The sequence below is a fragment of the Kocuria sp. CPCC 205261 genome (assembly GCF_040981025.1).
Lineage (GTDB): Bacteria > Actinomycetota > Actinomycetes > Actinomycetales > Micrococcaceae > Kocuria > Kocuria marina.
The window spans coordinates 1-57,281 of sequence record NZ_JAVKPU010000006.1 but is presented as its reverse complement, the minus strand read 5'-3'; the positions used below and the strand labels follow the sequence as shown (position 1 = coordinate 57,281).

At 68.3% G+C, this 57,281-nt stretch carries 52 protein-coding genes and 3 pseudogenes (1 of these 55 running past the window's edge); 33 read left to right on the top strand and 22 right to left on the bottom strand.

Annotated elements, in window-relative coordinates; genetic code table 11:
• The 3 genes in view from RF646_RS07555 to RF646_RS07545 are tightly spaced (at most 59 nt apart) and all read left to right on the top strand, a layout consistent with a single transcriptional unit that may run on beyond the window.
• On the top strand, positions 1–922 hold the 3' portion of the coding sequence (locus RF646_RS07555) for an amidohydrolase family protein (protein ID WP_368835637.1). 62 nt of this gene lie to the left of the window's left edge; 922 of the gene's 984 nt are visible here — the last part of the coding sequence; its start codon lies beyond the left edge, outside the window; the stop codon is at positions 920–922.
• Complete coding sequence (locus RF646_RS07550; protein WP_368835636.1) at positions 919–2,088, top strand: acyl-CoA dehydrogenase family protein; 1,170 nt, start codon at positions 919–921, stop codon at positions 2,086–2,088. Before RF646_RS07555 ends, RF646_RS07550 begins: the two co-directional genes overlap by 4 nt.
• A gap of 59 nt (positions 2,089–2,147) precedes the next feature.
• Complete coding sequence (locus tag RF646_RS07545) at positions 2,148–2,609, top strand: MaoC family dehydratase (protein WP_368835635.1); 462 nt, start codon at positions 2,148–2,150, stop codon at positions 2,607–2,609.
• A gap of 103 nt (positions 2,610–2,712) precedes the next feature.
• On the opposite strand, the gene RF646_RS07540 is transcribed toward RF646_RS07545, so the two are convergent.
• Complete coding sequence (locus tag RF646_RS07540; protein WP_368835634.1) at positions 2,713–3,585, bottom strand: NAD(P)-dependent oxidoreductase; 873 nt, start codon at positions 3,583–3,585, stop codon at positions 2,713–2,715.
• Between the two features lie 849 nt (positions 3,586–4,434).
• Between RF646_RS07540 and RF646_RS07535 the strand changes: the two genes are divergently transcribed.
• Together RF646_RS07535 and RF646_RS07530 are read left to right on the top strand one after the other, a co-directional pair.
• A complete protein-coding gene (locus RF646_RS07535) occupies positions 4,435–5,670 on the top strand; it encodes a hypothetical protein (RefSeq protein ID WP_368835633.1) in 1,236 nt (411 codons plus the stop codon).
• Positions 5,671–5,868: 198 nt separating this feature from the next.
• A complete protein-coding gene (locus RF646_RS07530; protein ID WP_367402588.1) occupies positions 5,869–7,302 on the top strand; it encodes a gamma-aminobutyraldehyde dehydrogenase in 1,434 nt (477 codons plus the stop codon).
• Here the strand turns inward: RF646_RS07530 and RF646_RS07525 are convergent.
• Positions 7,288–8,037 (bottom strand): TetR/AcrR family transcriptional regulator, encoded by a 750-nt coding sequence (locus RF646_RS07525; protein ID WP_368835632.1) that lies wholly within the window; start codon positions 8,035–8,037, stop codon positions 7,288–7,290. The genes RF646_RS07530 and RF646_RS07525 overlap by 15 nt on opposite strands.
• A gap of 137 nt (positions 8,038–8,174) precedes the next feature.
• Between RF646_RS07525 and RF646_RS07520 the strand changes: the two genes are divergently transcribed.
• The 6 genes from RF646_RS07520 (at position 8,175) to RF646_RS07495 (ending at position 15,510) form a co-directional block, all read left to right on the top strand.
• On the top strand, positions 8,175–9,635 hold the full coding sequence (locus RF646_RS07520; RefSeq protein WP_312794650.1) for an FAD-dependent oxidoreductase: 1,461 nt from the start codon (positions 8,175–8,177) through the stop codon (positions 9,633–9,635).
• A complete protein-coding gene (locus tag RF646_RS07515) occupies positions 9,632–10,576 on the top strand; it encodes a universal stress protein (protein WP_368835631.1) in 945 nt (314 codons plus the stop codon). The genes RF646_RS07520 and RF646_RS07515 overlap by 4 nt, the downstream gene beginning before the upstream one ends.
• Complete coding sequence (locus tag RF646_RS07510; protein WP_144931911.1) at positions 10,573–12,138, top strand: APC family permease; 1,566 nt, start codon at positions 10,573–10,575, stop codon at positions 12,136–12,138. The genes RF646_RS07515 and RF646_RS07510 overlap by 4 nt, the downstream gene beginning before the upstream one ends.
• Before the next feature lie 104 nt (positions 12,139–12,242).
• Positions 12,243–13,286: an agmatine/peptidylarginine deiminase gene (locus RF646_RS07505; protein WP_368835684.1), complete on the top strand. Its 1,044-nt coding sequence runs from the start codon at positions 12,243–12,245 to the stop codon at positions 13,284–13,286.
• Positions 13,283–15,022: an amidase gene (locus RF646_RS07500; RefSeq protein WP_368835630.1), complete on the top strand. Its 1,740-nt coding sequence runs from the start codon at positions 13,283–13,285 to the stop codon at positions 15,020–15,022. Before RF646_RS07505 ends, RF646_RS07500 begins: the two co-directional genes overlap by 4 nt.
• Positions 15,023–15,126: 104 nt before the next feature.
• Positions 15,127–15,510: an RNA-binding S4 domain-containing protein gene (locus tag RF646_RS07495; protein ID WP_368835629.1), complete on the top strand. Its 384-nt coding sequence runs from the start codon at positions 15,127–15,129 to the stop codon at positions 15,508–15,510.
• On the opposite strand, the gene mptB is transcribed toward RF646_RS07495, so the two are convergent.
• Positions 15,507–17,069, bottom strand: coding sequence for a polyprenol phosphomannose-dependent alpha 1,6 mannosyltransferase MptB (gene mptB, locus RF646_RS07490; protein WP_368835628.1), 1,563 nt, complete (start codon positions 17,067–17,069; stop codon positions 15,507–15,509). The two genes, RF646_RS07495 and mptB, sit on opposite strands and share 4 nt — an antisense overlap.
• A gap of 294 nt (positions 17,070–17,363) precedes the next feature.
• Here mptB and RF646_RS07485 point away from each other — a divergent pair, with 294 nt between their 5' ends.
• Both RF646_RS07485 and RF646_RS07480 read left to right on the top strand, forming a co-directional pair.
• Positions 17,364–18,689, top strand: coding sequence for a glycosyltransferase 87 family protein (locus RF646_RS07485; protein ID WP_368835627.1), 1,326 nt, complete (start codon positions 17,364–17,366; stop codon positions 18,687–18,689).
• A gap of 130 nt (positions 18,690–18,819) precedes the next feature.
• Positions 18,820–20,130, top strand: a complete 1,311-nt coding sequence (locus RF646_RS07480; RefSeq protein WP_368835683.1) for a glycosyltransferase 87 family protein — start codon at positions 18,820–18,822, stop codon at positions 20,128–20,130.
• 39 nt (positions 20,131–20,169) lie between these two features.
• On the opposite strand, the gene RF646_RS07475 is transcribed toward RF646_RS07480, so the two are convergent.
• Positions 20,170–21,408, bottom strand: coding sequence for a hypothetical protein (locus tag RF646_RS07475; RefSeq protein WP_368835626.1), 1,239 nt, complete (start codon positions 21,406–21,408; stop codon positions 20,170–20,172).
• 147 nt (positions 21,409–21,555) lie between these two features.
• On the opposite strand from RF646_RS07475, the gene RF646_RS07470 reads away from it, so the two are divergent.
• Positions 21,556–22,839 (top strand): MFS transporter, encoded by a 1,284-nt coding sequence (locus tag RF646_RS07470; RefSeq protein WP_368835625.1) that lies wholly within the window; start codon positions 21,556–21,558, stop codon positions 22,837–22,839.
• 184 nt (positions 22,840–23,023) lie between these two features.
• Positions 23,024–24,481: a benzaldehyde dehydrogenase gene (locus RF646_RS07465; RefSeq protein WP_167317903.1), complete on the top strand. Its 1,458-nt coding sequence runs from the start codon at positions 23,024–23,026 to the stop codon at positions 24,479–24,481.
• Between the two features lie 160 nt (positions 24,482–24,641).
• Here the strand turns inward: RF646_RS07465 and RF646_RS07460 are convergent, their stop codons facing one another.
• The 3 genes from RF646_RS07460 to RF646_RS07450 are packed head-to-tail and all read right to left on the bottom strand — an operon-like array spanning position 24,642 to position 27,796.
• The gene (locus RF646_RS07460) at positions 24,642–26,147 is read right to left on the bottom strand and encodes a tripartite tricarboxylate transporter permease (protein ID WP_368835624.1); all 1,506 of its coding nucleotides are present in this window, start codon (positions 26,145–26,147) and stop codon (positions 24,642–24,644) included.
• Complete coding sequence (locus RF646_RS07455; protein WP_242670549.1) at positions 26,148–26,798, bottom strand: tripartite tricarboxylate transporter TctB family protein; 651 nt, start codon at positions 26,796–26,798, stop codon at positions 26,148–26,150. It lies immediately after the preceding gene.
• On the bottom strand, positions 26,795–27,796 hold the full coding sequence (locus RF646_RS07450) for a tripartite tricarboxylate transporter substrate binding protein (RefSeq protein ID WP_085106747.1): 1,002 nt from the start codon (positions 27,794–27,796) through the stop codon (positions 26,795–26,797). Before RF646_RS07450 ends, RF646_RS07455 begins: the two co-directional genes overlap by 4 nt.
• Positions 27,797–28,006: 210 nt before the next feature.
• On the opposite strand from RF646_RS07450, the gene RF646_RS07445 reads away from it, so the two are divergent.
• The 5 genes from RF646_RS07445 to RF646_RS07425 all read left to right on the top strand — a co-directional run bounded on the left by RF646_RS07445 (position 28,007) and on the right by RF646_RS07425 (position 33,088).
• Positions 28,007–28,363: a universal stress protein gene (locus RF646_RS07445; RefSeq protein WP_035960942.1), complete on the top strand. Its 357-nt coding sequence runs from the start codon at positions 28,007–28,009 to the stop codon at positions 28,361–28,363.
• 224 nt (positions 28,364–28,587) lie between these two features.
• Positions 28,588–29,910, top strand: coding sequence for an MATE family efflux transporter (locus RF646_RS07440; protein WP_367404964.1), 1,323 nt, complete (start codon positions 28,588–28,590; stop codon positions 29,908–29,910).
• Positions 29,911–30,020: 110 nt separating this feature from the next.
• On the top strand, positions 30,021–31,016 hold the full coding sequence (locus RF646_RS07435; protein WP_368835623.1) for a universal stress protein: 996 nt from the start codon (positions 30,021–30,023) through the stop codon (positions 31,014–31,016).
• Between the two features lie 53 nt (positions 31,017–31,069).
• Positions 31,070–31,960: a universal stress protein gene (locus RF646_RS07430; protein ID WP_368835622.1), complete on the top strand. Its 891-nt coding sequence runs from the start codon at positions 31,070–31,072 to the stop codon at positions 31,958–31,960.
• Between the two features lie 138 nt (positions 31,961–32,098).
• Positions 32,099–33,088 (top strand): YgcG family protein, encoded by a 990-nt coding sequence (locus RF646_RS07425; RefSeq protein ID WP_064846422.1) that lies wholly within the window; start codon positions 32,099–32,101, stop codon positions 33,086–33,088.
• 75 nt (positions 33,089–33,163) lie between these two features.
• On the opposite strand, the gene pdxT is transcribed toward RF646_RS07425, so the two are convergent.
• Both pdxT and pdxS read right to left on the bottom strand, forming a co-directional pair.
• Complete coding sequence (pdxT, locus tag RF646_RS07420) at positions 33,164–33,820, bottom strand: pyridoxal 5'-phosphate synthase glutaminase subunit PdxT (RefSeq protein WP_368835621.1); 657 nt, start codon at positions 33,818–33,820, stop codon at positions 33,164–33,166.
• Complete coding sequence (gene pdxS / locus RF646_RS07415; protein ID WP_368835620.1) at positions 33,817–34,746, bottom strand: pyridoxal 5'-phosphate synthase lyase subunit PdxS; 930 nt, start codon at positions 34,744–34,746, stop codon at positions 33,817–33,819. Before pdxS ends, pdxT begins: the two co-directional genes overlap by 4 nt.
• A 177-nt stretch (positions 34,747–34,923) precedes the next feature.
• Between pdxS and RF646_RS07410 the strand changes: the two genes are divergently transcribed.
• The 4 genes from RF646_RS07410 to RF646_RS07395 all read left to right on the top strand — a co-directional run bounded on the left by RF646_RS07410 (position 34,924) and on the right by RF646_RS07395 (position 38,992).
• Positions 34,924–36,096, top strand: coding sequence for an ATP-binding protein (locus RF646_RS07410; protein ID WP_167317909.1), 1,173 nt, complete (start codon positions 34,924–34,926; stop codon positions 36,094–36,096).
• Positions 36,093–37,757, top strand: a complete 1,665-nt coding sequence (locus RF646_RS07405) for a PLP-dependent aminotransferase family protein (protein WP_368835619.1) — start codon at positions 36,093–36,095, stop codon at positions 37,755–37,757. Before RF646_RS07410 ends, RF646_RS07405 begins: the two co-directional genes overlap by 4 nt.
• Before the next feature lie 63 nt (positions 37,758–37,820).
• On the top strand, positions 37,821–38,462 hold the full coding sequence (locus RF646_RS07400) for a hypothetical protein (RefSeq protein ID WP_240505634.1): 642 nt from the start codon (positions 37,821–37,823) through the stop codon (positions 38,460–38,462).
• An 80-nt stretch (positions 38,463–38,542) separates the two neighbouring features.
• Positions 38,543–38,992, top strand: coding sequence for a hypothetical protein (locus RF646_RS07395; protein WP_085106755.1), 450 nt, complete (start codon positions 38,543–38,545; stop codon positions 38,990–38,992).
• Positions 38,993–39,134: 142 nt separating this feature from the next.
• Here RF646_RS07395 and RF646_RS07390 read toward each other — a convergent pair whose 3' ends face one another.
• The 5 genes and pseudogenes from RF646_RS07390 to RF646_RS07370 form a co-directional block, all read right to left on the bottom strand.
• Positions 39,135–41,582 (bottom strand): cation-translocating P-type ATPase, encoded by a 2,448-nt coding sequence (locus RF646_RS07390; protein WP_064846428.1) that lies wholly within the window; start codon positions 41,580–41,582, stop codon positions 39,135–39,137.
• Complete coding sequence (locus RF646_RS07385; protein ID WP_035960929.1) at positions 41,569–41,778, bottom strand: heavy-metal-associated domain-containing protein; 210 nt, start codon at positions 41,776–41,778, stop codon at positions 41,569–41,571. The genes RF646_RS07390 and RF646_RS07385 overlap by 14 nt, the downstream gene beginning before the upstream one ends.
• Positions 41,779–41,864: 86 nt before the next feature.
• Positions 41,865–42,182, bottom strand: coding sequence for a metal-sensitive transcriptional regulator (locus RF646_RS07380; RefSeq protein WP_064846429.1), 318 nt, complete (start codon positions 42,180–42,182; stop codon positions 41,865–41,867).
• 543 nt (positions 42,183–42,725) lie between these two features.
• Positions 42,726–43,712 (bottom strand): annotated as a pseudogene (locus tag RF646_RS07375) (IS481 family transposase).
• A gap of 68 nt (positions 43,713–43,780) precedes the next feature.
• Positions 43,781–44,146, bottom strand: a complete 366-nt coding sequence (locus tag RF646_RS07370) for a VOC family protein (RefSeq protein ID WP_167317914.1) — start codon at positions 44,144–44,146, stop codon at positions 43,781–43,783.
• Positions 44,147–44,236: 90 nt separating this feature from the next.
• On the opposite strand from RF646_RS07370, the gene RF646_RS07365 reads away from it, so the two are divergent.
• Complete coding sequence (locus tag RF646_RS07365; RefSeq protein WP_368835618.1) at positions 44,237–45,220, top strand: helix-turn-helix transcriptional regulator; 984 nt, start codon at positions 44,237–44,239, stop codon at positions 45,218–45,220.
• On the opposite strand, the gene RF646_RS07360 is transcribed toward RF646_RS07365, so the two are convergent.
• On the bottom strand, positions 45,217–45,345 hold the full coding sequence (locus tag RF646_RS07360) for a hypothetical protein (protein ID WP_255458070.1): 129 nt from the start codon (positions 45,343–45,345) through the stop codon (positions 45,217–45,219). The genes RF646_RS07365 and RF646_RS07360 overlap by 4 nt on opposite strands.
• A 90-nt stretch (positions 45,346–45,435) precedes the next feature.
• A complete protein-coding gene (locus RF646_RS07355; RefSeq protein ID WP_318548153.1) occupies positions 45,436–46,053 on the bottom strand; it encodes a LysE family translocator in 618 nt (205 codons plus the stop codon).
• A 374-nt stretch (positions 46,054–46,427) separates the two neighbouring features.
• On the opposite strand from RF646_RS07355, the gene RF646_RS07350 reads away from it, so the two are divergent.
• Complete coding sequence (locus RF646_RS07350) at positions 46,428–46,601, top strand: transposase (protein ID WP_368835617.1); 174 nt, start codon at positions 46,428–46,430, stop codon at positions 46,599–46,601.
• Positions 46,602–46,818: 217 nt separating this feature from the next.
• Here the strand turns inward: RF646_RS07350 and RF646_RS07345 are convergent, their stop codons facing one another.
• Positions 46,819–47,592: a hypothetical protein gene (locus RF646_RS07345; protein WP_368835616.1), complete on the bottom strand. Its 774-nt coding sequence runs from the start codon at positions 47,590–47,592 to the stop codon at positions 46,819–46,821.
• Between the two features lie 126 nt (positions 47,593–47,718).
• On the opposite strand from RF646_RS07345, the pseudogene RF646_RS07340 reads away from it, so the two are divergent.
• Positions 47,719–47,793, top strand: a pseudogene (locus tag RF646_RS07340) (HTH domain-containing protein); the annotation flags it as partial.
• A gap of 61 nt (positions 47,794–47,854) precedes the next feature.
• On the opposite strand, the gene RF646_RS07335 reads toward RF646_RS07340, so the two are convergent.
• Entirely contained in the window at positions 47,855–48,052 is a 198-nt protein-coding gene (locus RF646_RS07335) for a transposase (RefSeq protein ID WP_167317918.1), read from the bottom strand.
• Positions 48,053–48,231: 179 nt separating this feature from the next.
• Here RF646_RS07335 and RF646_RS07330 point away from each other — a divergent pair.
• Positions 48,232–48,849, top strand: a pseudogene (locus RF646_RS07330) (recombinase family protein).
• 72 nt (positions 48,850–48,921) lie between these two features.
• Here the strand turns inward: RF646_RS07330 and RF646_RS07325 are convergent.
• Complete coding sequence (locus RF646_RS07325; protein ID WP_167317919.1) at positions 48,922–49,509, bottom strand: CueP family metal-binding protein; 588 nt, start codon at positions 49,507–49,509, stop codon at positions 48,922–48,924.
• Between the two features lie 134 nt (positions 49,510–49,643).
• Here RF646_RS07325 and RF646_RS07320 point away from each other — a divergent pair, with 134 nt between their 5' ends.
• The 3 genes from RF646_RS07320 to RF646_RS07310 all read left to right on the top strand — a co-directional run bounded on the left by RF646_RS07320 (position 49,644) and on the right by RF646_RS07310 (position 51,909).
• Positions 49,644–50,345 (top strand): response regulator transcription factor, encoded by a 702-nt coding sequence (locus RF646_RS07320; protein WP_167317920.1) that lies wholly within the window; start codon positions 49,644–49,646, stop codon positions 50,343–50,345.
• On the top strand, positions 50,342–51,481 hold the full coding sequence (locus RF646_RS07315; RefSeq protein WP_167317921.1) for a cell wall metabolism sensor histidine kinase WalK: 1,140 nt from the start codon (positions 50,342–50,344) through the stop codon (positions 51,479–51,481). The genes RF646_RS07320 and RF646_RS07315 overlap by 4 nt, the downstream gene beginning before the upstream one ends.
• 68 nt (positions 51,482–51,549) lie before the next feature.
• Entirely contained in the window at positions 51,550–51,909 is a 360-nt protein-coding gene (locus tag RF646_RS07310) for a heavy-metal-associated domain-containing protein (RefSeq protein WP_082943314.1), read from the top strand.
• A gap of 21 nt (positions 51,910–51,930) precedes the next feature.
• Here the strand turns inward: RF646_RS07310 and RF646_RS07305 are convergent, their stop codons facing one another.
• Complete coding sequence (locus tag RF646_RS07305; protein ID WP_240919036.1) at positions 51,931–52,152, bottom strand: hypothetical protein; 222 nt, start codon at positions 52,150–52,152, stop codon at positions 51,931–51,933.
• Positions 52,153–52,170: 18 nt separating this feature from the next.
• Here RF646_RS07305 and RF646_RS07300 point away from each other — a divergent pair, with 18 nt between their 5' ends.
• Positions 52,171–54,204 (top strand): copper-translocating P-type ATPase, encoded by a 2,034-nt coding sequence (locus RF646_RS07300; protein ID WP_240919037.1) that lies wholly within the window; start codon positions 52,171–52,173, stop codon positions 54,202–54,204.
• Positions 54,205–54,238: 34 nt separating this feature from the next.
• Positions 54,239–54,862 (top strand): YdhK family protein, encoded by a 624-nt coding sequence (locus RF646_RS07295; protein ID WP_368835615.1) that lies wholly within the window; start codon positions 54,239–54,241, stop codon positions 54,860–54,862.
• A gap of 200 nt (positions 54,863–55,062) precedes the next feature.
• Here the strand turns inward: RF646_RS07295 and RF646_RS07290 are convergent, their stop codons facing one another.
• Together RF646_RS07290 and RF646_RS07285 are read right to left on the bottom strand one after the other, a co-directional pair.
• The gene (locus tag RF646_RS07290) at positions 55,063–55,473 is read right to left on the bottom strand and encodes a four-helix bundle copper-binding protein (RefSeq protein ID WP_368835614.1); all 411 of its coding nucleotides are present in this window, start codon (positions 55,471–55,473) and stop codon (positions 55,063–55,065) included.
• A gap of 263 nt (positions 55,474–55,736) precedes the next feature.
• A complete protein-coding gene (locus RF646_RS07285; RefSeq protein WP_318541755.1) occupies positions 55,737–57,146 on the bottom strand; it encodes an IS1380 family transposase in 1,410 nt (469 codons plus the stop codon).
• Between the last annotated feature and the right edge of the window lie 135 nt (positions 57,147–57,281).

The window sequence follows — 57,281 nt, the reverse complement described above, 5'->3', positions numbered from 1 at the left end:
CGAGTGCTCGGACCACGGGCACGCATCCCTGCCCGCGGCGCTCACGGAGGCCTCGGCCAAGTACTTCAAGTCCGAGGACCGTTCGCCCACGCTGGACACGATCGCCGAACGGTACCGGGAGTGGAACCTCGCGGCCGTGGTCTTCACCGTGGACGCGACCACCGCGCTGGGCCATGAGCCCAACTCGATCGAGGAGATCGCGGAAGGGGCGGCCCGCAACAACGACGTGCTGATCCCGTTCGGTTCCGTGGATCCGCTCCAGGCCCCCCGGGCCGTGGAACGGGCCAAGCAACTGGTCGAGGAGTACGGGGTCAAGGGCTTCAAGTTCCACCCGTCCCTGCAGGGCTTCGACCCCTCGGACCAGGCGTACTACCCGATCTACGAAGCCATCCAGGAACTCGGTGTCCCCGCCCTGTTCCACACGGGTCAGAACGGGATGGGCGCGGGGCTGCCCGGTGGCTACGGCATCAAACTGGCGTACTCCAATCCGCTGTTGCTGGACGCGGTGGCCGCGGACTTCCCGCAGCTGCAGGTCATCATGGCCCACCCGTCGGTGCCGTGGCAGGACGAGGCCAACTCGATCGCCACCCACAAGGCGAACGTGTGGATCGACCTGTCCGGATGGTCGCCCAAGTACTTCCCGGAGTCCCTGGTGCACGCGTCCAACGCGATGCTCCAGGACAAGGTGCTGTTCGGCACCGACTACCCGCTGATCACCCCGCAGAAGTGGCTCGGTGCCTTCGAGCAGCAGCGCTTCAAGGACGAGGTCAAGCCCAAGATCCTCAAGGGCAACGCCCTGCGGCTCTTCGGCCTGGGGGAACTCGAGGGGGCGTACGAGCCGAGCGAGGGCGGCGTCGTCGCCGCGGCAAAGAACTACGCGGCGGAGAAGGCCGCGCAGATGCAGAAGGTGGAGCGGGCATGAGCGAGCTGTACCCGGACTGCGATCCGTACGGCATCGCCGACCGGCTGAGCGAGGCCGAGCGCGCGCCCATCCTGCGGTTGCGCACGGTGCTCGAGGATGAGATCTCGCCACTGCTGGCCGAGTACTGGGAGAGGGGCGAGTTCCCCTATCAGATCGCGCCGTCCCTGCACGGGCTCAACCTGATGACCCCGGACGAGATCGAGGGGGAGCCGCGTTCGCTGTACCACGGGTTCCGGATCTTCGAACTGGCCCGCACGGACGCCTCGATGGCCACGTTCTACAAGGCGCAGGCGGGGTTGTTCCGCACGTCCTGCCGCGTGGGGGCGTCGCCGGAACAGTTCGCCGAGCTCGACCCCAAGATCACCACGTTCGAGACCACGGGCGTGTTCTGCCTGACCGAACCGGACCACGGTTCGGACATCGCCGGCGGCCTGGCCACGTCCGCTGCGCGTGACGGTGACGAGTGGATCATCAACGGTTCCAAGCGCTGGATCGGCGGCGCGTTCACCGCCGACTACCTGGCCGTGTTCGCCCGTGACACGGCGGACGGACAGGTCAAGGCGTTCCTCGTGGACCGCGAGGCGCCCGGCGTGACGCTCGAGAAGATCCACGGCAAGACCTCGCTGCGCATGATGCAGAACGCGGACATCCACCTCGCGGACGTGCGCGTGCCCGAGTCCCAGCGGCTGCAGAACTGCAACTCGTTCAAAGACGTGGCGGCCATGCTGCGGGTCATGCGCTCGGACGTCGCGTGGATCGCCACGGGCATCCAGGCGGGCGCGTACGAGGCCGCGCTGCGCTATGTGCGCTCGCGCGAGCAGTTCGGCAGGTCGCTCGGCAGCTTCCAGCTCGTGCAGGAGAAGCTCGCGCGCATGCTGGGCAACGCCACGGCGTCGCTGTCCATGGTGTCGGACCTCGCCGAGAAGCAGGACCGCGGCGAGTACCGGGACGAGGATTCCGCGCTCGCCAAGATGTGGATCGCACTGCGTATGCGCGAGACCGTGGCCCTGGCCCGCGAGGTCGTGGGGGGCAACGGGATCACGCTCGCGACCGACGTCGCCCGCTTCCATGCGGACGCCGAGGCCGTCTATTCCTACGAGGGCACCCACGAGATCAACGCGCTCGTGGTGGGCCGCTCCATCACGGGCACGTCCGCCTTCGTCTGATCCGTCCGTTCGATTCTTCCGACGGCGCTGCCGTCCCGCACTATTCCAAGGAGACTTTCATGACCGCCAAGACCGTTGTGTCGTTCGACGACGTGGCCGCGCTCGCCGGGAAGGATCTGGGCTACTCCGAGTGGCGCGAGATCACCCAGGACCAGGTGAACCTGTTCGCGGATGCCACCGACGACCACCAGTGGATCCACACCGACCCGGAGAAGGCCGCGGACGGGCCGTTCGGCGGGCCCATCGCGCACGGGTTCCTGACCCTGTCGCTGCTGATACCCATGTGGGGTGAGCTCTTCGACGTGTCCGACGTGAAGACCAAGATCAACTACGGCCTGGACAAGGTCCGTTTCACCTCACCGGTGAAGGTGGGCGCACGCATCCGGATGACCGTGACCATCGCGGAGGTCACGGAGGTCAAGGGCAACGGCCTGCACCAGGTGGCGGATGCGACGATCGAGATCGAGGGGGAGGAGCGCCCCGCGGTGGTGGCGCGCTTCCTGAACCGGTTCTACAAGTAGGGTTCAGGGCCCTCACTACATTCCTGCCCCGATAATGCACACTACGACGCTGTGGCGTGCATTATCGGGGCACAGGTGTTCTCAGGGGTGGGTCCCAGGCCGTTCACTTCTCGGTTCTGTCCGCGATCCACTTCTGGAACACCGCGGAGTCCTGCTCGCCCAGTCCCGAGTCGATGAGCTGTTGCGCCGCGGCCGCGATGGGCCCGCCCAGCACCGACGTGGTTCCGGTGGCGCGGGCGGCATCCAGGTACGCGGAGACGTCCTTGTGCACGAAGGCCGCCTGCGCGGACACCGAGTAGTCGTGGCCCACGAGCTTAGGGGTCTTGTCCGCCAGGATGGTGGATCCCGCGTAGCCGCCCTGGAGCAGGTCCAGCAGTGTGGCCAGGTCCAGTCCGGCCCGTTCGGCCACGACGCTGGCCTCGGAGATCGCCACGATCTCCGCCGCGCAGATCAGCTGGTTGCACGCCTTCGCTACCTGCCCGGCCCCCAGCGGCCCCAGGTGGACGGGACGACCGCACGAGGACAGGACGTCCGAGACCAGGCCGGCGCCGGCGTCGTCGCCACCCACCATGACGGACAGGTCCCCGCGGATCGCCCCGGCCTCCCCGCCGCTGATGGGCGCGTCCACGAACTCGACACCCGAGGTGTCCCGGTGCCAGCGGGTGATGTCCACGGGGGAGACGGTGGAGCTGATCGCCAGGACCAGGCGGTCGTGGTCGGCGTCGCGCTCGCGGGCGCCCTCAGCGAGTTCTTCCAGCACGCCGTCGATTTCCGGGGCGCCGGGCACCAACAGGATCACGACGTCGCACTGGCGCGCCATGTGCCGCGGCGTGTCCACCGCGCGGGCCCCCGGGGCCTTGTGGAGGCTGCGATGCAGAACCACCACGTCGTGCCCGGCGCTGATGATGTGCCCGGCCATGGGCTTGCCCATGGATCCGAGACCGATGATTCCCACGGTGTGCGGTGACGGGCTCATGCTGCGGCTCCTCGCGACGGTGACGGGTGGTCCCATCATGCCCCGAATGCTGGCGCCGGCGTCCAGGGGTGGGGGCGAATTACCTCGAACAGAAATACCGAAATAAGGATGGGCGTCGTACTGCCGGGAAAATTCTATGAAATCTTTGATTTGGTGGCAGTGGGTTATCGCCATGGGAGGTGCCGAGGGTGCATCCAGTTCTTATGGGCGGGGTATTCGTGACTGGATTGATGACTGCATTACGTGCATTGCGGGGCCGCGCCCCAATATCCGGCGTCTCGAGCGTTTGGTCATCGGCGCCGGCGTGGATCATCCGGGCCGGATGGCCGGTTGGAGCCGCCGAACAGTGCGGATTTAAAGACACTTCCGAAAAATTAAATGAGGCCAGCAATCAGAGGGATAAGCAGTATCGAACGGATAAGAATGGCCAGATGATCCATTATTCACTTCTCGCGCCTCGTGAAGTCCATTGTCCTACGTAGTTATAAGGATTCAGTCTATCAGGATCACCCTCATGAAAATAGTGTGGTACTTCATTCGTATTTCTTCTTCGAAGCGGACAGGGAATGCCGGCCATTGATTGGGCGATGCACGGGGGTAGGTCATGGAGCCTCCCGCAGTCATGCTCACCACCCGCACCCGGGGGCGTAATGACATCTCACGGAGGGGCGGCCTGGGGCTGGAACCGCCGGGCCCGTCCCCCTGGCCGCGCTGGCCGTCGGCGTCCTGGCCCTCACCGCGTGCGGGGCGGGTGGCGCGGGGCAGGCGGGAGCAGCGTCGTCGTCCCCGCGCGCCGAGGAGACCACGAAGGCCGCGGCCAAGGAGGTCTCGCGACTCACCCCGCGCGCGGTGGTGGCGTACGAGGGCGGTCTGCTCACCGTGGACACCGCGTCCGGCGAGGTCCTGGACACGACTGAGAAGGACGGGTTCCTGCGCCTCAACAACGCCGGGGACGGCAGGCACGTGATGGTCAGCGACGGCGACGTGTTCCGCGTGCACGACACCGGCTTGGACGCGCATAAGCACGGCGACCACTACCACTACCGCGAATCCGCACCCGAGCTGACCGACGTGACCTTCGACGCCCCGCATGCCGGGCACGTGGTGGTCCACCACGGCAAGACCACGTTGTTCGGCGACGGGGACGGTTCCATCACGACCTTCGAGTCCGAGACGCTGAAGGACGGCGCGCCGGACACGACCGAACGGAAGACCGAGCACCCGCACCACGGTGTGGCGCTCGAGCTGACCGACGGCACACTGTTCACGACCCAGGGCACGGAGGATGAACGGCACACCGCGCGCGTGCTTGGCAAGGACGGCGCCGTCAAGGCCGAGACGACGGACTGCCCGGGCGTGCACGGTGAGGCGGCGGCCGCGCCGGGAGCGAGCACCGACACCGTGATGGCGGGTTGCGAGAACGGGCCCGTGATCTATCGGGACGGGACGTTCCACAAGGTGGCCGTGGCGGACGCCTACGCGCGCTCGGGCAACCTCGCAGGTTCGGAGAGGTCGCCGATCGTGCTCGGCGACTACAAGGTGGACGAGGATGCCGAGCAGGAGCGCCCCACGCGTGTGGCCCTCTTCGACACCCGGGACGGGTCGCACCGGCTGGTGGACCTGAGCTCGTCCTACTGGTTCCGTTCGCTGGCCCGCGGGCCGGAGGGTGAGGCTTTGGTGCTCACGTACGACGGCAAGCTCAACGTGATCGACGTGGAGTCCGGAAAGGTGGTCCGGAAGATCGACGTGATCCAGCGGTGGGAGGAGAAGGCGGACTGGCAGGAGGCGGGTCCCGCGATCAAGGTGGCCGGCTCGAGCGCCTACGTGACCGACGCGCAGAACAAGAAACTGCACGTGGTGGATCTGACCAAGGGTGAAGTGGCCAAGACCATCGACCTGCCGCAGACGCCGGTGGAACTCGCGGTGGTGACGGGCAAACCGGAGGCTCCGGCGCGGGAGGAGAAGGCGCACGGACACGTTTCCCACGGGCACGGTTCCCACGAGGGTCACGACCATGTCCACGACGACGCCGCTCCCTCAGCGGGTGCCGAGGGGCACGGTGGGCACGGGGGTCACGGCCACTGAGCATCGAGGTGGTCCCCCGCCACGAGCGCGCGGTCGGCACACATGTGTGCCGACCGCGCACTTTCCTTCGTCAGGGGGTTCAAAAATGAATGACGATCATTTAAAGTGATCCATGCAACCATCATCGGGGCGCCATGACCGAGCGATCACCGCCGGCGGAGCCGCCACCCGAGAAGCACTCACACCAGGGAGGTCTCCATGAGCGAAGTGCTGCAGAACTTCATCAACGGCCGGTTCGTGCCGGCCCAGGGCCGGGACACCGTCGATATCGTCAACCCCGGCACCGGGGAGACGGTGGCGGTCTCACCCGTCAGTGGCCAGGAGGACGTGGAGGCGGCTTTCCGCGCCGCCACGGATGCGGCCCGGACCTGGAAGCGCACCACCCCCGCAGAACGCCAAGAAGCCCTGCTGCGTATTGCGGATGGACTCGTGGAGCACCGGGACGAGCTGATCGAGGCCCAGCACCGCAACACCGGTCAGCCCAGGGCGCTGATCGGTGAGGAGGAGGTCGACGCCGGAGCGGACAACCTGCGCTTCTTCGCCGGGGCCGCTCGCACGCTTGAGGGCAGGGCCGCCACCGAGTACATGTCGGAACACACGTCCTACGTGCGCCGCGAGCCCTTGGGCGTGGTGGCTCAGGTGACGCCGTGGAACTACCCGCTCATGATGGCCCTGTGGAAAATCGGCCCGGCGCTCGCGGCGGGCAACACGATCGTGCTCAAGCCCAGCGACACCACCCCGGAGTCCACCCTGGTCCTGGCCCGGATCGCGGGTGAGGTGCTTCCCCCGGGCGTGCTCAACGTGGTCCTGGGTGACGGTGGCACGGGTGCCCTGCTCACCGAGCACCCCGCTCCCGCCATGGTCTCCATCACCGGTTCGGTGCGTGCCGGTCGGGCGGTCGCGCGCAGTGCGGCGGACGGGCTCAAGCGATCCCACCTGGAACTCGGCGGCAAGGCGCCGGCCGTGGTCTTCGCGGACGCGGACCTGCCGCGCACGGCACAGCAGCTCGTCCAGTACGGCACGTTCAACGCCGGCCAGGACTGCACTGCGGTCACCCGCATCCTCGTGGCGGACGGCGTCCACGACGAGCTCGTGCGTCTGCTGGTTGCGGAGGCCGAGAAGCTCACGACCGGTGACGCGGACGAATCGCGCAACGACTACGGGCCGCTGAACAACGAGCGCCACTTCGCGGATGTGCGCGCCAAGCTGGAGAGCGTCCCGGAACACGCCACGGTGGTCACGGGCGGCAAACCCGTGGCGGGCACGGACGGTTTCTTCATCGAACCGACCATCATCACGGGTGTGCGTCAGGACGACACCCTGGTGCAGGAGGAGACGTTCGGCCCCGTGCTCACGGTCCAGCGGTTCTCCTCGGAGGAGGAGGCTGTGGAGCTCGCCAACGACGTCCCCTACGCTCTGGCCTCCAGCCTGTGGACCTCCGACCACGGCACTGCGATGCGCGTGAGCCGGGACCTGGACTTCGGATGCGTGTGGGTCAACACCCACATGCTGCTGATCTCCGAAATGCCCCACGGCGGGTTCAAAAATTCCGGCTACGGCAAGGACCTATCCCTGTACTCGGTCGAGGAATACACGCGCGTCAAGCACGTGATGCACTCACTTGAGGTCTGATCCGCCACTCGTGATTCCGGGCTCCTGGGCCCGCAAGGCGTCCAGGTGCACCCGGAACCCGGACAGCAGACTACGCAGCCCCACGTCGAACGCCACATCGGCGGGCGACGCCGCTGTCTCGGCCCCCGCACCATGGGGCCCGGGCGAGCGGCGTCGTGAATCCAGGGAGAGGTCACGATGCGCAACGGCCGCGGAGAACATGGGGGCTACCTCGCTGAGTTCGCCGGGATCGAAGATGTTATCCGGTGCCACGGCGTCGTAGGCGGAGCCGAAGACCAGGGATTCCACCGCCACGATCGTGTTGACCACCCAGGACCGCGGCCAACCGGCGCGCGTGAGTCCCGCGGCCACCTTCTCGTACATGGCCAGGGTGTGCGGGGAATTGGCGACCGGCAGGACGGCCATGACGGGGATCAGGGGGATGTTGCGGGCGTAGACCTCACGGTAGGAACGCGCCCACCGCTCCAGGGCCACATCCCAGTCCTGCGCGTCGAAGGCCGAGCAGTCGATCTCCTGGTTGACTCGGTCCTGGACCAGGATCATGATGTCCCGCTTGGACCCCACGTGGTTGTACAGGGCGGAGGCGGAGACGCCGAGCTGGCGGGCGAGCGCGGCCATGGTCAGGGCGCGGTAGCCACCGGACTGGATGAGGGACACCGCGGCGCTGGCGATCTTGCGTTGCGTGAGCACCGGATTCAGTGGGCGGCCCCGGCCGCGCGTGGAACTGTCCTTCACCACTGATCCTCCCGGAGGCGTCGCTCGCGCAACCACTGCACGGCGTCCCACCCCACCCTCACGATCCCATGCGGAGCGTGCATCCGCACATCACCCATAAATGAATGTTCTTCATTATATCTGGAGAGGAAAACACCATGTCAGAGCAACGAATCATCGGATCCCGAGAGGCCATCGAGCGGGACGTCGTGATCGTGGGCGCCGGCCCGGCCGGGCTCATGGCGGCGCGCCGGTTGTCGCAGGCCGGTAAGTCCGTGGCTGTCCTGGAAGCCCGTGACCGCGTGGGTGGACGGACCTGGTCCAGGACCATCGATGACGCGTTCCTGGAGATCGGCGGCCAGTGGATCTCCCCGGACCAGACCGAGTTGCTGTCCCTCGTGGATGAGCTGGGACTCGAGACCTTCGAGCGCTACCGCGAGGGCGATTCGGTCTACATCGCCCCGGACGGCACCCGGCACGCCTACACCGGTCACATGTTCCCGGCCTCCCCGGAGACGGAGGCGGAGATGGAGAAGTTGATCGGGAAGCTGGACGAGCTGGCCTCGGAGATCGGCGCCACGGAACCCTGGGCCCATCCCAAGGCCCGGGAACTGGACACCGTGTCCTTCCACGACTGGCTGCGTCGCAACAGCTCGGACGAGGAAGCCTGCAACAACATCGGTATCTTCATCGCAGGGGGCATGCTGACCAAGCCGTCCCACGCGTTCTCCGCGCTGCAGGCCGTGCTCATGGCGGCCTCCGCCGGTTCCTTCTCCAACCTCGTGGACGAGGACTTCATCCTGGACCGCCGCGTGGTGGGCGGGATGCAGTCGGTGTCCGTCACGATGGCCGGTGAGCTGGGCGTGGACGAGGGCGCCGAGGAGGTCGCCAGTGATCCCGGAACGGTGGTGTTCCTGAACTCCCCCGTGCGCACGATCACCTGGGCCGGGGAGGGCCAGACCTACGAGGAGCACGACCCCAACGCCACGGTCACGGTCTATTCGGACCGGGTGACCGTCCACGCCAAGGACGTGGTGGTCGCGGTCCCCCCGAACCTCTACTCCCGGATCTCGTTCGAACCCCCGCTGCCCCGGATGCAGCACCAGATGCACCAGCACCAGTCCCTGGGGATCGTCATCAAGGTCCACGCGGTGTACGAGACCCCGTTCTGGCGGGAGAAGGGCCTGTCCGGCACGGGCTTCGGGGCGTACGAGCTCTCGCAGGAGGTCTACGACAACACCAACCACGAGGACACCCGGGGCACCCTGGTGGGCTTCGTCTCGGACGAGAAGGCGGACGAGGTCTTCCGGCTGCCCGCCGAGGAGCGCAAGCGCCGGATCCTCGAGTCCTTGTCCCACTACCTGGGCGAGGAAGCGCTGACCCCGGTGGTCTACTACGAGTCCGACTTCGGCTCCGAGGAGTGGACGCGCGGTGCCTACGCCGCGTCCTTCGACCTAGGCGGGCTGTCCCGCTACGGGGCCATCCAGTCGGAGCCCGTGGGCCCCATCCGCTGGGCGTGTTCCGATCTCGCGGCGGAGGGTTATCAGCACGTCGACGGCGCTCTGCGCCAGGGCGCGCTGGCCGCCTCCCGGATCCTCGAGGCGAGGGGACAGCGGTGAGTGCCTCCGTCACCCACGCTCCGGGTGCGCAGGGCGACGGCGCGGGACGGTCCGCCTTCCGCTACGTCGTGGCGTACGGCGGGGACAAGCGCAGCAAGGAGGCGCTGCGCCTGGCCGTGGTGATGGCCCGGGCCTTCCACGCCGAGCTGGAGCTGGTGTGCGTGGTGCGCACCGACGACCCGTACAGCCACGTGTACCCGCCCGTGGGCAACGTCGTCCCGATGATCACCCGCCAGGCCGCCGAGTGGCTGGACGAGGGGCTCGCACTGGTTCCCGAGGACGTCGTCGCGCGCGCTCACGTGCGCAGCTCACCGTCCGTGGCGGACGGTCTGATCCGGGCCGTGGAGGAGTTCGGCGCCGGGCTCATGGTGGTCGGCGCGGCGAGCGGGAAGTACACCGCCAAGTTCTCGGTGGGTCCGGTCGCGGACGCCCTGCTGCACCGGGCGACCGTGCCCGTGGCACTGGCCCCGCGGCGCTACAAGGGCGAGGAAGCGATCACGCGCTTGTACGCCGGGGTGGGGACCCGCCCCGGTGCGCAGCGGATCATCTCCGAGACGCGCCGCGCCGTGAGTCGGACCGGTCTGGAGCTCGTGCTCGTGAACTTCCTGCCGTTGGACCAGGTCCACGGCGCACCCGAGGCCGCCGTGGACCTCGCGCAGCGAACCCTCGAGGACGCGGCCGCCGAGATCGGCGCGCAAAACCCCGTGAGCGTGCGCGTGGCCCAGGGCAAGAACCTCAAGCAGACGGTGGACGACATCTCCTGGGAGCCCGGTTCCGTGCTCTTCGTGGGGTCCTCGCGCCTCGCCGGGAACCGCCAGATCTTCCTGGGGACCACCACCGCCCGCATCCTGCGTCACCTTCCCATCCCCATGATCGTGCTGCCCCGTGCAGCCGACGACGACGCCGCGCGCAAGGGCGCGACCGAGGAGACACTGACATGAGTCACGACGCTCCCGGGAAACTACCCGGAACCACGCCCTCCGCTACATCCGGCACCGCGTCCCCCGGGGCGGAGGAGACCCAGGGCAAGGGCCTCAACGCCGGATCGGTGGGATTGCTCGGATCACTCGTCATCGGCGTGTCCACGATCGCCCCGGCCTACACCCTCTCCGGGGCCCTGGGTCCCACGGCCGCGGCGGTCGGCACCCACTTACCGGCCATCCTCCTGGTGGGATTCCTTCCCATGCTGCTCGTGGCCCTGGGCTACCGGCAGTTGAACCGGGCCATGCCGGACTCCGGCACCACGTTCACGTGGGTCTCCAAGGCCTTTGGGCCGTGGGTCGGATGGATGGGTAGCTGGGGCCTGCTGGCCGCGACCATCCTGGTGCTGTCCAACCTGGCCGGGATCGCCGTGGACTTCCTGTACCTGGCCATAGCGCAGGTCACCGGCCGGGAGGAAATCGCCGAGCTGACCCGCAATGTGCCGCTCAACGTGGCCACGTGTCTCGTGTTCGTGGCATTGGCGTCCTGGATCTCCTACCGGGGCATGGAGGCCACCAAGGTGGTCCAGTACCTGCTCGTGGGGTTCCAGGTGATCGTGCTGGTGTGGTTCTCGGTCGCCGCGTATCTGCACGTGGCGGATGGCACGGCCTTCGAGGGGCTGCACATGGACCCCGACTGGTTCAACCCGCTCAGTGTCGACTCGTTCTCGACCTTCGCGGCGGGCGTGTCCCTGTCCGTGTTCATCTATTGGGGCTGGGACGTGGTGCTCACCCTCAACGAGGAGAGCACCGACGGGGCCAACACCCCCGGGAGATCCGCCCTGGCCACCATCCTGGTGATCGTCGCCCTGTACCTCATGGTCGCCCTGGCCGTGCTCATGTACTCCGGGGTGTCCTCGGAGGGAGTGGGCCTGGGTAACCCGGAGATCCAGGAGAACGTGTTCGCCGCGCTCGCCGGACCGATCATGGGCCCCACCGCGGTCCTGATGTCCATCGCCGTCCTCTCGTCCTCCGCCGCGTCCCTGCAGTCCACCATGATCTCGCCGGCGCGCACGATGCTGGCCATGGGCTACTACGGGGCCCTGCCGCGCAAGTACGCCCGGGTCAACGCACGGTTCCAGACCCCGGGATACGCGACCATGGCCGCGGCCGTCATCGCGTCCGTGTTCTACGCCGTGATGCGCGTGATCTCCGAGAACGTGCTGTGGGACACCATCACCACCCTGGGCATGATGGTGTGCTTCTACTACGGCGTCACCGCCCTCGCGTGCGTGTGGTACTTCCGCCGGGACGCGTTCAAGAGCGTGCGCGGTTTCCTGGGGAAGTTCGCGGCTCCCCTGGTGGGCGGGATCCTGCTGCTGGTGTTCTTCGTCCAGACCTCCTACGACTCCATGGACCCGGACTACGGGTCCGGTTCGGAGATCGGGGGTGTGGGTCTCGTGTTCATCCTGGGGGTGGGGATCCTGCTGCTCGGACTGCTCATGATGTTCGTGCAGTACCGCCGCAACCCCGCGTTCTTCAGGCAGCGCTTCGAGACCACGGAACTGCCCGTCATCGACTAGGGCGTGCGCTGATCCAGACCGCCCCGAACCCGTCCGAGAGACCGAAAAGGAACACCGTGCCTTCTTCGCACACGATCACCGACACGACCGCCAGGGACACCGTGATGCCCGCCGAGTGGGAGCCGCACGAACGCACGTGGCTCGCGTTCCCCCCGCCCAACGCCACGTTCGGGCAGCGGGGGGACGAAACCCTTAACCGGGCCCGTCGCGCGTGGTCCCGGGTAGCACGCACCATCGCACGCTACGAGAAGGTCACCGTGGTGGCGCACCCGGGCGACGTCGACGCCGCCCGGGACGCGCTGGGCGACGTCGCGGACCTCGCCGTGGCCCCGCTCGACGATGCCTGGATCCGGGACTCCGGCCCCACGTTCGTGCACGACCCCGAGGGCCGGGTGGCGGCCGTGGATTGGGTGTTCAACGGCTGGGGCGCGCAGGAGTGGGCCTCGTGGGAGAACGACCGGAAGGTGGGGGCGTTCGTCGCGGACACGGCGGGTGTCCCGGTGGCCACGAGCGAGCTGGTCAACGAGGGTGGTGGGTTCCACGTGGATGGGCGGGGGACCGTATTGCTCACCGAGACCGTGCAACTGGATCCGGGCCGTAATCCGGGGGCTACCAGGGAACGGGTGGAGGCCTTGATCCACGAGCAGCTGGGCACCACCAAGGCGATCTGGCTGCCCCGGGGACTGAGCCGGGACTACGACCAGTTCGGTACGCGCGGCCACGTGGACATCGTCGCGGCGTTCGCGGGGCCCGGTACGGTCCTGATGCACGAGCAGACCGATCCGCGCCACCCCGATCACGCGGTGTCGCAAGAGATCCGGCGGTGCCTGGAGGCTGCCGTGGATGCCACGGGACAGCCGCTGCGCGTGGTGGGTGTGCCCGCGCCGACTGTGCTCACCGACGAGGAGGGGTACGTGGACTGGTCCTACATCAACCACTACGTGGGCAATAGCGTGGTGGTGCTGTGCGCCTTCGACGAGCCTCGTGATGCGGAGGCAGCGCGAATCCTGCAGGAGGTCTACCCGGACCGGACCATCGAGCTGGTGGACGCCCGGGACATCTTCGCTTTCGGCGGCGGGATCCATTGCATCACCCAGCAGCAACCGGCGCCGCGGGCGGCGTCGCCGTCGGGGGAGGAGCGGGCATGAGCGACGTCGACGTCGTGGAGGCCTCGATCGCACAGCTACGCGCTGCGCTCGAGGCGGGGGAGGTGACCAGCGAGGAACTGGTCCTGGCGTACCAGCGGCGCATCGCGACATACGACCGTGACGGCATCCGCTTGAAAGCCGTGGTCGTGGACGCTCCCGACGCCCTCGAGCAGGCGCGGGCGTCGGACCGACGCCGCGAGCGCGGCGAGACCCTGGGCCCGCTGGACGGTATCCCGTACACCGCGAAGGACAGCTACTGCGCGCAGGGGCTCACGGTCGCCGCGGGATCTCCGGCGTTCCGGGACCTCGTGGCGCAGCGGGACGCCTTCACGATCGAGCGGTTGCGCGCGGCCGGGGCCGTCCTGCTGGGTCTGACCAACATGCCGCCCATGGCCAACGGCGGTATGCAGCGCGGGGTGTACGGGCGCGCCGAGAGCCCGTACAACGAGCACTACCTCACGGCGGCCTTCGGATCGGGGTCCTCCAACGGCTCCGGGACGGCCACGGCGGCGTCGTTCGCGAGCTTCGGGCTCGGAGAGGAGACGTGGTCCTCCGGGCGCGCGCCCGCGTCGAACAACGGGCTGTGCGCCTACACGCCGTCGCGCGGGGTCATCTCCGTGCGGGGCAACTGGCCGCTGGTGCCCACCATGGACGTGGTGGTGCCCCACACCCGCTCGATGGCGGACATGCTCGAGGTCCTGGACGTCATCGTCGCCGACGACGCCCACGTCCGCGGTGACTTCTGGCGCGTCCAACCCTGGGTGGCGATCCCCAAGGCCTCGGCGGTGCGTCCGGAGTCCTACCGCTCCCTGGCGGCGGGCGACGTCACCGCCGACGTCACCGCCGGGGCGCAGCCGCTGCGCGGTACACGGCTGGGGGTGCCGCGCATGTACGTCAATGCCGACCCTCTGGCCGGTACCACGGCGGACCCCGGGATCGGCGGGCCCACCGGGCAGCGAATCGTCACGCGGGACTCGGTCATGGCCGTGTGGCAGCATACCCATGCCGCTCTGGAGGCCGCGGGCGCGGAGGTCGTGGAGGTGGACTTCCCGGTCGTGAGCAACTACGAGGGGGACCGCCCCGGCGCCCCCACCATCGCGACCCGCGGATTTGTGAGCCCCGAGTACCTGAAGCGGGAGACCGTGGATCTCTCCGCGTGGGCGTGGGACGACTTCCTGGACGCGAACGGGGACCCTGCGCTGCACCGGTTAGCGGACGTGGCCGGGGAGGAGATCTTCCCGCACCCGCCCGGCGCACTGCCGGACCGCTACGACGGGTTCGAGGACGACATCGCCGACTACCCCCAGTTCATGCGCGACCACGGCCGCGTGGAGCTGACCCGGATCCCCGAGTTGGCCGAGGGCGTGCGCGGACTCGAGCGCACCCGGCAGGTGGATCTCGAAGCGTGGCTGGACGAGCTCGGTCTGGACGGGGTGGTCTTCCCCGCGGTCGCGGACGTGGGCCCGGCGGACGCGGACGTGAATCCGGATTCTGCGGACCTGGCCTGGCGCAATGGGACGTGGGTGGCCAACGGGAACCTGGTGCCACGGCATCTGGGGATCCCCACGGTCACGGTGCCCATGGGTGTCATGGCGGACATCGGGATGCCCGTGGGCCTCACGCTCGCGGGCCGGGCATATGACGATACCGAGCTGTTGCGCCTGGCCACGATTTTCGAGGCGCTGCTTCCCGCTCGCACCGCGCCGCCGAGGACGCCGCCGCTGCACAGGGGGTGAGACGGCGCTCGGGCGCGTCGTCACGCTGGTTCCCTATCGCGCGCGGGGCCGGCGGCGAGGGGTGGGCGGGAGCCGCGTCGTCACCCCCGAGTACCGTGGACCCCATGAACGCCCCAGCCAACGAACCCAGTAGCGCCCGTCTGGATGTGTGGTTGTGGTCGGTCCGGTTGTTCAAGACCCGCTCGGCCGCCACGACCGCGTGCCGCGCGGGACACGTGCGGCTCAACGGCGCCCCCGTGAAGGCCGCCCAGCCGGTGCGGGTGGGGGATCGGGTGAGTGTGCGCCGCCCGGGGTGGCAGCAGGAGTTCCAGGTCACCAAGCTCATCGTCAAGCGTGTAGGCGCCCCCGCGGCGGCCCAGTGCTACATCGACCACTCCCCGCCGCGGCCCGCGGAACTCAGCGTGCCGGTGGCCCGCAGGGACCGTGGGGCGGGGCGGCCCACCAAGAAGGACCGCCGCGAGCTCGAAAGGCTCAGGGGCCTGCGTTAGTCCTTGTGCGCCGTCGTACCCGCGGCCACCTGAGGGGGGCCGGGATCCACCCAGCCCCGGAACCCACCGTGGGTCAGCAGGGTGCGGGTGCGGGGATCGATCAGCGCCAGGTAGAGCGTGAAGGCCACCGTGATCACGAACGCCACCTGGGACACGCTCACGCTGAGGTCGATGAACGGCCACACGGACAGCTGGTCCTGGGCACCGAAGACCACGAAGAACGTGATCACGATGTACAGGATGCGGATCTGCCAGTTGTCCTTGATGCCGGTCGCGGCCAGCAGGGGGATGAGCCACAGGATGTACCAGGGCTGGATGATGGGGGACAGCAGCACCACGGCGGAGAACGCGAGGGCCATCCGCCGCACGATCCTGCGGTCCCCGCCCACGAACATCAGCACGAGGACCAGGGCGATGGCCGCGTACTGCAGCACCTGACGGAACACCGATGCGAGGGCGTCCCCCGGTTGGCCGAAGAAGTTTCCCACGCGCTCCACCTGTTGTCCCAGGAACCCGGACGGCGAGTACCCCGTGTACCCCGGGGTGGGGTCCAACAGGGCCCAGGCCCAGCCCAGACCGAGGTTATCCGCGTAACCGCTCACCGCGAGGATCCCGAAACTGAGCAGCGCGGTAGCCGCCCAGATGACGAACCGCCGCGGCCACGAGGCACCCTTGCCCGCCCAGAGCAGACCGATGAACGGCAGCAGCAGGATGGTGATGGGTTTGATCCCGATGGACCCCGTGACCAGAAGTATGCCCAGCAGGGGATATTTCGTGGCCGCGGCGTATACGCCGGCCACGGCGAGGCCCACCATGAGTGCGTCGTTGTGGGCGCTGGCCACGAAGCTGATGAGGAACAGCGGGTTGGCCACGGCGATCCAGAGAGCCCGGGCACCGTTGATCCCGTGCAGGCGCGCGAGCTTGGGCACGTAGATCATGCACAGCACCACTCCCACATACGCCACCGCCCGGAACAGCATCACGGAGGCGTCCGGCTGGGCGTTGGTCAACCGGACGACCCCGGCGGCGATCCACAGGAAGTAGGGGCCGTACGGGGTGCGGGCCTCCGCCCATTCCGGATCCGCGCCCAGCATGAACCAGTTGTCGAGCGAGGAGATCCCCTCCACGTACGGGTCCTTGCCGGCCAGCATCAACCGGCCCTGACCGATGTACGCGTACACGTCCCGCGAGTAGATGGGAACGGCGAAGAACAGGGGCAGGGACCACGTGATCACGGCGATCATCACGGTGCGCAACGACCCGTGCGGCCACCCCCGCAGGCGTTGACCGAGGCGCAACCACGACCGGATGAGCAGCATGGCGCCCACGGTGAGCAGCACGGTGCACCCGTACACGCCCCACACGTTCACGCGCAGTTCGATGACCAAGGGGTGCCGGACCATGGGGGAGCCGTTGGCGATCCACCCGGTCCCCACGGACCCCACGAGCATCATGAGCGAACCAATGACACCCTGGATGATCGCCATGTGGGCGCGCGAATCACTCTTGGCGGTGGAACCGGTGTGCGCGGGAGAGGGGCGAGAACCGGTCGCGGTCATGGATTCCAGCCCCCTCAGCCAACCAGTGGTGGGCGAGCCGAGGTGTCCAGCGGCTCCGACCCCTGACTTTACAGGACGGTTTGCACTCGAACAGTGCGCGTTCTGGGGGTTCCCTGGGGGCGGGGTGAGCGCATCATGGCGCCGTATGCGGTCCCCGGAGTGGTTCCCCATAGAATCGGAACCGGTATGTCCGAGGCGCCGGGACCCTCGGGCACCGCACGCCCCCGAACAGGACCAGTGCACACCCCCGGACCAGAACAGAATCCCGCGCGCATTCGGACAAGGACCTCATCCGTGCCCACAGAGAGATATTTCACGGCCGCCACCCGGGCACGGGACGCCGTGCTCCCCCGCCCCGCGCAGGATCGTCTGATGACACCGGGCGCGCTGCTCGTGGGGTTCCTGCTGGTGCACGTGGGCTTCCTGATTTTTGCCCTGATCGTCTCGCTGCAGGGCAATGCCTTCAGCGACACCAACATCTACCGCGCGTGGGCGGAAGCGGGTTTCGACGACCGCAACATCGCGTACGGTCCCAGCCCCTGGGTGTACCCCGTGCTCGCGCAGATCCCCATGGGACTCGCGGGCATCGCGGGACCGGGCCCGTACTTCTTCCTGTGGGTGCTCATCATCGCGGTGCTCAACGCCGTGGCCATGGGCAAGCTGACCGAATGGGGTCGTAACCGTGCCGCACTGCCCGCTGGCTGGTGGTGGCTCGTGTTCATCCTGCTCATGGGCTGGCTGGGCTTTGCGCGCGTGGACGGTCTCACGGCCCCGCTCGTGCTGCTGGGCCTGGTCTACGGGGTGTCCCGCCCGTTCGTGGCCTCCGCGATCCTCAGCCTGGCCACATGGATCAAGGTCTGGCCGGCGGCCGTCGTGATCGCCCTGTTGACCGCCGCACGACGCCGCGGCGCCGTGTTGCTCGCCGGGATCCTGGTCACGCTGTTCGCCGTGGCAGCCGCGTTCGTGTCCGGATCACCGCGCCAGATCGCGGACTTCATGACCCAGCAGGGCGACCGCGGCATGCAGCTCGAGGCCACGTTCAGCACCCCGTGGCTGTGGCTCTCGGTGCTGGGTGTGGGTGATTCCCGCATGTACATGAACACGGACATCAACTCGATGCAGGTCAGCGGCCCCGGCTCGGACGTGATGTCCCGGCTCATGCAGCCGCTGTTCGTGGTGGCCGCCGTGGTGGTCGTGGTGCTGATCGCCCGCGGGCTGCGTCGCGGCGTGCACGCCGGTGCCCTGGACCGCACGGCCCTGTTCCTCGCGGGTTCGCTGACCATGGTCACGGCCTTCATCGTGTTCAACAAGGTGGGCTCGCCCCAGTTCATGGTGTGGCTGGGCCCCGTGATCGCGGTGGGCCTGGTGCACAACTGGAAGGTGTGGCGCACCCCGGCGTTCCTCGCGGTGCTGATCGCGATCGCCACGTTCTTCATCTACCCGCTCTTCTACACCGCGCTGAGCCACAACAACCCCGTCATGGCCGGCGTGCTGACCCTGCGCAACCTGCTGCTCGTGGTCCTGCTGTGGTGGTCCGCGCGCGGGCTGTACCGGCTGGGGTCCGCCGGGCCCGCCGGTTCCGCCGCGAAGGGAGCCCCGGTTGCCGGCCCGCACGCCTGACGACGACGCCGCTCCCGCCCCCGGGGACGCCCACCGCACCTCGGTGCCGCGCACGGGTGCCCCCGCGGCACCCACTGGCGGAGCCACGGCGCACCCCGAGGCTGCCTCTGCCGACGACGCCGCTCACTCGGTGACGGGCGCGCGGCCCGGGCCGCAGCGCCGTCGTCCGCCGGAGTGGCTGAACCGCCCCGCCGCCGTGTGGGTGGGCTTCGCGGTGGTGCACGTGTACTTCCTGTGCTGGATGGCCACGTTCTTCCTGCACGGGTGGGCGTTCAGCGACACCGAGCAGTACCGCGAATGGGCGATGGCCGGGTACAACGCGCCCGACCAGGGTTCCGTCAGCCCGTGGGTCTACCCCGTGCTCGCGCAGGTGCCCATCATGTTCCCGAGGATCGCGGGCTACGACCTCTACCTTCTGGCGTGGACGCTCATGATCACCGCGTTGAACGCCGTGGCCATGTGGTTCCTCCTCCACCGCGCCCCGCGCAGCGGTGTGCTGGCCGGGTGGTGGTGGGTCGTCTTCACCGTGTTCCTGGGGTACCTCAGCTTCGCGCGTGTGGAGGGTGTGGCGGCGCCGATCATGTTCATCGGCCTGCTCTACGCCGTGCGCCATCCGGTGGTGGGATCGGCGCTGCTGAGCATCGCCACGTGGATCAAGGTGTGGCCGGCCGCGGTGCTGCTGGCCATGGTCATCGCGCTCAAGCAGCGCGTGCGCATCATCACGGCGGGCGTGGTGGTCACGCTGTTCGTGGTGCTGGGCGTGCTGGTGCTCGGCGGGATCGAGCGGATCGCGGACTTCCTGCTCAACCAAGGCTCCCGCGGGATGCAGCTCGAGGCCACGTTCTCCACGCCGTGGGTGTGGGCCGCTGTCCTGGGGCTCGCCGACTCCCGGATCGCGGACAACACCGCGATCAACTCCACCGAGGTCTACGGTCCCGGTGTGGAGGTCATGGCCTCCCTCATGCAGCCGCTGCTGCTCATGGCCGTTCTCGTTGCCGCGGTGCTGCTCATCCGGGCACTGCGGCGCGGTGCGGACAGGGCGCGCCTGGTCCACGCCGGATCCTTGCTGCTGACCATCGTGCTGATCGTGTTCAACAAGGTGGGCTCCCCGCAGTTCATGATCTGGCTGGCCCCGGTGATCATGGTGGGTCTGCTGCACGACCGCGTCCGGTGGCGCATCCCGGCCTTACTGGCCCTGGGCATCGCGGCGACCACGTTCGTGATCTACCCGCTGTTCTACACGCCGCTGATCCACGCGAACCCGGTCATGGCCGGGGTGCTGACCCTGCGTAACGTGCTGCTCGTGATCCTCCTGGGTTGGACCGTGCGGCGGATCTGGCAGCTGGGTGCGCCCGCGGCGGCCGGGGCCCGGCCCGGTGCCACTGTGTTGAATGCGGAGGAGCCAAGCGCCGAAGATAAGAAGTCATCCCCGCGACGATAGCCAAACGCCGGAGAAGCTCCCCGTGGCGGTCGTTGAGCGTTAGGAGCCGTCCCCGCGCCTCGTGAGCCGGTTCTTGGCATACCCCCACAGCGAGGGCGCCTCCTCGGGCTGCCGGGCCTCCGCATTGCGCAACCGGTCCTCCCGCTTGTCGCGGTGGCGTTGCATGTGGTCCTCGTAGCGCTTCTGGTTGAGCCGCTGCTGTTCCTGCTCCGCGGCCTCCCCCTGCGGATCCGTCTCATAGCCGTCCCGCGGGTCGGTGCGCTGCGAATCACGTACCACCCGGGGGGCGGTGGCGTGCGTGTCTGCCCGTTCGGCCTCGACCACGCGCGGGAGCCTCCGCCGGATCGCCTCGCGCTCCGCCCGCTCCGCCAACCGTCGCTGCGACGCACTCATCCGGCGGGGCTCGGTGTACCGGTCGCGGATCTTCTCGATTACGGGCAGCTCGTCGGTGGTCTCGTACGGCTCCTCCGGGTCGTCGACCTCATACGACGACGGCGCCGCTTGCTCCCGTACGTGCGGCGCCGCGGCGTCGTCGTCCGTGACGTAGGAGACCCGGGTGACGGGGTGGTGTGCGGTGTCCTGGTCCCGCAGCGGGGTGACACGCGGGACGGAACCGGTGTCGACTTCCCGCGGCGCCTGCCACGGCGTGTCCGCGAAGACGCGGTGGCTGCGCCAACCCCGGAAGAGTTTCCAGCCGAGGTAGAGCACGCCCAGCAGCAGGACGGCGGCGGGTTCGGCGTAGCCCGTGGAGTAATAGATCGAGGCCGCGATGAGCGCCACCATTCCCGCCCCCAGGGGCACGAGGGCCACGGGCGACTGAACGGGCAGCAAACCCAGGAGATCACGGGTGTAGCGGCTGTCGTGACGACGACCGTGCACCGTGTGGGCCCGGATCTTCACGCCCGGGGGAGTGTGCTCTGAGAGTCGGTGCGTGGTGACCGGGGGATCCTCCGGGTCCTCGGGATCGAGCACCACGGTGCGGGCGCGCCCGGCGGCCAACGCCGCCCTATTGGTCGCCAGAAAGCCGGCGAGCAGTAGATACACGCCCATGGTCAGAAGCACGTAGGGCAGCATTACCGCCACGACCAGGGCGATCGCACGCCAGACCCAGGCCACGTCCCCGGCCGGGAAGTTCTCGAAACGGAAGGGTCCGTGGGTTACCCACAGGAGAAGCGCCCCGAGGATCACGGCTCCCACCCCGTTGCGCACGGCGTGCACGCGCAACCGCGGCCAACCGCGGGCCGACCGCGCGGCCCGGCGCTGTTCGCGTGTGCGCATGAGGACTCCTGTAATCCTGGGGAAAAGGGTGCTCCCAGGGTATGTGGTGCGGGGGACACGCACGAGGACTCAGGGGTGGGGCGCACGGGCCGTACTTGCATCGTGACGGGTGAGGTGCGCACCCCCACCTGCCCCTAGGATCGACCCGTGGCCCGTTTCCTGCTCGACATCGCCCCCGTGCGGGACATCCCCGCCTTCCGGCGACTGTGGATCGGGTCCACGCTGTCGATGCTCGGAAGCCAGTTCACCGTGATCGCGATCAGCCTGGAAGTGTTCGAGCTGACCGGATCCACGTTCGCCGTGGGGATGGTGGGCTTCTTCGCGCTCGTGCCCCTGATCATCGCAGGTCTCTACGGGGGCAGCATCGGGGACGCCACCGACCGGCGTTCGGCGGGCCTGTGGACCACGTTCGGCCTGTTCATCATGACCGTGGCGTTGGCCGCGCACGCGTGGCTGGACATTGCGAGCGTCGCGGTGCTCTACGGCATCGTGGCCCTGCACTCCTTCGCGCAGGGACTGAACCAGCCCGTGCGCGGTGCGATCGTCCCGCGCCTGGTCCCCATGCGACAACTGCCCGCCGCCAACGCCCTGTTCCAACTGACCATGGGCTCGTGCCTCATGGTGGGCCCGCTGCTGGGCGCGCTCACGGTGGCCGGACTGGGTTTCCGGTGGGCCTACACGGTGGACGCCCTGAGCTTCGCCATGAGCCTGTGGGCCATGTACAAACTGCCATCCCTGCCGCCCATCCCCGGGGAGGACGGCGCCACGAGCAAGGCCGGTTTCCGTTCCGTCGTGGAGGGGTTCCGGTTCCTGGCCACCCGCCCCAACCTGCGCATGACATTCCTGCTGGACCTGGCCGCCATGATCTTCGCGATGCCCCGCGCGCTGTTCCCCGTGCTCGGGGCGTCCGTGCTGGGCGGGGACCAGTTCACGGTGGGGCTGCTCACCGCGGCGCTCGCGTCGGGATCCGTCCTCGCGGGAGTCTTCTCGGGAACATTCATTCGCATCAATCACCACGGTCGCGGGTGTGCCGCCGCCGTGGCCGCGTGGGCCGTGTGCATCATGGCGTTCGGTGCGGTGATCCTGGTGGCCTCCGGCGGCTGGGGCCGGGACACCGCGTGGCCCCTCGTCATGTCCTGCCTGGTGCTCGTGGCCGCGGGGGTCATGGACTCGGTGTCCATGCTGTTCCGCACCACCATCCTGCAGGCGGCCACCCCCGACTCGCTGCGCGGCAGGCTCCAGGGCATCTTCATCGTGGTGGTTGCGGGCGGCCCTCGCCTGGGCGACGCCGTGATGGGCACCGGCGGCCAGTGGCTCGGACCCGGGTTCGCCGCCCTGGTGGGTGCCGTGATCTGCTTCCTGCTCGTGCTGCTGCTCGTGCGGATGTTCCCCGGGTTCATGCGCTACGACGCCCGCGACCCGCAACCCTGACCGCCTGCGCCTTCCTCGACGGGGCTCGTCTTCGGGGACGACGACGCCGCTCGCGCACCCTCGGGTCGCCCGCTCACTCCCATGCCGTTCGCGGGCCGCGGATATCACCCGGCCCCGTGGTCTGGATGGGGCCGGCTCCCGCACAATGGAGATCGATCACGTGGCACACCAGGAGGTAAGGGACATGGCGATTCTCGAGGACGGCCGATGGGACGGGAAGATCTTCGACGGGGAGTGGACGGAGGGTTCCGGTGAGCCCATCACGGTGCTGAACCCGGCCTCGGAAGCGGTCCTGGGTCACGTGGGTGCGGCCACGCCGGAGGACGTGTACCGGGCGGCGTCCGCGGCGTCGTCGGCCCAGCAGTCCTGGGCAGCGCTCAAGCCCACCGAGCGCGCGGCCGTGCTGCGCCGGGCGGGGCAGTTGTTCGAGGAGCACGCTGACGAGGTCGTGGACTGGGTCGTGCGCGAGACCGGCGCCATCCAGCCCAAGGCCGGGATGGAGGCCCACGTGGCCGCGCAGGAATGCTTCGAGGCGTCCGCGCTGCCCACGCACGCGAAGGGCCAGGTGCTGGCTTCGGACGACCCGCACTGGTCGCTCGCGCGGCGTCTGCCCGCCGGGGTGGTGTCGGTGATCTCCCCGTTCAACTTCCCCCTGATCCTCTCGATCCGTTCCGTGGCACCCGCGCTCGCGCTCGGTAATGCGGTGCTGCTCAAGCCGGACCCGCGCACGCCCGTGACCGGCGGAGTGCTGATCGCACGCATCTTCGAGGAGGCCGGGCTTCCCGAGGGCGTGCTGCACGTGCTGCCCGGCGGCGGGGACGCCGGTGCGGCCGCCGTGGACGCACCCGAGGTCCGGATCGTGTCCTTCACGGGTTCCACCGAGGCGGGGCGGCACGTGGGCGCGGCCGGTGCCCAGCATCTCAAGCGCACGCACCTGGAGCTCGGTGGCAACAACGCGATGATCGTGCTGCCCTCCGCGGACCTGGACCTGGCCGCGAGCGTGGGTGCCATGGGGACCTTCTTCCACCAGGGTCAGGTGTGCATGACCACGGGACGGCACATCGTGCACCGGGACGTCTACGAGGAATACGTCCAGCGACTCGCGGACAAGGCGGACGCCCTCGTGGTGGGCGACCCCTCCGAGGGACAGGTCCACCTGGGCCCGATCATCGACGAGAAGCAGCTGAAGTCCGTGGACTCCAAGGTCCAGGAATCGGTGATCGCCGGCGCCACGATCCGGGCGGGTGCCACCCACGACGGGTTGTTCTATCGCCCCACGGTGCTGACTGATCTTTCCCCTGAGATGCCGGCGTGGAACCAGGAGATCTTCGGCCCGGTGGCACCCGTAATCGCGGTGTCCTCCGTGGACGAGGCCGTGGCGCTGGCCAACGCCTCCGAGTACGCGCTGTCCCTGTCGATCCTGGGCGAGGTGGGGGAGGCCATGAAGGTCGCGGACCGCGTCACGGCCGGGAAGATCCACATCAACGAGATGACCGTGATGGACGAGGCCACCGCCCCCATGGGTGGGATGAAGGCCTCCGGCACGGGCGTGCACTTCGGTGGGGCGGACGCCAACGTCGAGGCGTTCACCGAGCTGCAATGGGTCACCCTCAGCCCGGACATCCCGCAGTACCCATTCTGATCGGGCAATCCCGCCCGGCCCCGAGGACCGCGACGGCGTGTGATTTTGCTGAGCTAAAGCAGCGAACCACCCTCTGAGAGGGGGTTTGCGTGCTTTGGCTCAGCAAAATCAGTGCACCCGCACTTGGGAGAGGGTGGGGTTTACCCGGAGACGAGTCGGTTCAGACGTCCCTGCGGGTGCGGCTCGTGACTCTGCTGCGCAGTGTCAGGAGCAGGATGATCACCAGGACCCCGTAGAGCACGAGCACGATCGGACCGCTCACCAGGACCGAGGCGTCACCGTCCGCGCTGATCAGGGCGTCCCGCAGGCTCGTCTCCGCGAGCGGACCCAGGACCATCCCGATGATCAGCGGCGCGAGCGGGTAATCATGCATACGCATCAAGAAGCCGACGAGTCCCACGCCCAGGAGCATGAGCAGGTCGAAGGTGGAGCCGGACGTCGCGTAGATGCCCAGGCCGCAGAACACCGTGATGCCCGCGTACAGGTACGGGCGCGGGATGAGCAGTAGCTTGGCCCACACCATCGCGAACGGCAGGTTGATGATCAGCAGCACGATCATCGCGATGAAGAAGCTGGCCAACAGCGCCCACACGAGATCAGGGGCGCGCTCGAACAGCAGCGGCCCTGGTTGCAGCCCGTACTGCCGGAACGCGGCGAGCATGATGGCGGCGGTCGCGGAGATGGGCAGGCCCAGCGCGAGCAGCGCACCCATGGCCATACCGGTGGTGGCGTTGCCCGCGGCCTCGGGTGCGGCAAGACCTCGAATGGCGCCCTTGCCGAATTGCGGGTCGCGACGACGCCGATCCAGCTTGCGTTCCGCGCCGAATGCCAGGAACGTGGGGATCTCCGCGCCGCCGGCCGGGACCACGCCGAACGGCAAGCCGATGGCCGTGCCGCGCAACCATGCCGGGGTGGCCTCCCGCAGTTCCTTGCGGCTCAACCAGGGCCGCCCCTGGGCCTTCAGCATCCTTCCCTGGCTCTGGAACCGGGCGGTCGTGGCGAAATAGATCACCTCACCCAGCGCGAGCACCGCGACCGTGACGGTCACCAGGGAGATCCCGTCGAAGAGGTAGGGGGAGTTCATGGTGAACCGCGGGATGCCGGTCACGGAGTCGATACCCACCACGGCGATCCCCAGTCCCAGGGCGAGGGACAGCAAACCCTTGATCGCGGAGTCCGTCACCACGGAGGACGTGGCCACGAACGCGAACAGGGCCAGGGCGAAGAACTCCGCCGGACCGAACTGGGTGGAGAACTCGGCCAGGAAGGGTGCGAAGAACACGACCACCACGGACGCCACGAAACCACCGATGAACGCCCCGATGGCCGCCGTGGCGAGCGCTTGTGGGGCTCTGCCGGTGAGCGCCATCTTGTGGCCCTCGAACGTGGACGCAATGGCCGAGGCCTGGCCCGGGGTGTTCATGAGGATGCCCATGGTGGAATCCCCGAACAGCCCGCCGAAATACACGCCGGAGAACATGATGAACGCCGCGGTGGGATCCAGGGCGAACGTCACGGGCAGCAGCAGCGCCACGGCCATGGAGGACCCCAGGCCGGGCATGACACCCACGGCGGTGCCCAGGAAGCATCCGAGCACCACCCAGAAGAGGTTCTGCAGGGTGAGCGCCCCGGCGAAACCGTCCAGCAACAGCGAGAGGGTCTCCATCTAGAACCCACCCCCCAGGAGGCCGGAGGGCAGGGACAGCCCCAGGGCCATGTCGAAGGCGATGTACGCGAGGGAACTCACGGTCAGCCCCACGACCAGTGAGAACAGCGGGCGGGTGGAGCCGAAGCCGCGGGCCACGCACCAGAACAGTACGGCGGCGCCGATGATCCACCCCAGGAACTCGAGCAGTAGTGCAAACACCAGGAAACCGCCCACCACCCAGGCGAAGGACCGCCACGAGAATTGGGGCGTGGCGGGCTCGTAGGCACCTACGAACTCGTAGCCGGCATCGTCCGCCGAGGGTGCGGCGTCGTCATCGGCGGGGGAGGTGTGCGCGGTGCTGCCCGTCGACGTCGTCGGGTGGCCTCCAGGGGAACGGTCCGCGGACCGGCGGCGCAGGATCGAGAGCACCTCCACGATCACCAGGGCGTAGATCACGGCCGTCACCACGGCCGGGAAGAACCGGGGCCCGGGGAAGTCCACCGACTCCGGGACGGACATGCTGAGCATGCCCACCAGCAGGTACGTCGCGAAAGCCGCGAGCACCAAGGGCATGGTCAGCTCGGACAGCAGCGACCGGTGCGCGGAGGGCGGCGCCTCCTGCGGGGGTGGTGCGGACGCCGGGGTCGACCCGGTCACCTGTGATGTCACAGTCCCAACTCCTTGTAGAGGCCCTGGATGCGGGTCTTCTCGTCCGCGAGGAAACGGGTGAGCTCCTCGCCCGTGATCACGTTCTCGTTCCAGTTGAAGCGTTCGATGGCCTCCCGCCACTGCGGTGTGGCGATCGTTTCCCGCACAATGGTCTCGAGCTCGGTCTTCTCCTCCGGCGTGATCCCACCCGGTGCCACGAGCAAGCGCCAGTTGGCCAGGGTGACGTCGAAGCCCTGCTCCACGGTCGTGGGGATCTCCACCCCGGGCACGGGTTCGCGGGCCACGACGCCCAGGGCCCGCAACCGCCCGGACTCGATCTGGTCGATGGAATCCGGGTACCCGCTGGCCGCGGCGGCCGCCGTGCCGTTGAGGAGGGCCTGGGTGGATTCACCGCCGCCGTCCGAGGACACGTAGATCATGTCCTTGGGTGCCAACCCGGCACTGATCGCCATCTCGGTCACGACCAGCTGGTCGAAGGAACCGCCTCCGGTCCACGGGACCTTGCCGGGGGTCTTGGCCCACGCCGTCATGAGTTCCTTCAGGGACGTGTACGGGGAATCGCCGGGGACCACGATCACGTCGTACTCCTCCACCACCACGGCCAGGGGATTCACGTCCGCGTAGGTGGTGGCGGAGTCGTACTGGATGGTGGCCGCCAACTGACCCGTGCCACCCACCATGAGGTTGTTGGCCTTGCCGGAGAGGATCTCCAGGTTCCCGAGCGCGATGGTCCCGCCGGCACCCGGGATGTTCACCACCTGGGTGTTGTTCACGATGCCGTTGGCCCGTTGGGCCTGCTGCATCTCCCGGGCCACGGTGTCCCACCCGCCGCCCGCGGCCGCCGGGGCGATAATGGTCAGCGACGAACGGAGGTCGTTGCCGCCGGATGCCGATGCGATAGACCCCGCCGTCGCGGTTCCGATGGCCCCCAGGGCCACGAGTCCCCCGAGACCGTAGGTCAGGAACGTGCGGCGGTCGGGGGAGTGGGTGGAGCTCATGGATTCTCCCGGGATTCGCGGTAAGGGGGATTCCCGCCGCCCACGGGGCCGCGAGAAGTGTGACTTAGGATACACATATCCCCACGTGGGAGGCGGTACCGACGCGGACCCCGGGATTCACCGAGCCGGCACCGGTTCACCGCCCGGGGGCGATCTCGCCCCGCCCCGGAACCTGCCCCCCAGATGGATCGCGCACAGAGAAGAGGACCCATGGCCATCATCCTTGCCGCCGCCGAGACTCCGGCCGGTCACGCCGCCCGCGACTTCGCCGTGCAGGAAGCCCGGCGTCGCGACACGGACCTCGTGGTATTCCCCGTGGACGGGAACGAGCCGGATCTGTCCGCGATCCCGTACGAGCGCGTGAGCGTGGAGCATGCCGCCGCCCGCAGCCGCAATGCCGTGGGGGATCTGGTGGACGCCACCAACCGCGCGGAGATCGACGCCGTGGTGGTGGGGGTCCGACGGCGGTCCCCCGCGGGCAAGATCTTCCTGGGTTCTTCCGCGCAGCAGATCATCCTGGAATCCGCCGTCCCCGTGATCGCGGTGAAACCCGCCCCGGGACGCTGACCCTGCCCGCCTCGGCGGGTGACTGATCCCCTTACCCTGGTGCGGTGCCTTCCTTCCGCTCACGCCCGAACTCCCGCGCGCCCCAAAACGCCCGCCCCCCGGAGCCCAGTCCCGGAGGTCTCCACCGCGGGGGCCCCGCAGCTTCCGAGGAGCCCGTGACGCCCGAGGGCCCGGCAACGCCGTCGGATCCTGGGACCCCGTCCAAGACCGCGGGCGGGAAGAGCCTGAACCGCCAGATCCTCGCGCTCGCCGTCCCGGCGTTCGGAGCGCTGATCGCGGAGCCGCTGTTCCTGCTCGCTGACTCGGCGATCATCGGCCACCTGGGCACGGCGCAGCTCGCGGGGGTAGGGATCGCCGCGACGGTGGTGCAGACGGTCGTGGGACTCATGGTCTTCCTGGCCTACAGCACCACCCCCGCGGTGGCCCGGCACGTGGGTGGTGGCAGACTCGCCGATGCCCTGCGCGTGGGTCGGGACGGACTGTGGACCGCCGCGGGTCTCGGGGTGCTGCTCGCCGCGGTGGGTGCCGTGGCCGTTCGTCCCCTGCTGCGCGCCCTGGGTGCGGAGGGCGAAGTGCTGGAGCACGCGACGTCGTACGCGTTGTGGTCCCTGCCCGGACTCGTGGCCATGCTGATCGTGCTGGCCGCCGTGGGTGTGCTGCGAGGTCTGCAGGACACGACCACCCCGCTCGTGATCGCGGGCGTGGGCGCCGCCGTGAACGCGGGGCTGAACGTGGCGCTCGTGTACGGCGCGCAGCTGGGCGTCGCGGGCGCGGCGATCGGCACGAGCATCACGCAGTGGGCCATGGCTGTGACGTACCTGATCATGCTCACTCGGCAGTTCCGACGGCGCGGCGTGAGCCTCGCGACGTCCTGGGCCGGGGTGCGCACGCACCTCACGGTGGGGACATGGCTCATGCTGCGCACCCTGTCCCTGCGCGCCGCGATCCTGGTGACCGTGGTGGTGGCCACGGCGCAGGGGGCCGAGAACCTCGCGGCCTACCAACTGACCATGACGATCTTCAACTTCCTGGCCTTCGCACTGGACGCCCTGGCCATTGCCGCCCAGGCGCTGCTGGGCAAGGAACTCGGCGCCCGGGACCTGCGACGGCGCTCGGAACGCGAACATGTCCGGAGGCTCATGCATCGACTGATCCGGTGGGGCCTGGGCTTCGGCGTGGTCACGGGCGTGATCGTGGGTCTGCTCGGGCCGCACCTGGGCTTCCTCTTCACCTCGTCGCGGGACGTCCAGGTGATCTTCGGGGTCGCGTTGATCGTCGTGGCCGTGGGTCAGCCCCTCGCGGCATTCGTGTTCGTGCTCGACGGCGTTCTGATCGGCGCCGGCGACGCTCGCTATCTCGCCCTGGCCGGGGTCATCAACCTGGTCGTGTACGCGCCCCTGTTGTGGCTCGTTCTCGAACGGGGTGGGAGCGGCACCGTGGGCGCGGCGTGGCTTTGGATTGCGTACGCGGGCGGGTACATGGGCGCCCGTGCCGTGACCCTGGGTCTGCGCATCCGCGGGGACCGGTGGATGTTCGTGATGGCGTGAGCGGCCCGCGGAGCCGGCCCGGCGCCAGGAGGCTCCGTGCGGCGTCGTCACAGGCCTGAAATCGCGTGGTGGACCGCGCCGTTGCGGGGTGCGGAGACTATCCTGGAGGTATGAACAACGACGTTCTGAACACCTCGTCCAACGCTCCCGTCCTGGTGGGTATTGATGGTTCCGAGATCGCGCTGCGCGCCCTCGACCGTGCCCTCACGGAGGCGGCCGCCCGCAAAGTCCCCGTGCGCCTGTTGTGCGCGTTCCCCGTCGCGGTCGTGGGGGATCCAGGCCTGGAACAGCGCTTCCACGACGCCGTGAAGGCGGAGAGCGAATCCCATCTCGAGGCCGCCGAGGAGTACGCCCGCTCCCACGCCCCGGACGTCGAGATCCGCAAGGTCCTGGGCGAGGGCGACGCCGCTCGGGCCGTCCTGCACGCCGCCAAGGACGCGTGCCTGGTGGTCATGGGCAAGCGCGGCAAGGGCGATGCCCTGCGGGGTCGGCTGGGCTCGGTCTCCGCGGCCGTGGCGGCCCACAGCCCCGTGCCCGTGATCGTGGTCCCGCCCGGAACCCACGAGGACGACTCGGACGCCAAACTCGCCCGCGAGGAGGGCCGGGACGGCAAGGACGTGCGCGTCTCCGACGACCAGGCCCAGGGTGGAACCCGCACTCCTGCCTCCGAGATGGACTTCTCCGGCTCCGTGGTCGTGGGCGTGGACGGCGCGGGGGAGAAGAACCCCGCGGTAGCGCACGCGATCCAGTACGCCCTGTCCCATGACGCGACCCTGAGCCTCGTCTCCGTGAACGGCGCCCTGTCCGGGACCCCGGAGTGGTTCCAGGACCAGTACAACCAGACCTACTACTTCCAGGAATCGCTTGAACGGCTCTCAGAACTGGCGCGCACCATTGCTGAGCGGGAACCCCGGTTGCGGGTCACCCAGCACGCGTTCCTGGGCCGCCCCGGCCGGGTGCTCGTGCAGGCCACCCGGACCGCGGACCTTGTGGTCGTGGGCTCCCGCGGGATCGGTGGGTTCACGGGTCTGTTGCTCGGATCCGTGTCCCAGGCCGTGCTGAGCTCCGCTGCCGGGCCCGTGATGGTGGTCCCCAGCGGGCGCTGAGTCCCGATCCGCACTCCCCCTCGAAATACAGTTAAGAAACTAGGTGCAGACAGATGACACAGAACATCGTGGTGGCGTACGACGGTTCCGATCACAGTGAGCGGGCCCTGGACTGGGCGATCCTCGAGGCCCAGAAGCGGCAGAAGCCGTTGAAGATCGTGCTCTCCACGGGCCGCCAGACCGGCCTGGACCAGTCCATCTATGGAGCCTTCGCGGATGCGCTGCACCAGGAATCGGAGCGGCTGGCCACGCGCGCCGTGGAGAAGGCCAAGGCGGGCGGCGTCACCGGGCAGGGCATCATCGAGCGCGGCGACGCCGCCGGCGTGATCGTCTACGAGGCCCAGGACGCCTCCGTGGTGGTCCTCGGCAAGCGCGGGCACCACGGGGTGCGCGGGCGCGTGGGTTCGGTCTCCGCCGCGGTGGCCGCCCACTCCGCCGCGCCCGTGGTGATCCTCCCGGAGGAGTGGCGCCCTGGCGAACGTGAGACCCGGCCCGAGGGTGAGAGCTTCGAGGGTCGCGTGGTCGTGGGCGTGGACAAGCTCGGCGCCAAGAACAAGGCGGTGCCGCAGGCCGCCCGGTACGCCGCGGATCACGGGCTGCGGCTCGCGATCGTGAGCGTGGTCCCCACCACGAGCTACCTGCCCATGAACTCCGCCGAGCTGGATCGCGCCGTGCAGGAACAGCTCATGGCCCCGGCCAAGGAGCTCACCGATTCCGTGGCCGAGGAACTGCGCAAGGACTTCCCGGGCCTAGAGATCGAGACCCGCGTGCTGGAGGGCCGCCCCGCGGACGCACTCGTGGACGCCTCCCGCACCGCCGAGCTGCTCGTCATGGGCACCCGCGGGTACGGCGGGTTCCGCGGTCTGCTCATGGGTTCGGTGTCCCAGGCCGCCCTCGCGGACGCCGAGTGCCCCGTGATGGTGGTCCCCACCGCGCGCCGCTGAGTCGGGCGCTCTCGAAACCCACTGGGTCTCGAGAGCAACGCGCCGTCGGGACCGCCGGGCCGCGCGGCGTCATCGTACCCGCACCCTGGCCTACGAGAACCTGTGCCGGCCAGCATGTGACGAAACCCGGGAGGATCCGTGGACACCGAGACGCTCAGGATGGCGCCCCTGCGGCGCATCATCACGACCGGCGCGCTGGGGGCGGTGCTCGTCGCGGGAGTCGCCGAGCCCGCCCACGCCCTGGACGTGCCACCCCGCCCCACCGAGGGTGCGGTGCAGGACCAGGCGGACCTGCTGACCCCGGACCAGGAAGCACAGCTGAACCGATTGATCGGGGAGAAGAACTCCGAGAACGAGTACATCCGCGCGGCCGTGCTCACGGTGGACGACACCCAGGGAGAGAGCATCGAGGACTACTCCCGCACGGTGGCCACGGACTGGGGCGTGGGAGACGACGGCCGCAACAATGGGGTGCTCGTGGTCGCGGACATGGGCGAACGTGAGCTGCGCATCGAGGTCGCGGACGGGGCCCGCGAGGTGCTCTCGGACGGGGACGCCCGGAACATCATGCAGGACGAGCTGGAACCGGGGTTCAAGAAAGAGGATTACGCGGGAGCGTTCACGAACACCATCACCGAGGTCTACGACGAGGCGAATCCGCAAGCGGCCGCGGATCGTGAAGCCAAGAGCAACACCTTGCTCCGCGTGATTCTGGGCCTCGTGGGAGCGGGTGTCCTGGTGGGGCTTTTTCTGGCATGGCGCCATCACCGGCAGAACAAACGGATCCGGGAGCAGGCGGAGGGCGAGATCGAGCAGTTCCAGCGGGAGCACCCGGACGAGGAGATCACGGACGGGATGCGCCAGGCGTACTACAAGTACCGCCTCCAGAACCGCAAGGCCCCCGGGCTCAACGACAAACCCAATCGGGCCAAGGACGCGGACGGCATCGAGCACGAGATCCGGTACGCGCCCACGTTCCGCTCGTGGTTGCCGCTCTACGTGATGTACCCGGCGGTGTACAACGGTTCGGCGGCATCCTCGGCGGGGTCGTCGTTCGGGAGCTCGTCCCCGTCGTCCTTCGGCGGGGGCGGCGGGTTCACCGGCGGGGGTTCATCAGGGAGTTTCTGACCAGGGACGTTCCGGGAACGTGTCTTCGACACTCCGAGCGGCCGCCGCGGGACGAACGCGCGGCCGTGGCCCGCGCTATGCGTTCGCGCCCGTCCGGACCATGCTCAGCAGTTCCTCGTGCACGGTGGTCTCTCCCATGAGCTCGGGGTGGAAACTGATGCCCAGGACATTGGCCTGGCGAACGGCCACCACCGTGTCGCGGTAGCGGGCCAGCACCTGCACACCGTCCCCCACCTCGGTCACCGAGGGTGCTCGGATGAAGGCCGCGCGGACGACGCCGCTCGGGGTCATCGCGGTGTCGTCGTCCGTCTCCGCGTGGCCAGCGGTGCCGGCCCAGGGGAGCGAAACTTCCGCGGAGTCGACTTGGGAGCCGAACGCATTGCGGTCCACCGTGACGTCCAGAACACCCAGGCTCTGCTGCCCCGGCGTGGGATCCGCAATCCGCGTGGACAGCATGATGAGTCCCGCGCACGTGCCCAGAGTGGGCAGGCCGGCGCGGATGACCCGCTGGAGGGGCTCGAACAGACCGAACGTGCGGCACAGCCGGTCCATCGTGGAGGACTCACCCCCGGGCAGGACGAGCGCGTCCACGGCGGGAGCGTCGTGGTCGCCCAGCAGGTCCGAGACGGAACGGACGCGAACCGCCCGGGCACCCAGCGATTGGAGCATCGCCAGGTGCTCGGCCACCCCGCCCTGCAGCGCCAGGACACCGACGGTGGGGGCGGAGCTCACCAGCCGCGCTCCGCGAGGCGGTGGGGTGCGGGCAGGTCCGCCACGTTGATGCCGACCATGGCCTCGCCCAGGCCGCGGGAGGCCTCTGCGATGCGGGCGGGATCGTCGTAGTAGGCGGTCGCGGCCACGATGGCGCGGGCGCGCTCGGCGGGGTTGCCGGACTTGAAGATGCCCGAGCCCACGAACACGCCGTCCGCACCGAGCTGCATCATCATGGCGGCGTCCGCGGGGGTCGCGATCCCCCCGGCGGTGAACAGCACCACGGGGAGCTTGCCCGTGCGGGCGACCTCCGCCACCAGCTCGTACGGCGCGGACAGTTCCTTGGCCTTGACGTAGAGGGCGTCCGGGGTGGAGGTGTAGAGGCCCTGCAGCTCGGCGATCTGGGCGCGAATGGTGCGGATGTGCTTGGTGGCCTCGGAGACGTCCCCCGTTCCGGCCTCGCCCTTGGAGCGGATCATGGCCGCGCCCTCGGTGATCCGGCGCAGCGCCTCACCCAGGTTGGTCGCACCGCACACGAACGGGACGTTGAAGCGGTGCTTGTCGATGTGGTTGACGTAATCGGCGGGGGAGAGCACCTCGGACTCGTCGATGTAGTCCACCTTGAGGTGCTCGAGCACCTGGGCCTCCACGAAGTGCCCGATCCGCGCCTTGGCCATCACGGGGATGGACACCGAGTCGATGATCTGCTCGATCAGATCGGGATCACTCATGCGCGCCACGCCACCCTGGGAGCGGATGTCCGCGGGAACGCGCTCGAGCGCCATCACAGCCACAGCTCCGGAGTCCTCGGCGATCCGGGCCTGCTCAGCGGTGACCACGTCCATGATCACACCGCCCTTGAGCATGTCGGCCAGGCCGCGCTTGACGAGGCGCGATCCGGTCACGGGGGTGGGGTCCTGGGCGGAGGTCTGCAAGGTTTCGGTCATGGCCTCCATCCTGGCAGCGTGGGTGGTCCATTGACAGAGCCAAAATCGACGAAATGAAGTGGTCCACTTACGCAACGACCGGCACTTAACCCGCGGCCTCTGGCAGCCGTCGATCGATACGCTATCGAAATCTAGGTAAGTATAAAAATATTTATATAATGCTTTACACTTCGGTACATGGACCTCGCAGCCAACCCCTACAGCCCCGGATCCGGGCTGCGTCCCAAGGTGCTCAGTGGCCGGGAGGCAGAGATTTCCGCCTTCGACCTCATGATCGCGCGCGCCAAGCTCCACCGCCCCAACAGGGGCATGGTGCTCACGGGTCTACGCGGAGTCGGAAAGACCGTCCTGCTCAACGTCCTGCGTGCGCATGCGGACAATCACGGCTGGCTCACCGTCCAACTGGAGGGGCGGGCGGAGGCTCGGGGCAGGCAGGACGTGAGAGACAGGTTCGCCCGGGAACTCGTGGTGGCGGCTCGGCGTCATCTCGGCCGTCACCCCGGTCAGTTCTTCGCTGATGCGCTCACGACCATCCAGTCCTTCAGTGTCTCCGTGGGGACGAGCGGTGTCTCGGCCAGTGTCGATCTTCATCCCGTACGCGCGCAGTCCGGGCGGATCGACATCGATGTGGAAGAGCTGGTCGAGGATCTCAGTGAACCACTGAAGGCACAGCACAGCGCATTCGGCCTGTTCATCGACGAGATGCAGGACCTAGACCCGGACATGATGAGCGCAATCGTCACGGTCCAGCACATCGCGGGCCAGCGTGACTGGCCGTTCTACGTGATCTGCGCCGGTCTGCCGAACCTTCCCACGATCCTGAGCGCCACACGCAGTTATGCGGAAAGACTCTTCGACTACCGGGTCATCGGACCGCTGGACCCGGAGCAAGCGCGATACGCGGTGGCACGCCCGGCCAAGGACGTGGGCGCCGAATTCGACACCGAGGCGCTGAACGCCATCGTCGCGGCGTCGGGTGGTTATCCGTACTTCATCCAGGAGTTCGGGAAAGCAGTGTGGGAAGTCGCACCGACCACGCCGTTCACGCTCGAGGACTCGAGGGTGGCCATCGAGAAGGGGTGGGCGCAACTGGACTCCGGATTCTTCCCGGCCCGCTGGGGCAGGGCGACGCCCAAGGAGCGCGAGTACATGAGCGTCATGGCGGTGGACGGTGCGGGCCCCTCCCGCACGGGTGAACTCGCAGCCCGGCTCGGTACCAAGGCCAGCAGCCTGGGCCCTACAAGAGCGCAACTGATCCAGAAGGGGATGATCTACGCTCCCGATCACGGTCAGGTGGCGTTCACCGTTCCCGGCATGGCCGGCTTCATCGCCCGGCAGTCCCGGGAATGAGGCACGCCAGGGACACCGACCTCCCCCTGACCGTCGATCGCACCGCGAGCACGGGTCTGGGGGAGCAGCTCGTGCGGCAGATCCGCGAGCTCGTGGCGCGCGGGGTGCTGCGCCCGGGCGACCCCCTGCCCTCGTCCCGGGCCCTGGCCGCCCGGTTGGGAATCTCGCGCGGAACGGTCACGTCCGCGTGGGACGTCCTCGCGGGTGAGGGCTACCTCGTGGCCGATCGCGGTGCCACGCGGATCACCCCGCATCTGGAAATGCGGCGCGATACAGGGCCCGTTGCCCGTGCTGCCGCTGCGACCGCCGATGCTCCTCGAGCCCGCCCGTCCGGCCCGGTGCCCGGGGGCGACGCCGCGGCGTCGCCCCGCGTCGGACAGCATTCCACCCCCACGTCGCCTCGTGCTGACATACCGGCCGCGGGCATTCCCGCCCCGACGACGTCGCCCGCTCCCACTTCGCAGCGCACGGCCCGTCGGTCCGCGGTGCGGCCCGAGATGATCGACCTGCGCCCTGGGAAGAGCACCATCACGTCCCTGGACACCCCCGCGTGGCGCGGGGCGTGGCGAGACGCGGCGAGCGGCGTCGCCACGGGGCGCACCCTGCGCACCGATCTGCGGGACCACCTCGCGGACTACCTGCGGCTCAATCGCGGGATCGTGCGTTCTCCCGAGGACATCCTCGTCACCGCGGGCGTGCGGGACGGGTTGCAGCTCGCGTTGCGGGTGCTGGGGCTCGCGCGCGGCAGGAGGCTGCGCGTGGCCGTGGAGAATCCCGGGTACCCCGCGCTTCGTCGTGTGGTGCGCGCGCTCGGGCACATCGCCCTGCCGGTGGGGGTGGACGAGCACGGTCTCGTGCCCGAGCATCTGCCCAGCGGTTGGTGGGGCGGGGCGGGGCGGTGGGACGTCGCCCCCGCGCCGGACGCCATCGTGCTCACGCCCGGACACCAGTACCCGCTGGGCGGGACCATGCCCGTGACGCGCCGGATGGAACTGCTCGCGTGGGCCCGTGAGCACGGCGCGCTCGTACTCGAGGACGACTACGACTCCGAACTGCGCCACAGCGCCCAACCCCTGCCCGCCCTCGGGGCATTGGACACCGCCCGGGACACCGTGGTGACCCTGGGCAGTTTCGCCAAGGTGCTCGGCAGTTCCGTGGGCGTGGGGCACCTCGTGGCCCCGGATTCCCTTCTCCCGGACCTTGCACGCACGCGTGCGGAGCTGGGTTCGCCCGTCTCGCTCATCGCCCAGGAAGCGCTCGCGCGGTTCGTGGATTCGGGGGAGTTCCAGCGCCACACGGCCAGGATGCGCCGCTCCTTCCGACGACGCCGCTCGCTGCTCTCCGACGTCCTCGGCGGCCTCCCGCACGTGAGTGTTCTGCCCATGGCCGGCGGTGCCCACGCGGTGCTCGCCGTTCCGGACGAGGACGCCACGATCGAGCGCGCACGACGCCGCGGGGTCCTCGTGGGTGCCCTGGGCGAGTACTGGACGGGGCAGGGCCGCGAGGGTGGTGAACGTGGTGGGGCAGGGGCGTCGTCGTCGCTGGCGGAAGCGGACCGGGGACCCGACGAACGGGGCGGGGTGGTGCTGGGCCTGACCGCGCCGGACCGGGACGTGGAACGCGGTGCCCGGGTGCTGCGGGAGGTACTGGGCGAGCCCTGAACCCGTCCAGGGAAGCTCGTTAGACTGGGCGGGACATCCCCGGCAGATTCAGGAGTTCTCGGCGTGCCCCAACAGATTTCCGCACCGCACGGCGGGCAGGACCGCGGCAGGTCCCGCGGGGCCGACGTGCGCCACGACCTGTGGGGACCCACCCTGCTGCGCGCCGTGGTGGCGCTGATCTTCGCGGCGGTGACCGTCTTCTGGCAGGAACCGTCCCTCGGGGCGGGCCGGTGGGTCATGGCGTTCTTCCTGGTGGGAACGGGCGTCTCCGCGATCTTCCTGCAGCTGCGGCTGAACCGCCGCGAGGACGTGGACCTGGGCCCGAGCCGGAACATCCCGCAGTCCTACGGTGTGCTGTACGTCCTGGGCGGGGTGCTCACCGCGGTGGTTGCGAGCAGCGACTGGCTCTTCGTCCTGTTCTCCGCCGTGATCCTGGGTCTGTGCGGGATCACCGAACTGGTGTTGGGCATGCGTTTCCGTGGCCAGTTCCCGCTGGGTCGTGACTGGACGCTGTGCGGCGTGGTGACCGTGTTCGCGGCCATGGGTATGGTGCTCGTGGAGACCCTCGGAACCAAGGCAGAACTTGGTGTGGTGGGCGGTGCGGCCATCATCGTCGGCGTCACACAGCTCATCGCCGCACTGAGCCTGCGCCACGATGCGCGCGCAGCGGACAAGGCCCTGACGGACCCGGGCCGTACGGCCTGAACGCGTACACTGACACGTTGAACTCGCGGGCGGATCCCCTACCCCCGCCCCACACCCCGACCACCGCCAGGAGGAATCACGTGGCCCAGCGCACTGAGCACAATGGCCGGCGCAGAACCGATATCAAGGGGCCCCTGATCATCTCGGCCGTTCTGGCGGTCGTGGCCTTCGTGGTGGTGTCCGTGGTAGCAGCGGGCGGCACGGACAACGCCGCCCGGATGGGCCTGGGCCTGATCGCGGCGGGCATCGCGTTCATCGCCTCCGTGGTGGTGTGCGCGACCCTCATGCTGCTCGAGAAGCCCAACGCGGAAGAGCTCGGTCAGGGCACCGGCGTGAACCGGTCCTCCGCCAAGCTGTACGCGGAGAACAAGGCCCGCCGGCAGGCCGAACAGGCGCGCGGGGAAGGTTCGGCGGCGACGTCGTCCGGTACCGCCGGTGCCGCGGGGGCGGCAACCACCGACGAACCCCAGTTCGGTCAGCGCGTGCGCCCGGACACCAAGGGTGAGGAGCCGGGCTCGAGCGCTCGTTGACCGCAGGGATCAGGGCTCCTATAGAGAGCGGAGGCCCCGGGGAACCAGTGGTTCCCCGGGGCCTCGCTTTCTTACGCCGTGTCACCCGTGCCGTGCGGCTCTGGTCGCGTGACCCGTGCTGGGCGGCCGTGCGACCGGCTGGTCAGCGCGCGAACCGCTTCAGTCGCAACGAGTTCAGCACCACGAACACCGAGCTGAAGGCCATGGCGGCGCCGGCGATCATGGGGTTCAACAACCCCAGGGCCGCCACCGGAATGGCCACGGTGTTGTAGGCGAAGGCCCAGAACAGGTTGGACTTGATGATGTGCAGCGTCTGCCGGGAGAGCTTGATCGCCAGCGGGATGGCCGTGAGGTCACTGCGCACCACGGTGATGTCCGCGGCCTGCATGGCGGCATCCGTGCCGGAACCCATGGCGATGCCCAGGTCCGCGCGGGTCAGGGCGGGGGCGTCGTTGACGCCGTCACCCACCATGGCCACCACGCGGCCCTGCGACTGCAGCTCTTCCACGGCCTGGACCTTGCCGTCCGGGGTGACGTCCGCGATCACGTCTTCCGGGGCGATCCCCACGTGGGCGGCCACGGAACGGGCCACGGCGGCATTGTCCCCCGTGAGCAGCACCGGGCGCAGCCCGAGCCGCTGGAGTTCCGCGATCGCGGCCGGGGCCTCGTCCTTCACGGTGTCCTGCAGGTCGATGAACCCGGCCACGCGCCCGTCCACGGCCACGAGGATGGTGGTGAAACCGTCCTCGCGGGCGCGGCGCAGGGCCTCGGACTCGTCCGCGGTCAGCCGGATCCCGTTCTGGGTGAGCCAGGATTCCCGGCCCACCACGACGGCGCGCGCGTTCATGCCGTCCGGGACGTACCCCTTGACGCCGCCGCCCGGGGCGGACTCGAAGCGGGAGACCTCGTAGCGGTGGGGCGTGGCTGCGGTGATCGCCTGGGCGATCGGGTGCTCGGAGTAGCTCTCCACGGCCGCGGCCAGATCCAGCACCTGATCCCGCGACCACGAGTTCACCGGCGTCACGGTGGTCACCGCCATGTCCCCGTGGGTCACGGTCCCGGTCTTGTCCAGTACCACGGTGTCCACCGAGCGGGTGTCCTCCAGTACCTCCGCGGAGGTGATCAGGATGCCCAGCTGAGCGCCGCGCCCGGTCCCGGTCAGCATGGCCGTGGGGGTGGCCAGACCCAGGGCGCACGGGCACGCGATCACCAGGACGGAGACCGCCGCGACGAACGCCTGGTTCAGTTCCCCGGACACGAGCCACCAGATCGCGAAGGTCAGCACCGCGATACCCATGACCACGGGCACGAACACGGCAGAGATCCGGTCCGCGAGACGCGCCACGGGGGCCTTGGTGGCCTGCGCGCGCGCCACGGTTCGGCTCATGGAGGCGAGCACGGTGTCCGCACCCACGTGGGTCGCCCGCGCCAGCAGACGACCCGTGGTGTTCACGGTGGCACCCGTGAGTTCATCCCCCGGGCCCACCTCCACGGGAACGGATTCCCCGGTGAGCATGGAGGCGTCCACGGCGGACTCGCCCTCCACGACCAGGGCGTCCGTGGCGATCTTCTCGCCCGGGCGCACCGTGAAGGTGTCCCCCACGCGCAGCTCGGACACGGGCACCGTGCGTTCGGTGCCGTCCTCATCCACCACGGTGGCTTGCTGCGCGCCGAGATCCAGCAACGCCTTGAGTGCCTCACCCGAACGGGATTTGGCGCGCGCTTCGAGCCAGCGGCCCAGCAACAAGAACGTGGTGATGATGGCCGCGGACTCGAAGTACAACTGGTGGCTGGACATGTCCATGGCCATGTCTGGATGGGCATGGGCGGTCATGTCCGGCTCCACGAGCAGGTGGCCCAGCGAGAACAGGTAGGCCGCGGTCACGCCCAGGGACACCAGGGTGTCCATGGTCGTGGAAAGGTGGCGCGCGTTCACGGCGGTGGCCTTGTGGAAAGGCCAGGCCGCCCACGTGACCACGGGCAGTGTCAGCAGCGCGGCCACCCAGCCCCAGTGGGGGAACTGCGCGCCGGGGACCATGGAGATCACGAAGACCGGCACGGAGAAGACCGCGGCCACGATGAACCGCTTCTTGAGGTCGCTCATCCGCCGTTGCGCGGGGGTGGTCTCGAGCGCGGGATCCCGGTGCTCGTTCTCGGCCCGCAGGGTCTCCTCGGCGGTTCGCTCGGGGGTTGTCTCCGAGGACGCATGCCCGCGGGGGTATGCGTCGGTCGTCCCGAGTGCCGATGACGCCCCGCCCCGCGTACCCGCGTGAGCGGCGTCGTCGGCTTGTCTGGGCGTTTCGGCAGGAGCGGAGGCCCGCTGCACGCGGTCCCCACCCGTGATCTCGGCGCCGTAACCGGCGTTGCGGATGGTGTCCAGGATCTGCTCGTCGGAGACGTCCCCGGGGACCTTGACGGACGCGGACTCCAGGGCCAGGTTGACCGCGGGATCCACGCCGTCGATCTTGCGCAGCTTCCGCTCGATCCGTCCCACGCAGGACGCACACGTCATGCCCGTGATCTGCAGGTCCAGATCACGCAGCGGCCCGTGCACCTGCGGTTCGGCCGTAGCTGGTTCAGACGACGGCATACCCGGCCTCTTCCACGGCCGCGGAGATCTCGTCCGAGGTCAGTTCGCGCGAGCTCTCGATGGTCACGGGGGAGACGCCGCCGGCGTTGAGGTCCACGGCCACGGAGGTGACGCCGGGAACCTCGGCCAGTTCCTCCTTCACGGAGGCGACGCAGTGTCCGCAGGTCATGCCGGAAACGTTGACGGTGGTGTTCATGGGATTCTCCTCAATGCTCGTGATTCTCCTGCCGGGCCGTACGGCCCGAAGTCCTGGTGGCCGCGGCGTGGGCCGACGGCGCCCGCTCAGCTCTTGACGAGCCGGGCGATCGCGGCGTTGGCCTCCGCGAGTTTGGCGTCCATGTCCGAGGGGTCCCCGGAGTCGTGGGCGGCCTCCACGGCGTGCTTGACGCAGTGACCCAGGTGCTCTTCCATGAGCCCCAGGCTCACGGATTTCAGGGCGGACTGGATGGCGGAGATCTGGGTGAGGACGTCGATGCAGTAGGTGTCCTCGTCGATCATCCGCTGCACACCGCGCACCTGACCCTCGATGCGCTTGAGGCGGCGGGCATAAGCCGCCTTGTCCTGGGTGTACCCGCGGGTGGGGGTCTCGGGGCTGCTCATGGGTCCAAATTATACCCTACGGGGGTATAGGTCAAGAGGGCCGCCGGGGGCTTCCGGCCGAGGTCCAGGCCTCACGAATCCTTGATTCGGATGGCTACTCGGGGGGTCGAGTGCCTGCCGACTCGGCAACCCTGCGGTTGTGCAGCACCCTGCGCACGGGGGAGTCATCAGCACAAAGGTGGGCACAGGATCCCGGTACCAGGCGGACGGTGACGGCCGCTTACGCCGGGCGATCCACCTGTACTCAGACCGCGATGCACGACCGGAGAACGTGGTCCCCTTGCGAGGAAGTTTCCGATGGTGCGCCACGACCCCCCCCGGCTCACCGGAGGACTGTGTCGAGCGGGGAGTTTTGGGGGCGAGGACGTCATTGGGGCCTTTTTCGCGTGTGAGGACTCGAGTGGATTCGATTGCTTTTACGAATTCCGCAGATGATGCTGATCGCCCACAGGATCACAATGGGCAGGGGCGCGAGAGTCATCCAAGAGGGGTTATCGATGACCGTCATGCCATCGCCGACGTTGTCCCACGTGCAGGTATGTCCTAGGTGTACTGACCGGGGACGTTGATCAATCGTGAGAAGGGCGCCTGGTTGCTGGAGGCGGTGTGGGGCCGATGCTGGTTGTAGTGGTGGAGCCAGTCGGCGAGGGTGTCTCGTCGTTCTTGCTCGCTGCTGTAGCAGCGGGCGTAGGCCCACCCGTCAGCCATGGTGCGGTGGAACCGCTCGATCTTCCCGTTGGTCTGCGGCCGATACGGCCGAGTGCGCTTGTGCGTGATTCCCAAGTCGGCGCAGGTGTCGCGCCACAGGTGTGAGCGGTAAGCGCCGCCATTGTCGGAGAGGACCCGCTCGACGGTGACTCCGCAGGCGTTGAACCACTCGACAGCGCGCACGAGCACGGCGGTGGCGGTGACGGCAGTTTCGTCGTCATGGATCTCGGCGTACGCGACGCGGGAGTGGTCGTCGATGACGGTGTGGACGAAGGCCCTGCCCATCAACGGATCCCGGTACTTGTTTCTCGGCTTGTCGGACGTGGCGGCTCTGTGCTTCTCGCCTTGTCGCCGGCCGACGTAGCGCCAGCCGCCGCCGTCGGGGATGTTGCCGAGCTTCTTCACGTCGACGTGGAGCATCGCGCCGGGATGGTCGTGCTCGTAGCGGCGCACCGGTTCGCCAGTGGCGCGGTCAACGTGGGAGAGCCGGTTCAGGCGCGCGCCGACCAGGATCCGGTGAACAGTCGAGGGAGCGATACCCGAGCGGCAGGCCAACTGCACCGGGCTCTCTCGAAGGCGGAGCCGTAGCTGGATGCAGCGCCGAGTGACCTGAGGGCTGGTCTTGTTCGGCGACCGATATGGCCGTGAGGAGCGGTCCTGCATGGATTGGCCGGCGCGGTAGCGGTCGGCCCAGCGCTTCACGGTGGGTTAGGAAACTTGGAAGCGGGCGGCGACCTCGCTGACCGGCCAGCCTTCGTCGACGACGAGACGGCCGACGATCAGGCGGTGGCGGGGTGTGAGAGCGGCGTTGGCGTGTGACATAAAACCTCGTGCAGACATTGTCGTGGCGGCGAGCTGGTGCTCGCCGCCACGTGGGGCCTCTTGTCGGGTCAATCGATGGGGCTGACTCGGATGAGGTTGCCGTCGGGGTCGGCGATCACGAAGGTGCGACCGAACACGTCGTCATGGGGTTCCTCGACAACGCGCACGCCCTTGGCGGTCCACTCTTGGTAGACGGCGTCGATGGCCGAGGAAGGACCGGGGACCATGAGTCCGATCTCGCTCGTGCGAGGTGTCTCAGGAGTGGTGTTCTCGTTGCCGCCGGTCCAGATGGCGAACAGCACCCCGGGTGCCACCTCGAAGGCGACGTAGCGCGGGCTGGTGAAAGTGGGTTCGATGTCGAACAGGCCGCTGTAGAAGGCGGTGGACCGTTCGGCGTCGCTGACGTAGGTCAGGAACAGGTTGGGTGCCGGCATGGATGTCTCCTTCGGATCGGTGGATCAGGTGGCTTCATCCGATCAGTCAAAGACGACATCTACTGTCATGTTTTCTGTGAGAATCGGGGCATGAAGTCCTCGAGGCTCTTGTCGATCCTGCTGCTCCTGCAGACCCATGAGCGGATGACGAGCAAGGAGCTGGCCCGGCGGTTCGAAGTATCGCCGCGCACGATCCTGCGTGATGTCGAGGCGCTGTCGGCCGCTGGCGTCCCGGTCCATACGGAGCAGGGCCGGGGCGGGGCGATTGTGCTGGACCGCCGATCCCGTCTCGATGTGGCGCGTCTCGATCCTGCCGAGCTGCAGTTGCTGACCGTCGCAGGACTGGAGGCCAACTTCTTCGAGCAGGTTGGGCTGCAGGCAGTTCACACCAGCGCCCGGGAGAAGCTGGCGGCCGTTGCCACGCGAGGGCAGGCTCCTACCACCTCGCCCATGTCCGAGGTGCTCCTCATCGACCCATCGGGGTGGTTTACGACCGGGCAGGAACTCGACCTGACCGACCTGCTGGCCGCAGCACGCGAACGACGACGCATCCTCCTCCGATATCGGCGCAGCGGGGAGGCAATCGGGCAGTGGCTCACTGCAGACCCCTATGGGCTCGTGAACAAGGCCAGCTCTTGGTACCTCGTGGCTGACGTTGACGGGCAACCCCGCCTGTTCAACACCAGCCGCATCGAAGATTGTGAGTCCCTCACGGACACCGCGGCACTGCGACCAGACTGCGATCTCCGGTCGGTGTGGCGGGACCTGCTGGCCAGCTTCCACCCGGAGCCCGGTGTCGAGGTGCACGCGCTGCTGCGCTCGACCCGTCTGGACCTGGCCCAGCGAATCCTCGGAACACGCCTGGTCAACATCACCAATACTGAGGACGAGTGGACCTCAATCGTCGTTCACTACCCCGACGTCGAATCGGTGCGACAGCGCCTCCAGTTCGGCGACCACATCCGCATCCTGAACCCGACCGAAGCGGCCGCTCGGTTCCACGACCTCGCCGCCCAAATCATGCAGGCTCACGCCGCAAGCAGCTCAACCAACGTCCCCGGGCAGTACAGCTAGACCACCGTGGTCTCTCCGGGGTGCCCGGCGATTTCCTCGGTGGCGACCGCGTGGAGGATCACGTACATGGTGTCCCGGCGGGGGATGCCGTGGCGGTCTGCGCTGCCCTTGAAGTCCATGCCCATACCTAAAGCGTGGCACAATAGACGGCTACATTAAATTGGGTGCGTCACGGGGGTGGAGTTGCCTTCGTCGATCCGTTCTGGTTGTAACGGTTACAGAATCGCGTCGATGATGATGAAGCCGGCAAGGAGGGCGTAGACGGCCGCGGCAACGTAGTTCAAGACGGTGCCCGCCCGTCGACTGGTGGTGAACCGGGTGTGAAAAGCCCCGGCCAGCACGCCGATGGCTCCATAGAGCACGAGTTCGGTGGTCACGTTCACTGCACCCAGCAGTGCCATCTGCATTGTGATGTCTGAAGCGTTGCCCGTGAAACGGGGTAGTACGGCGAGGAAGAATAAGATGAGTTTGGGATTCGTGAGACTGACCATCAGGCCACGGAGGTACCACCGCCCTGCCCTCACTTTCGCTACGGCGGATGCCGCCCGTGCATGACGCACCGTTGTGATCGCCAGCCACAGGAGGTAGGCCCCACCAAGAAGCTTCAATGCGGTCAAGAGGTGGGGGTGGGTTTCAGCGATCCTGCCGAGGCCGATGATAACGGCTGCGGCATAGATGCTCATCCCAGTGGCAATGCCAAGGATGGCCTTCACCGCTGCTCGCTTACCTCCTTGGAGACCGACGGCAAGCATGTATGCCATGTCTGGACCGGGTGGGATGAGGAACACCAGGATGACCCCGAAAAAGGCGGGAAGGACGGTCCAATCAACCACGGGGGTGCTCCTTATCCAAGGCTCCGGACTGCCGGCGCACCTTCAGACCATACCCGTCCCAGTGTGGCCCCACTTACAGTCCTCCAGTGGTGAAGCAGGCAGATCGCAAGTGCACAAACGGTCGTTTGAGCTCCAGTCGGCTCAGGGCGTGGTGGGGGTGCGTCCCGGACGCGTAGGTCGTGTGCCCGGCCAGGTGCGACAACGCGGCATGAGCGTAGACGGGGAGAAGGGCCCCAGGTGACGAGTCATCTGAGGCCCTTCTCAAGTCTGCGCGTAGGCGACTAGCTCACAGCCAGAGCGGTAGGGACTGCTGTACGGATAGGTGACACCGAGCCTGGCTGGCCGACGTGGGTCGGCCTGGAAGGATGATCACCGTGCCCAAGTCCTACCCTCAACAGTTCCGTGACGATGTCGTGCGTGTCGCGCGCGCCCGTGAAGCGGGCGTCACCCTCGCGCAGATCGCCAAGGACTTCGGCGTCCACGAGATGACGCTGCGCAAATGGATCCGCCAAGCAGGTATCGATGATAGGTACGCTCGATCCAGGTGATGATCCCGATGCGCAGCTCCGTGTGTGGCTGGCAGCGATACATGGCGGGCTTCTGGTGACACTGAGTGGCGCCACCCAGCCCGGGCCTACCATCGCCGGGGCTAGCGGACCTATGCTCCTCAGAAGACCGATCTCGAGCTCCTTATCCGTGGGGCACTCCTGCCGTCCGGCACTTCGCAGTTACGCGCAGTCTTCGATGAAGGCCGAACGCCGAGCCTCAGGGACGGAACTTCGCCCCCATGTCGCGTACCCGCTCACAGATGGTGATGACACGCGGTTTCCACACCGTCCCTCGCGCTTGGCCGGACGGTCTCTGAGGCGTCACTGTCAGATACCGGCCGATTCCCGTGCTGGGTACGCTTCGCTTTGGCCGCCCCAACGCGGCTACCTGCTTGTCGTGAACCCCTGCAATATCGTTCATCGCCCCCGTCAAGTGCGTCATCGAGCCGGCCGACCCGTGTGCTATGGCGTTGCGGGTGGCGACCATGAGCGAGAGGACCTTCCAGTCCAAGTAGTCCAGCGACTTCGGTAGCGCAGCCAGGCTCGGTACTAGGTGATTGTTCGCCTTGGCGTCCGAGGATCGCTGATTCTTAAAGGTGAGGTTGTAGTCGTTGGGGTCGAGCATTCCCGTGATCCGCGCCATCGTCGGATGCTTGGGCAGCGCGACCTCGAAGCGTCCCTCGGGATCCGCCTGGATGCCGTCGATCAGCGCCTGGACCGTCTCGTCAGACTTCGCCGCTTCGACCACGCGGTTGGTCACCCAGGTGCGGAACTGGGTCGCGTCGCAGGCAATGGCTCGTATATGCCAGTCGGTACGGAACGACTCCCAGTTGGTGGCGCAGGCGCTCAACGTGGCCTCAGAGGTGGCATGCAGTGCGGATGGGCCGAGCACATCCGCCTGCGCCTGGATCGCCCACCAGTGGTCGATGACGCGCTGCTGCGCCTTGAGGTATGCGTCGACGGGTTTGTGGAGGTCCGGGGTTCTGGTCACCCGCCTGATGCTACCGGTGCACGACGATGAGCGTTCGTCTCCGATTCCTCTGCCGATGCGCAACTGGCATGACTACATCGATGCACAGGCCGCCTAGGGTGAGCCGTAGGCGGTGGCGCGCGCACCCAAGCCGAGTTCGCCGAGCTGTTCAACGTCTCTCGCACCACCATCTATCGCGAGTTGCGCCGCACCACGGGCTAGAACTGCCCGCGTGTGCACCGCCACTGAGCGATCACAGAAGCCCGCCACCAAGCCATCACATCTACAGCTCCGTGGAGTCTTCACGGGTCTTCCCGGGACGGTTGCCGTCGTCGATGCCTGCTTGGCGGATCCATTTGCGCAGCGTCATCTCGTGGACGCCGAAGTCCTTGGCGATCTGCGCGAGGGTGACGCCCGCTTCACGGGCGCGCGCGACACGCACGACATCGTCACGGAACTGTTGAGGGTAGGACTTGGGCACGGTGATCATCCTTCCAGGCCGACCCACGTCGGCCAGCCAGGCTCGGTGTCACCTATCCGTACAGCAGTCCCCCCCGTCACCCCTGGGGCCACTCACCCTCGTGGCCTGAAGTGAAGCTGCTGAAGGTATGGCTCCGAGCAGTGCAGAAACGGTCGAATACATGACAATGGAAGTGCAGGGTGCTGGTGGGGTACATGCGTGTGTCCAAGGCCGACGGGTCCCAGACCACCGATTTGCAGCGCGATGCCCTGCTCGCCGCCGGTGTCGAGGCTGATGCCCTGTAAGAGGACAAGGCCTCCGGCAAGACCAACGACCGCCCCGAGCTGGCCGCCTGCCTCAAGGCCCTGCGCTCCGGGGACACCTTGCTTGTATGGAAGCTGGACCGACCCGGGCGGGACCTGCGCCACTTGGTCAACATCGTGCACGACCTGACCGAGCAGGGCGTGGGATTGAAGGTGCTCACCGGCCAGGGGGCGGCGATCGACACCACCACTGCCTCGGGCAAGCTGGTGTTCGGGATCTTCGCGGCCTTGGCCGAGTTCGAGCGCGAGCTGATCTCCGAACGCACCAAGGCCGGCCTGGCCTCGGCCCGGGCTCGGGGCCGCAGGGGCGGGCGTCCCTACAAGATGACCCCGGCCAAGATCCGTCTGGCGATGGCCTTGAGGGGGAAGAGTGACACGAACGTCAGCGCGCTGTGCAAGGAACTGGGCATCACCCGCCAGACGCTCTACCGCCACGTCTCACCTACCGGTGGGCTGCGCGAGGCCGGACGCAAGGTGCTGGCCCAGCGGCGATGAACATCTGCGTGGCTGCGGGGCTGACTTGTGTCTAGGTCGTGGAGTGGCCCGGTGTTGGCGGTTCCCTCAGACTCAGGTGAGTTGGAGGGTGGTGAGGCAGGTGGCGGCTCCGTCGCTGGCGGAGAAGGTGCTCTGGCCGGTGTACCCGTCGTAGGTGACTTCGATGGTGCCGGTGATCCCTCGGGGCAGCCAAAAACCAGCGAAACCGTTGTTGAAGGTGGTGACCTGTTCTTCGATGAGGGTCTGGCCGGTCGCGTCGTCGGTGATGCGGACGGTGATCTGTTCGTTGGCCAGTTCGCCGCGACAGGTGGTCAGGGAGTGGTAGTGGCACTCGTGGGTCTGATCGAGGTAGGGGGCCAAAGACAGGTAGAACCGGTCCTGCGGCAGCGGGAGAATCAGTTCCTGTTCCGTGTCGGCGAGCAGGAGGTGATCGGCGCGGACCGAGGCCATTAGCTCGGTCGGGCGCTCAGTGACGGGGACCTGGTCGAGGTGGTCGATGATCTGCACGGCGTCCAGTCCGGCCAGATCATGATCGGCGAGGAATCCGGACTCACTGGTGGTCGCCGTGGTGCTTGTTGCTACCGGCTGGGCCTGTGGCGCGGCGGTGCATCCGGTGAGGGCCAGCAGCAGCGCCCCGGCCACGATCAGTTCTCGTTTCACTCAGTCCATTTTACGGCTGGCTCGCCGTTGATTTCGGGCGCCGCGGGACGGGGTGTATGAAGATCCGTTGAAGATTTCCGCGTTAAGGGACCTGGCTGAACCCCTCCGACGGGGGCGGGCGCGACACTGGTGGAATGGACATTCATCCGGGGCCACGGGCTCACCGTGTGCTGGTGGTCGATGACGAGAAGCCGTTGGCGGAGATGGTCGCCACGTACCTGGAGCGCGCGGGTTATCAGGTCACCACCGCGCACACCGGCCTGGAGGCTTTGCAGGCGGCACATGCCCTCGGTCCGGATGTGATCGTACTCGATCTGGGGCTTCCCGGGATGGACGGACTGGAGGTATGCCGGCAGCTGCGGACCTACTCGGAGTGCTATGTGGTGATACTGACCGCGCGCGGTCAGGAGGAGGACAAGCTGGCCGGGCTGGCCGCCGGGGCCGATGACTACCTGACCAAGCCGTTCAGCGTGCGGGAGCTGGTGGCCCGGGTGCAGGCGGTGCTGCGTCGGCCGCGCACTACCGTGGACGGCACTGAACCGGCACAGGTGTTTGAGGACCTGGTGGTGGATCTGGTCGCTCATGAAGTTCGGGCACAGGATGCGGCGGTGGCGCTGACCCGCACCGAGTTCGACCTGTTGGCGGCCTTGACGGCCCGCCCGCGCCAGGCCTTGTCCCGGCGACAATTGATCAACGTAGTCTGGGATCCGGCCTGGGTCGGGGATGAGCGGATCGTGGACGTGCACATCGGAAACATGCGCCGCAAACTCAACGAGGATCCGAACCGCTATATCGAGACGGTGCGGGGCGTGGGCTACCGGATGGCACACCGATGACCGGTCCTTACCGTCCCCGAGGAATGGCCTCTCGGTTCTTCCTGGCCCAATTGCTGGTGGTGGTCGCCAGCATCCTGGCGGCGGTGGTCATCGCCTCCCTGATCGGCCCCCCACTCTTCCATGAGCACCTGCTGCGGGCCGACGTGGCGCCGGAGGCCAGTCAGGTGCTGCACGTGGAGCGAGCCTACCGAGACGCCAACCTGTGGACCCTGGGGGTGGCCCTGGCCACGGCGCTGGTCCTGGCCACCGCGGTAGCCTGGTTCTTTGCCCGCCGTATCCACGCGTCCCTGCACTCGCTTACCGGCGCGGCGGCCTCGATGGCCAGCGGCCACTATGGCACCCGGGTTCCCGCCACGGGAGCCGGGATCGAGGTCGATGCCGTGGCGGAGGCGTTCAACACCATGGCCGAGCGCCTGGACGGCACTGAACAGACCCGCCGGCGGTTACTGGCGGACCTGGCCCACGAGATGCGCACCCCGGTCTCGGTGCTCACCGTCTACCTGGACGCCTTACACGACGGGGTCACTGCCTGGGATCAGACCACCGCAACGGTGATGACCGATCAGCTAGCGCGGCTGACCCGGCTGGTCGAGGACATGCACGATGTCTCCCGCGCCGAAGAGGGCCGACTCGACCTGGACTGCGCCGACGAAACCCTCGGCCGACTGCTCCAAGCCACCACGGAGACCCATCACGAGGCCTTCGCCGCCCAGGGCGCCCAGCTGATCCTCCAGGTCCGTCAGGACAGCACGGTGCGCGTGGACCGGCAGCGGATCGGCCAGATTCTGGACAACCTGTTGACCAACGCGCTGCGCCACACCCCGACTGGCGGGACCGTCACCCTCAGCGCCGACCGGGCCCCCACCGGCCAGGCCCGGGTCACTGTCACCGACACCGGAGAGGGCATCACCGCCGAGCAGCTGGGCCAGGTCTTTGAGCGGTTCTACCGCGGGGATTCAGCCCGCGACCGTGATCACGGCGGCTCCGGGGTGGGTCTGGCCATCGCCCGCGCCCTGGCCGAGGCCCACGGCGGAACCCTAACCGCCGCCTCTATTGGGGGCGGCCACGGGGCCACCTTCACCTTGTGCCTGCCCGCGAACCACCTCGAGCCGCCACCTGCGGTAAACGGCGCCTAACACTCCTTATAAAATACCCCTTGGGGGTATACTCTAAAAGAAAAGTCTTCGTTCTGAAAGGAACACTCATGACCCCGACCCACCCTTTATTGCCGATGGCCTCCGCCGGCTGTGCCTGCTGTGCCTCCACCCAAGATGGCTCAGGCCAGGACATCCCGGCCGCCGTCCCGACCACCCCTGAAACAGACGAGCCTGGAGCACCGGCCCCGGCTCCGGCAACCACATATCGAGTGGAGGGTATGACCTGTGGGCACTGCGCCAGGGCCGTGACTGCGGCCCTGGAAGCGGTGGACGGCGTTCGCGCCGCGAGCATCGAGCTGGTGCCCGGCAGCGTCTGCGCGGTGACCGTCACCAGTGACCGACCTGTGCCCTTCGACACCGTCCGGGCGGCCGTCGAAGACGCCGGCTATAGCCTCGCCCCGTCCTAACGGTTCAGCACGCCCGCACCATCAACCACCCACTCCAGCGGGAAGGACACCATGAGCAACCCGCATCATGACCACCCCCACGGCCACCAGGCCCCGCCGGCGGGCCCACACGCCGGCCACCGAGACCACCACCAAGGCCATGGTGGCCACGCCAATGCGGCCACCCACGGCCAGGCAATGCCGGGTGGACACGTGCACTCGGCGGTGGACGAAGAACACCACGTCCACTCCCATGGCGAGCACGCCGGGCACAGCACGGCGATGTTCAAGAACCGGTTCTGGTGGTCGTTGATTCTGAGCGTCCCGGTGGTTATCTTCAGCCCCATGGTCGCCCACCTGCTGGGCTATCACGTCCCCGAGTTTCCCGGTTCGAACTGGATCGCCCCGGTGCTGGGCACGATCATCTTCGTCTATGGCGGTACCCCGTTCCTCAAAGGCGGGCTCCAGGAGATCCGGTCCCGTCAGCCGGGGATGATGCTGTTGATCGCGATGGCCATCACCGTGGCCTTCCTCGCCTCCTGGGTCACCACCTTGGGTGTCGGTGGGTTAGACCTGGACTTCTGGTGGGAGCTGGCCCTGCTGGTGACCATCATGTTGCTGGGGCACTGGATGGAGATGCGCGCCCTCGGGGCGGCGTCCTCCGCGCTGGACGCCCTGGCCGAGCTGCTGCCCGATACGGCCGAGAAGATCCCCGACCACGGCGGGGCCCCCGTAGCGGTGCCCATCGCCGAGCTGACGGTTGGTGACACCGTGCTGGTGCGCTCCGGGGCCCGGGTCCCGGCCGACGGGCAAATCGTGGACGGCGCGGCCGAGTTCGACGAGTCGATGATCACCGGCGAGTCCCAGCCCGTGGACCGCGGTCCCGGGGACACCGTGGTCGCCGGGACCGTGGCCACCGACAACACCGTCCGGGTCCGAATCGAGGCCACCGGTGAGGACACCACCCTGGCCGGGATCCAGCGGATGGTCGCCGACGCGCAAGACTCCTCCTCCCGCGCCCAGGCCCTGGCCGACCGGGCCGCGGCCCTGTTGTTCTGGTTCGCCCTGGCTGCCGGGATCATCACCGCGATCGTCTGGACGCTTATCGGCAGCCCGGATGACGCGGTGACCCGGACCGTCACCGTGCTGGTCATCGCCTGCCCGCATGCCCTGGGCCTGGCCATCCCGCTGGTCATCGCGATCTCCACCGAACGTGCCGCGAAGGCCGGGGTGCTGATCAAGGACCGGTTGGCGCTGGAAAAGATGCGCAGCATCGATGTGGTCCTGTTCGACAAGACCGGCACCCTGACTGAGGGTGCCCACGCCGTCGCCGGCACCGCCCCGGTACCGGGCGTGACCGAGGGTCGGCTGCTGGCGGTGGCCGCCGCCGCCGAGGCCGACAGTGAACACTCGGTGGCCCGGGCCATCGTCACCGCCGCCACCGAGCACCCCGAGGCCTCGGCCCAGCCCCTGCGTGGCACAGGCTTCAGAGCAGCCTCCGGTCGTGGCGTGCAAGCCACCGTGGACGGGACCGAGGTGCTGGTGGGTGGGCCGAACATGCTGCGCGAGTTCGACTTGGCCACCCCGACGGAGATCACCGAGACCACCGAGGCCTGGGCCGACCGCGGCGCCGGCGTGCTGCACGTGGTCCAAGACGGGCAGATCATCGGCGCGGTGGCCGTAGAGGACCGGGTCCGCCCGGAATCCCGGGCCGCCGTACGCGCCCTGCAGCACCACGGGGTCAAGGTCGCCATGATCACCGGCGACGCCCGCCAGGTCGCCCAGGCCGTAGGCGTGGACCTGGGTATCAACGAGGTCTTCGCCGAGGTGCTGCCCCAGGACAAGGACACCAAGGTCACCGAGCTCCAACAGCGCGGGCTGAGCGTGGCCATGGTCGGCGACGGCGTCAACGACGCCCCCGCCCTGGCCCGGGCCGAGGTCGGCATTGCCATCGGCGCCGGCACCGACGTGGCCATGGAATCGGCCGGCGTCGTGCTGGCCGGCAACGACCCCCGCGCGGTGCTGTCGATAATCGAGCTGTCCCACGCCAGCTACCGCAAGATGATCCAGAACTTGGTCTGGGCCGCCGGGTACAACATCGCAGCCGTCCCGCTGGCCGCTGGCGTGCTCGCCCCGATCGGGTTCGTGCTCTCCCCGGCCGTCGGCGCAATCTTGATGTCACTGTCCACGATCATCGTGGCCCTGAACGCCCAGCTGCTGCGCCGCACCGACCTGGACCCGGCCCACCTGGCCACCACCACCGCCGAAGACCGGAACGCGGCAGCACGGTCGGCCGCCCCGGCAGCCACCCACTGACTCTGACCCCGATACGAGAAGGAGAACCACTACCATGAAACGCACCACCACCCTGGCCAGCCTGGCCCTGGCCTCCACCCTGGCATTGACCGCCTGCGGCGGCACAGACGCGGATAACACCTCCACGCCGCCCGCCACCGCCTCGACACCGACCACCGCGACTTCAGATGCCTCGCCCACCGACACCACCCCCAGCCACTCCGAGGGCATGGGCGGCATGGGCCACCAGCACGATTCCCACGGCGGCCCGGCGCCGGAGGGGATCGAGCCTGCCACCGACCCCACCTATCCGGTCGGCACCACGGTGACCCTGACCGCAGACCATATGCCCGGGATGCAGGGGTCCGAAGCGACGATCACCGGTGCCTTCGACACCACGACCTACTCGGTGACCTACACCCCGACCACCGGTGGTGAGCCCGTCACCGACCATAGGTGGGTCGTGCACGAAGAACTTCAGGACCCCGGTCAGCCGCCCCTGCAGGAAGGCACCCAGGTCGTCCTGGAAGCCGATCACATGGCCGGAATGCAGGGGGCCGAGGCGACGATCGAGGACTCGACCGATGAGACCGTCTACATGGTCGATATCGTGATCGACGGCATGGAGATGACCAACCACAAGTGGGTCGTCGAGAGCGAGATCCAGCCCGCCCAGTGATGCTACCCGGCTGGCCCTGCCCGGATAGTGCTGATGCTGCCCGGTCTCGGGCCAGCGGACCCCACCGGACTGGGCCGGGACACAGCACACGGGGACCTGCCCTGCCTTCCTCATGAAGGTCGGGCAGGCCCCCGTGCCGGAGACAACCGCTCAGACCCTCCTGCAGCGAGCCCGCCTCGTCAGGACAGACCGGCCAACACTCAGCCCACGGAGGCCCGCAGGTCGGCGCAGGCCTGCTCGCACCGCCGGCACGCCTGCGCGCACACCTTGCAGTGCTCATGCATCTCCGCATGGGAAGCGCACTCATCGCCGCACGCCTTGCAGGCCACCCGGCAGGCCTCCAGCAAGGCCCGGGTGGTCTCCACATTGGTACCAGTCTGCCGGGACAGCACCGCCCCGGTGACCACGCAGACGTCTGCGCAATCCACGTTCAGACCGATGCACTGCCGCAGCTCGGCCACCATGTCCTCGGCCAGGCAGGCATCCGCGCAGGCCGTACACGTCTGGGCACACTCGAAACAGGCTTCAATGCACTCGACCAGCTTCTGCCGGTCGATGTTCCCCAGCTCCTTCGGGTAGGTCTCCAGCATCGAGCTCACATGATGGGTCACGGCTTCCTCCGTCGGCGATCCAATCGAGAAGACGAACTAGCCGGAGCTAGCCCGCCCTGCCCTCGACCGTAGGCCTCCGTCAGCGGCCGACTCAAGAGTCTCACTCTTAACCTCGATCCACCGACTCAGGTTAGGGCCGGCGGCCGATATCCCGGATCGGCACTGAGCCGTTTTTTGGCGTGACGTGGTGGCCGGCCTCGCTACCGGTGGTGTTCCACTGATGTTCTTTCGGTTGTGCCGATGCCCGGCGGGTGGTCGGTTGGTTATGCCGGTTGCGGTGGCGGGTGGACGGCGGTGAAGAGCCGCTCGAATCCCTGTTGCCAGGGCCATGCCTGGGGCAGGCGGATGCGGATCCTGCGGGCGCTGGAGGCGATCCGGGCTGGCAGATTCACGAGCCTGGCCCGGATGGTCCCGGTCCGGGCCCGGGCGAACGGTCCGGCAGCGAGGATCCCGGCGGTGCGGGTGAGGTTGTAGGCCATCACCGCGCAGACCAACCAGGCGCCGTTGGCCCCGAAACGGCCGGAGGGCAGGTGGGCCAGGGCGCTGTCCTTCAAATCGGCGTTGACCTGCTCGATGACCGCGTGGCCCCGGTGGGTCTGGTCCGCGGTCACCGTGTCCAGCACCTCCGGGTCGGTGGTGGTGAAGAAGGCGTGGAACCGGTGGGTGTCGAACAGTGTCGGCTGGTCCGTGTCCTGGGGGTTCAGCTCGGGGATTCGGCGCACCACCAGTCGACCGGGGACCCGTTCGGTTTTCTTCCTTGAGGTGAACGCGGTGAAGGGGACCTCGGCCACCTCCGCCTTGGAGATCCACGTGCCGGTGTCCTCGTCGAAGATCGCCTGCGGGTACCTGATGCCGGTCCACGCTTTCTCGTCGATGCCGGCGATGGCGGCCTTGACGGCCTTGTCCATCTTCACGGTCACCGACACCTCCGCCCCGGCGGTGAGCGCGGCGGCCACGGTGGCATGCCCATAGAAAGCGGAGTCGGCCCGGACCAGCACCCGGGCGCCGGCCGCCGGCACCAATCGCTTGAGGATGGCCAGCGAATCCCCGACCAGCCTCGAGGCCCCGCGCGGGGAGCCGACCGAACCGCGGCGCAGCCGCTGACCCAGGATCACCGGGGCCGCGGTCTCGGTGCTGGCGGTGGCCAACAGGGCGTTGAGCCCACGGACCCCGGAGTACCCGTACCCGGAACCCTGCTTCTGGTAGCCGTGGACCTCGATGATCGTGTCGTCCACATCAACATAAACGAACCCCGGATCCGCACCGGCAGCGCCGGTGCGTCCCAGCATCGGGGCCCGGCCGGCCAGGTTCACCAGGAACCGGGAGGCGACCGCGTCGAGTTGGCGCACGTGCCCGCAGGTGAACTCACGCAGGAACGAGCCCAGGGTCGAGGGCGCATAGCAGCCGCCGAACACCCGTTTCATCGCCCCGTGGCGCAGTACGGCCATGTCATCGATCGAGTCCGCCCCCGTGCACATGCCGGCCACCAGGGCCGCGACCTTCGCCCCGGCGTTGGCGCCCTTGTCGGTCGGCACGCTCAACCGACCTCCGGCCAGCTGGTGCAGGCCGGCCTCGGCGGCCAGTTCCATCACCGGCACCAGCCCGGCGGACCCGATGAGGTTCGGCTCGTCGAAGGAAACTGACACGGCAGCAGGCGTGTGGGAAACTTGCATCTGCGAGATGCCCTCTCATCGCGGTGGAACGGAACCCTGAACAAGTCCCATTCTTCCCGGTCAGGGTCAAGCCCCGAGAAGTGGTGTAGCGATCTTTCGTAGGGGTCAGGCAGTGAGGGCGGTCAGGGGGTCGGG

Excerpts from the sequence above, each read along its gene's own strand:
- RF646_RS07550 (WP_368835636.1), top strand. The coding sequence starts at position 919 with ATGAGCGAGCTGTACCCGGACTGCGATCCGTACGGCATCGCCGACCGG.
- RF646_RS07545 (WP_368835635.1), top strand. The coding sequence starts at position 2,148 with ATGACCGCCAAGACCGTTGTGTCGTTCGACGACGTGGCCGCGCTCGCC.
- RF646_RS07540 (WP_368835634.1), bottom strand. The coding sequence starts at position 3,585 with ATGAGCCCGTCACCGCACACCGTGGGAATCATCGGTCTCGGATCCATG.
- RF646_RS07530 (WP_367402588.1), top strand. The coding sequence starts at position 5,869 with ATGAGCGAAGTGCTGCAGAACTTCATCAACGGCCGGTTCGTGCCGGCC.
- RF646_RS07520 (WP_312794650.1), top strand. The coding sequence starts at position 8,175 with ATGTCAGAGCAACGAATCATCGGATCCCGAGAGGCCATCGAGCGGGAC.
- RF646_RS07510 (WP_144931911.1), top strand. The coding sequence starts at position 10,573 with ATGAGTCACGACGCTCCCGGGAAACTACCCGGAACCACGCCCTCCGCT.
- RF646_RS07505 (WP_368835684.1), top strand. The coding sequence starts at position 12,243 with ATGCCCGCCGAGTGGGAGCCGCACGAACGCACGTGGCTCGCGTTCCCC.
- RF646_RS07500 (WP_368835630.1), top strand. The coding sequence starts at position 13,283 with ATGAGCGACGTCGACGTCGTGGAGGCCTCGATCGCACAGCTACGCGCT.
- RF646_RS07495 (WP_368835629.1), top strand. The coding sequence starts at position 15,127 with ATGAACGCCCCAGCCAACGAACCCAGTAGCGCCCGTCTGGATGTGTGG.
- mptB (WP_368835628.1), bottom strand. The coding sequence starts at position 17,069 with ATGACCGCGACCGGTTCTCGCCCCTCTCCCGCGCACACCGGTTCCACC.
- RF646_RS07475 (WP_368835626.1), bottom strand. The coding sequence starts at position 21,408 with ATGCGCACACGCGAACAGCGCCGGGCCGCGCGGTCGGCCCGCGGTTGG.
- RF646_RS07465 (WP_167317903.1), top strand. The coding sequence starts at position 23,024 with ATGGCGATTCTCGAGGACGGCCGATGGGACGGGAAGATCTTCGACGGG.
- RF646_RS07460 (WP_368835624.1), bottom strand. The coding sequence starts at position 26,147 with ATGGAGACCCTCTCGCTGTTGCTGGACGGTTTCGCCGGGGCGCTCACC.
- RF646_RS07450 (WP_085106747.1), bottom strand. The coding sequence starts at position 27,796 with ATGAGCTCCACCCACTCCCCCGACCGCCGCACGTTCCTGACCTACGGT.
- RF646_RS07445 (WP_035960942.1), top strand. The coding sequence starts at position 28,007 with ATGGCCATCATCCTTGCCGCCGCCGAGACTCCGGCCGGTCACGCCGCC.
- RF646_RS07435 (WP_368835623.1), top strand. The coding sequence starts at position 30,021 with ATGAACAACGACGTTCTGAACACCTCGTCCAACGCTCCCGTCCTGGTG.
- RF646_RS07430 (WP_368835622.1), top strand. The coding sequence starts at position 31,070 with ATGACACAGAACATCGTGGTGGCGTACGACGGTTCCGATCACAGTGAG.
- pdxS (WP_368835620.1), bottom strand. The coding sequence starts at position 34,746 with ATGACCGAAACCTTGCAGACCTCCGCCCAGGACCCCACCCCCGTGACC.
- RF646_RS07410 (WP_167317909.1), top strand. The coding sequence starts at position 34,924 with ATGGACCTCGCAGCCAACCCCTACAGCCCCGGATCCGGGCTGCGTCCC.
- RF646_RS07405 (WP_368835619.1), top strand. The coding sequence starts at position 36,093 with ATGAGGCACGCCAGGGACACCGACCTCCCCCTGACCGTCGATCGCACC.
- RF646_RS07390 (WP_064846428.1), bottom strand. The coding sequence starts at position 41,582 with ATGCCGTCGTCTGAACCAGCTACGGCCGAACCGCAGGTGCACGGGCCG.
- RF646_RS07385 (WP_035960929.1), bottom strand. The coding sequence starts at position 41,778 with ATGAACACCACCGTCAACGTTTCCGGCATGACCTGCGGACACTGCGTC.
- RF646_RS07380 (WP_064846429.1), bottom strand. The coding sequence starts at position 42,182 with ATGAGCAGCCCCGAGACCCCCACCCGCGGGTACACCCAGGACAAGGCG.
- RF646_RS07370 (WP_167317914.1), bottom strand. The coding sequence starts at position 44,146 with ATGCCGGCACCCAACCTGTTCCTGACCTACGTCAGCGACGCCGAACGG.
- RF646_RS07365 (WP_368835618.1), top strand. The coding sequence starts at position 44,237 with ATGAAGTCCTCGAGGCTCTTGTCGATCCTGCTGCTCCTGCAGACCCAT.
- RF646_RS07360 (WP_255458070.1), bottom strand. The coding sequence starts at position 45,345 with ATGGGCATGGACTTCAAGGGCAGCGCAGACCGCCACGGCATCCCCCGC.
- RF646_RS07320 (WP_167317920.1), top strand. The coding sequence starts at position 49,644 with ATGGACATTCATCCGGGGCCACGGGCTCACCGTGTGCTGGTGGTCGAT.
- RF646_RS07315 (WP_167317921.1), top strand. The coding sequence starts at position 50,342 with ATGACCGGTCCTTACCGTCCCCGAGGAATGGCCTCTCGGTTCTTCCTG.
- RF646_RS07310 (WP_082943314.1), top strand. The coding sequence starts at position 51,550 with ATGACCCCGACCCACCCTTTATTGCCGATGGCCTCCGCCGGCTGTGCC.
- RF646_RS07300 (WP_240919037.1), top strand. The coding sequence starts at position 52,171 with ATGTTCAAGAACCGGTTCTGGTGGTCGTTGATTCTGAGCGTCCCGGTG.
- RF646_RS07295 (WP_368835615.1), top strand. The coding sequence starts at position 54,239 with ATGAAACGCACCACCACCCTGGCCAGCCTGGCCCTGGCCTCCACCCTG.
- RF646_RS07285 (WP_318541755.1), bottom strand. The coding sequence starts at position 57,146 with ATGCAAGTTTCCCACACGCCTGCTGCCGTGTCAGTTTCCTTCGACGAG.